Annotated in this window: 40 protein-coding genes and 1 pseudogene; 7 read left to right on the top strand and 34 right to left on the bottom strand. The window is 68.1% G+C overall.

Annotated elements, in window-relative coordinates; translation table 11 throughout:
- Window positions 1-42: 42 nt before the first annotated feature.
- Window positions 43-981, bottom strand: coding sequence for an exodeoxyribonuclease III (locus ACLQ3C_RS19585; RefSeq protein ID WP_425706761.1), 939 nt, complete (start codon window positions 979-981; stop codon window positions 43-45).
- A gap of 132 nt (window positions 982-1113) precedes the next feature.
- On the opposite strand from ACLQ3C_RS19585, the gene ACLQ3C_RS19580 reads away from it, so the two are divergent.
- Entirely contained in the window at window positions 1114-3171 is a 2058-nt protein-coding gene (locus tag ACLQ3C_RS19580; RefSeq protein WP_425706760.1) for a HelD family protein, read from the top strand.
- A 52-nt stretch (window positions 3172-3223) separates the two neighbouring features.
- Here the strand turns inward: ACLQ3C_RS19580 and ACLQ3C_RS19575 are convergent, their stop codons facing one another.
- The 6 genes from ACLQ3C_RS19575 to aspS all read right to left on the bottom strand — a co-directional run bounded on the left by ACLQ3C_RS19575 (window position 3224) and on the right by aspS (window position 15096).
- Window positions 3224-4603: a replication-associated recombination protein A gene (locus tag ACLQ3C_RS19575; protein ID WP_425706759.1), complete on the bottom strand. Its 1380-nt coding sequence runs from the start codon at window positions 4601-4603 to the stop codon at window positions 3224-3226.
- A 6-nt stretch (window positions 4604-4609) separates the two neighbouring features.
- The gene (locus ACLQ3C_RS19570; protein WP_425706758.1) at window positions 4610-5788 is read right to left on the bottom strand and encodes a hypothetical protein; all 1179 of its coding nucleotides are present in this window, start codon (window positions 5786-5788) and stop codon (window positions 4610-4612) included.
- 98 nt (window positions 5789-5886) lie between these two features.
- Window positions 5887-6822, bottom strand: coding sequence for a transglutaminase family protein (locus ACLQ3C_RS19565; RefSeq protein WP_425706767.1), 936 nt, complete (start codon window positions 6820-6822; stop codon window positions 5887-5889).
- A 41-nt stretch (window positions 6823-6863) separates the two neighbouring features.
- The gene (locus tag ACLQ3C_RS19560; RefSeq protein WP_425706757.1) at window positions 6864-9644 is read right to left on the bottom strand and encodes a circularly permuted type 2 ATP-grasp protein; all 2781 of its coding nucleotides are present in this window, start codon (window positions 9642-9644) and stop codon (window positions 6864-6866) included.
- Entirely contained in the window at window positions 9641-13108 is a 3468-nt protein-coding gene (locus ACLQ3C_RS19555; RefSeq protein WP_425706756.1) for a DUF2126 domain-containing protein, read from the bottom strand. Before ACLQ3C_RS19555 ends, ACLQ3C_RS19560 begins: the two co-directional genes overlap by 4 nt.
- Window positions 13109-13251: 143 nt before the next feature.
- Window positions 13252-15096, bottom strand: coding sequence for an aspartate--tRNA ligase (aspS, locus tag ACLQ3C_RS19550; protein WP_425706755.1), 1845 nt, complete (start codon window positions 15094-15096; stop codon window positions 13252-13254).
- A gap of 129 nt (window positions 15097-15225) precedes the next feature.
- Between aspS and ypfJ the strand changes: the two genes are divergently transcribed.
- The gene (gene ypfJ / locus ACLQ3C_RS19545) at window positions 15226-16092 is read left to right on the top strand and encodes a KPN_02809 family neutral zinc metallopeptidase (protein ID WP_425706754.1); all 867 of its coding nucleotides are present in this window, start codon (window positions 15226-15228) and stop codon (window positions 16090-16092) included.
- 8 nt (window positions 16093-16100) lie between these two features.
- The gene (locus ACLQ3C_RS19540) at window positions 16101-17789 is read left to right on the top strand and encodes a DUF885 domain-containing protein (RefSeq protein WP_425706766.1); all 1689 of its coding nucleotides are present in this window, start codon (window positions 16101-16103) and stop codon (window positions 17787-17789) included.
- Window positions 17790-17826: 37 nt separating this feature from the next.
- Here the strand turns inward: ACLQ3C_RS19540 and hisS are convergent, their stop codons facing one another.
- Both hisS and ACLQ3C_RS19530 read right to left on the bottom strand, forming a co-directional pair.
- Window positions 17827-19092, bottom strand: coding sequence for a histidine--tRNA ligase (gene hisS, locus ACLQ3C_RS19535; RefSeq protein ID WP_425706753.1), 1266 nt, complete (start codon window positions 19090-19092; stop codon window positions 17827-17829).
- Window positions 19089-19808: an MBL fold metallo-hydrolase gene (locus ACLQ3C_RS19530; protein WP_425706752.1), complete on the bottom strand. Its 720-nt coding sequence runs from the start codon at window positions 19806-19808 to the stop codon at window positions 19089-19091. Before ACLQ3C_RS19530 ends, hisS begins: the two co-directional genes overlap by 4 nt.
- A 161-nt stretch (window positions 19809-19969) precedes the next feature.
- Here ACLQ3C_RS19530 and ACLQ3C_RS19525 point away from each other — a divergent pair, with 161 nt between their 5' ends.
- The gene (locus ACLQ3C_RS19525) at window positions 19970-21079 is read left to right on the top strand and encodes a peptidylprolyl isomerase (protein ID WP_425706751.1); all 1110 of its coding nucleotides are present in this window, start codon (window positions 19970-19972) and stop codon (window positions 21077-21079) included.
- A gap of 67 nt (window positions 21080-21146) precedes the next feature.
- Here the strand turns inward: ACLQ3C_RS19525 and ACLQ3C_RS19520 are convergent, their stop codons facing one another.
- The 9 genes from ACLQ3C_RS19520 to ruvC all read right to left on the bottom strand — a co-directional run bounded on the left by ACLQ3C_RS19520 (window position 21147) and on the right by ruvC (window position 32222).
- Window positions 21147-23507 (bottom strand): RelA/SpoT family protein, encoded by a 2361-nt coding sequence (locus ACLQ3C_RS19520; protein ID WP_425706750.1) that lies wholly within the window; start codon window positions 23505-23507, stop codon window positions 21147-21149.
- A 78-nt stretch (window positions 23508-23585) separates the two neighbouring features.
- On the bottom strand, window positions 23586-24212 hold the full coding sequence (locus ACLQ3C_RS19515) for an adenine phosphoribosyltransferase (protein WP_425706749.1): 627 nt from the start codon (window positions 24210-24212) through the stop codon (window positions 23586-23588).
- A complete protein-coding gene (locus ACLQ3C_RS19510; protein WP_425706765.1) occupies window positions 24197-25840 on the bottom strand; it encodes an ABC transporter substrate-binding protein in 1644 nt (547 codons plus the stop codon). Before ACLQ3C_RS19510 ends, ACLQ3C_RS19515 begins: the two co-directional genes overlap by 16 nt.
- A 71-nt stretch (window positions 25841-25911) precedes the next feature.
- Window positions 25912-27099: a protein translocase subunit SecF gene (gene secF, locus ACLQ3C_RS19505; protein ID WP_425706748.1), complete on the bottom strand. Its 1188-nt coding sequence runs from the start codon at window positions 27097-27099 to the stop codon at window positions 25912-25914.
- Complete coding sequence (gene secD / locus ACLQ3C_RS19500; RefSeq protein ID WP_425706747.1) at window positions 27096-28940, bottom strand: protein translocase subunit SecD; 1845 nt, start codon at window positions 28938-28940, stop codon at window positions 27096-27098. Before secD ends, secF begins: the two co-directional genes overlap by 4 nt.
- Window positions 28941-29153: 213 nt before the next feature.
- On the bottom strand, window positions 29154-29615 hold the full coding sequence (gene yajC, locus ACLQ3C_RS19495) for a preprotein translocase subunit YajC (protein WP_425706746.1): 462 nt from the start codon (window positions 29613-29615) through the stop codon (window positions 29154-29156).
- A 278-nt stretch (window positions 29616-29893) separates the two neighbouring features.
- Window positions 29894-30988, bottom strand: a complete 1095-nt coding sequence (gene ruvB, locus ACLQ3C_RS19490; protein WP_425706745.1) for a Holliday junction branch migration DNA helicase RuvB — start codon at window positions 30986-30988, stop codon at window positions 29894-29896.
- The gene (gene ruvA, locus ACLQ3C_RS19485) at window positions 30985-31587 is read right to left on the bottom strand and encodes a Holliday junction branch migration protein RuvA (RefSeq protein ID WP_425706744.1); all 603 of its coding nucleotides are present in this window, start codon (window positions 31585-31587) and stop codon (window positions 30985-30987) included. The genes ruvB and ruvA overlap by 4 nt, the downstream gene beginning before the upstream one ends.
- Entirely contained in the window at window positions 31584-32222 is a 639-nt protein-coding gene (ruvC, locus tag ACLQ3C_RS19480) for a crossover junction endodeoxyribonuclease RuvC (protein ID WP_425706764.1), read from the bottom strand. Before ruvC ends, ruvA begins: the two co-directional genes overlap by 4 nt.
- Before the next feature lie 113 nt (window positions 32223-32335).
- Between ruvC and ACLQ3C_RS19475 the strand changes: the two genes are divergently transcribed.
- Window positions 32336-32965 carry a hypothetical protein gene (locus ACLQ3C_RS19475; protein WP_425706743.1) on the top strand — a complete coding sequence of 210 codons (630 nt, stop codon included), beginning with the start codon at window positions 32336-32338 and terminating at the stop codon, window positions 32963-32965.
- On the opposite strand, the gene ACLQ3C_RS19470 is transcribed toward ACLQ3C_RS19475, so the two are convergent.
- From ACLQ3C_RS19470 to ACLQ3C_RS19395, 16 genes and pseudogenes are all read right to left on the bottom strand, one after another.
- Complete coding sequence (locus ACLQ3C_RS19470; RefSeq protein WP_425706742.1) at window positions 32931-33683, bottom strand: YebC/PmpR family DNA-binding transcriptional regulator; 753 nt, start codon at window positions 33681-33683, stop codon at window positions 32931-32933. The genes ACLQ3C_RS19475 and ACLQ3C_RS19470 overlap by 35 nt on opposite strands.
- Window positions 33684-33789: 106 nt before the next feature.
- Window positions 33790-34404, bottom strand: a complete 615-nt coding sequence (pdxT, locus tag ACLQ3C_RS19465; protein ID WP_425706741.1) for a pyridoxal 5'-phosphate synthase glutaminase subunit PdxT — start codon at window positions 34402-34404, stop codon at window positions 33790-33792.
- Window positions 34401-35255 carry an acyl-CoA thioesterase gene (locus ACLQ3C_RS19460; protein ID WP_425706740.1) on the bottom strand — a complete coding sequence of 285 codons (855 nt, stop codon included), beginning with the start codon at window positions 35253-35255 and terminating at the stop codon, window positions 34401-34403. Before ACLQ3C_RS19460 ends, pdxT begins: the two co-directional genes overlap by 4 nt.
- A 72-nt stretch (window positions 35256-35327) precedes the next feature.
- A complete protein-coding gene (locus ACLQ3C_RS19455) occupies window positions 35328-35768 on the bottom strand; it encodes a response regulator transcription factor (protein WP_425706739.1) in 441 nt (146 codons plus the stop codon).
- A 148-nt stretch (window positions 35769-35916) separates the two neighbouring features.
- Window positions 35917-36666 carry a hypothetical protein gene (locus tag ACLQ3C_RS19450; protein ID WP_425706738.1) on the bottom strand — a complete coding sequence of 250 codons (750 nt, stop codon included), beginning with the start codon at window positions 36664-36666 and terminating at the stop codon, window positions 35917-35919.
- Between the two features lie 180 nt (window positions 36667-36846).
- A pseudogene (locus ACLQ3C_RS19445) lies at window positions 36847-37704 on the bottom strand (PP2C family protein-serine/threonine phosphatase); the annotation flags it as partial.
- A gap of 204 nt (window positions 37705-37908) precedes the next feature.
- Window positions 37909-38763 carry an SDR family NAD(P)-dependent oxidoreductase gene (locus tag ACLQ3C_RS19440; RefSeq protein WP_425706737.1) on the bottom strand — a complete coding sequence of 285 codons (855 nt, stop codon included), beginning with the start codon at window positions 38761-38763 and terminating at the stop codon, window positions 37909-37911.
- A gap of 39 nt (window positions 38764-38802) precedes the next feature.
- Window positions 38803-39711: a pyridoxal 5'-phosphate synthase lyase subunit PdxS gene (gene pdxS, locus ACLQ3C_RS19435; protein WP_425706763.1), complete on the bottom strand. Its 909-nt coding sequence runs from the start codon at window positions 39709-39711 to the stop codon at window positions 38803-38805.
- 235 nt (window positions 39712-39946) lie between these two features.
- Window positions 39947-40465: an NUDIX hydrolase gene (locus tag ACLQ3C_RS19430; protein ID WP_425706762.1), complete on the bottom strand. Its 519-nt coding sequence runs from the start codon at window positions 40463-40465 to the stop codon at window positions 39947-39949.
- 108 nt (window positions 40466-40573) lie between these two features.
- Window positions 40574-41698, bottom strand: coding sequence for a glycosyltransferase family 4 protein (locus ACLQ3C_RS19425; RefSeq protein ID WP_425706736.1), 1125 nt, complete (start codon window positions 41696-41698; stop codon window positions 40574-40576).
- Window positions 41695-42642, bottom strand: coding sequence for a phosphatidylinositol mannoside acyltransferase (locus ACLQ3C_RS19420; protein ID WP_425706735.1), 948 nt, complete (start codon window positions 42640-42642; stop codon window positions 41695-41697). The genes ACLQ3C_RS19425 and ACLQ3C_RS19420 overlap by 4 nt, the downstream gene beginning before the upstream one ends.
- Window positions 42639-43331, bottom strand: a complete 693-nt coding sequence (gene pgsA / locus ACLQ3C_RS19415; protein WP_425706734.1) for a phosphatidylinositol phosphate synthase — start codon at window positions 43329-43331, stop codon at window positions 42639-42641. The genes ACLQ3C_RS19420 and pgsA overlap by 4 nt, the downstream gene beginning before the upstream one ends.
- Before the next feature lie 28 nt (window positions 43332-43359).
- Entirely contained in the window at window positions 43360-43953 is a 594-nt protein-coding gene (locus ACLQ3C_RS19410) for an HIT family protein (RefSeq protein ID WP_425706733.1), read from the bottom strand.
- The gene (gene thrS / locus ACLQ3C_RS19405) at window positions 43946-46018 is read right to left on the bottom strand and encodes a threonine--tRNA ligase (RefSeq protein ID WP_425706732.1); all 2073 of its coding nucleotides are present in this window, start codon (window positions 46016-46018) and stop codon (window positions 43946-43948) included. Before thrS ends, ACLQ3C_RS19410 begins: the two co-directional genes overlap by 8 nt.
- A 110-nt stretch (window positions 46019-46128) precedes the next feature.
- The gene (locus ACLQ3C_RS19400; protein WP_425706731.1) at window positions 46129-47619 is read right to left on the bottom strand and encodes a glycosyltransferase 87 family protein; all 1491 of its coding nucleotides are present in this window, start codon (window positions 47617-47619) and stop codon (window positions 46129-46131) included.
- Between the two features lie 79 nt (window positions 47620-47698).
- The gene (locus ACLQ3C_RS19395; protein WP_425706730.1) at window positions 47699-49123 is read right to left on the bottom strand and encodes a carboxylesterase/lipase family protein; all 1425 of its coding nucleotides are present in this window, start codon (window positions 49121-49123) and stop codon (window positions 47699-47701) included.
- A 78-nt stretch (window positions 49124-49201) separates the two neighbouring features.
- Between ACLQ3C_RS19395 and ACLQ3C_RS19390 the strand changes: the two genes are divergently transcribed.
- A complete protein-coding gene (locus ACLQ3C_RS19390; protein WP_425706729.1) occupies window positions 49202-49624 on the top strand; it encodes a DUF1622 domain-containing protein in 423 nt (140 codons plus the stop codon).
- A 55-nt stretch (window positions 49625-49679) separates the two neighbouring features.
- On the top strand, window positions 49680-50585 hold the full coding sequence (locus ACLQ3C_RS19385; protein ID WP_425706728.1) for a D-hexose-6-phosphate mutarotase: 906 nt from the start codon (window positions 49680-49682) through the stop codon (window positions 50583-50585).
- The last annotated feature ends 98 nt before the right edge of the window (window positions 50586-50683 follow it).

The raw sequence follows: 50683 nt of genomic DNA, 5'->3' as shown, positions 1-50683 counted from the left end.
TTCGCAAGTCAAATCATCCCAGGTCAGGGCACCATTCTTCATTCACGACACGCAATTAGCGTGAAAGGCCGAGGCTAATGGGCCCGGAGTGTGCTCCCGGTAGGTCACGGCGAGAGGAGCGTGATCGGACAGGCGTTCGGCCGGCGATGGTTCCTTGTCCACCACGACCTCGGTGGCACGGCGCGCCAGACCGGGTGTGGCCAGCTGGTGGTCCACCCGCCAGCCCACGTCCTTGGTGAAGGATCGACCGGCCCAGCTCCACCATGTCAACGGTCCGGGCCGGTCGCCGTGCACCTGTCGCACCACGTCGACCAGCCGTCGCCTGCCCAGTACCGCATCGAACCAGTCGCGGTCCTCCGGGAGGAATCCGTCCATCGTGCGGGCCGCCCGCCAGTTGGTCACGTCGTGCTGCGTATGCGCGATGTTGAGGTCGCCCACGAGGAGGAACTCGCGACCGTTGCGTAGAGCATTGAGACGACTGCGGTCGAGCTCGCGGGCGAACGCCGTGAGGAATCGCCGCTTGCGCTCATGCTTGAGCCCTCCGTCCGGTGTGTCCCGCATCGCGCCCGCCCGTTGCAGATGTGCGGGCAATCCGCCCTTCGGCAGGTAGAGACAGGCGACCGTCAGGTCCCGATCGGCGAGGTCGGCCTCGACGTATCGGCCGTGCGCGGCGAACTCGGCGAGACCGCGGGCGCGGGGCGGATGAGTCACCCACGTCCGCACTGCGGCTGCGGTCTGTCTGGTCAGGATGGCCACCCCGTTGCGACCGGCCACGGCGCCGACGTCGGCAGCCACCGAGTAGCCGGGAAAGTGCCCGAGTTCGGATGCGGGACAACGCAGTTCTTGAATTGCGAGAACATCCGGCGACCGGACGGCCAGCCAACGATCGAATCCGCGCCGACGCGCTGCCCGAATCCCGTTGACATTGAACGAGGCGACCGTGAACGTGTCGGCGTCAGAATCTGCGTCGGTCGGTGTCACACCGGACACTCTTACCGAGCACCCGCGGTGTCGACAACCCGTACGAGGTCACACGTTCACGAGAAGATCAACTTTGTCTTTCGCGAACCCACTGTCCATAGTGGACGTTTCGGTCGACGGGAGGACGCGTACATGAGCGGGCAGAACACGGCGAGCACACAGGTCGACGAGGAGCAGCGGCACGTCGACGCGATGTACGAGCGCCTCGACGAGACGGTGCGTACCGAACGCACCGCACATGAGCGCGCTCTGGCGGTACTCGTCGACGATCCCGGTGACCGCTATGCGCGGGACCTCGAGGTCGCGAGATCAGCGGAGAACGTCCGCCGGATGCACGCGGCCGAACGGTCCTTGTGTTTCGGACGTATCGATACCTCCGGCCATCGAGAGTCGCTGCACATCGGCCGTGTCGGTCTGCGCACCGAGTCGGACGAACTGCTGTTGGTCGACTGGCGTGCCGAGGCGGCGCGGCCCTTCTATGCCGCGACGATGGCCGCTCCGATGGGGGTGCGCCGACGCCGGCACGTCCGGCTCGACGGCCGGCACGTCGTCGACGTCACCGACGAGATACTCGACGGCAGCGCGCCCACGCCCGAAGACGTGGTCGGCGACGGTCCGCTCGCCTCTGCGCTGAGCGCGGCCCGTACCGGCCGGATGCAGGATGCGGCGGCGACGCTCCAGTCCGAGCAGGACGCGATCGTACGTTCCCCCCATCGCGGGATCATGGTCGTCGACGGCGGCCCGGGCACCGGAAAGACGATCGTGGCCCTGCACCGTGCGGCGTATGTGCTCTACGCCTTTCCCGCCGTCGCCGATCGAGGTGTGCTCGTGTTCGGCCCGAACCGGCGATTCCTCACCTACATCTCCGAGGTGCTGCCGTCTCTCGGCGAGAACGACGTACAACTGGCGACGATGGCAGACCTCGTCGGCACAGAAGACGCACGGCCCGAACCGGATTCCATCGCTCGCATCAAGGGCCGCGTGGCGATGGCCGAGGGTCTCTCCCGCTGGGTGCAGCGTCACCAACCACGGCACGCCTCGCTGCAATTCCCCATCGGCGGCGACACGATCGTCTTCGACTCCGGCACTGTCGACGGCGCGCGACGACGCGCCCTGCAGGGCGGCGTCGGCCACAACCGCGCCCGAGAACTCTTCGCCGAGTTCGTCGTCGACGACCTGGTGAACGAGCTGGAGCAACGCTCCGCACGGGAAACCGCCGAGTTCGAGGCAGAACTCGAAGCGATAGGTATCGACCTGGACCGCCTCGGCCCCGACGACCGGCCACACACCGATCTCGCGGATGATTCGGAGATCGACTGGGAGGGTGTCCGCGAGGAACTCCTCGAGGATCGGGCCATCGACCGGGTGATCGCGAAGGTATGGCAGCGACTCGACGCGGACGAGGTCGTCCGCGGCTTCCTGAACGACCGCGATGCGTTGACCGAGGTGCTGCCCGATGTCTCGGCGGAAGAGATCTCACTTCTGGGTGCAAGCGACGACGACCCTTGGGGCACTGCCGATCTCGCCCTGCTCGACGAAGCACGCGCCCTCGTCGACGGAGGTCCCCCGACGATCTACGGTCACCTGGTCGTCGACGAGGCCCAGCAGCTCTCCGAGATGGGATGGCGGGCGCTGATGCGTCGCTGCCCCGCGCGCTCGATGACCATCGTAGGTGATCTCGCGCAGGCCGGGCCGGCGACGACGATCCGGAGCTGGGCCGATGCGCTGAGCCCCTTCGTCGACGACCGGTTCATCCGCCACACGCTGACGGTCAACTACCGGACGACCGCCGAGATCATCTCGGCGAGCGCATCCCTGCTCGGCCAGATCGCGCCCGATCAACAGCCCTCGCGCTCGATCCGGCACGGCGAGCCGCCGCGGATCGTCGACGTGGCCGACGATGCCATCGGTGCCGCGGTGGAGGAGATGGTGGCGCACACCGTGCAGGCGCACCCGGATGAGCTGATCGGGGTCGTCGCCACGACGAATCGTTCTGCCTTCCTGGAATCCCGAATCCCCCAGAGCGCGGCCACCGTCGTCGCGGCACCGGATGCGCGTGGCCTCGAGTTCGACACCGTGATCATCGTCGACCCGGCGGCGATTCGAGCCACCGGCGAGGCGGGTCTGCGCGACCTCTACGTCGCCCAGACGCGCGCGACCAAGCGTCTCGTCAGTCTGCGAGTGATCTGAGCGTGCGTCCGGATACCCTGCGCTGCAGGAACATCGGGGCGAGGCAGTATCGCTAGCGGCCGCGAGAACGACGGGTCGCGCGCCGCACGATCGAACGCAACTTGCCCACCCGAGGGCCGATCTCCCGCTCGAAACCATGATCGGTCGGGTGATAGTAGTCGACCCCGACCAGCTCGTCTGGTGGATACTGCTGCGCGACAACACCGTCCGGGTCGTCGTGCGGATAACGGTAGCCGACGCCGCTGCCCATTTTCTTGGCGCCGCCGTAGTGGCTGTCGCGCAGATGCGCGGGTACCGCCCCCGCCTTGCCCGCCTCCACGTCGGCCAGCGCGGCTCCGATAGCCGCCACCACCCCAGCCGATTTGGGTGCGGTGGCCAGGTGGATGGTGGCCTGCGTGAGCGCGAGTTTGGCCTCCGGCATCCCGACGAGGGCAACGACCTGGGCGGCGGCGACCGCAGTCTGCAACGCGGTCGGGTCGGCCATCCCGATGTCCTCGCTGGCGTGGATCATCAGTCGCCGCGAGATGAAGCGCGGATCCTCCCCGGCCGCGATCATCCGGGCCAGATAGTGCAGAGCTGCGTCGACGTCGGAACCGCGGATCGATTTGATGAACGCCGAGGTGACGTCGTAGTGCTGATCGCCATCCCGGTCGTAGCGCACGGCGGCTTTGTCGATCGCCGCCTCCACGTCCGGGAGATCGACCTGCGCGGGGGTGCCGGCATCATCGGGATGTTCCTGCGTGACCACGTCGGCGGCGGCCTCCAGCGCGGTCAGCGCGCGGCGTGCGTCCCCACCGGAGACGGCGATGAGGTGGTCGTAGGCGGCGTCGGTGACACTCACCCGGCCACCGAGTCCGCGGTCGTCGGCGACGGCCCGGCGCAAGACCTCGCGCACGTCGTCGTCGGTGAGCGAGCGCAACCGCAGTACCAATGACCGCGACAGCAGTGGCGAGACCACCGAGAACGACGGGTTCTCGGTGGTGGCCGCCACGAGTAGCACGATCCGGTTCTCGACGGCGTCGAGCAGCGCGTCTTGCTGAGTCTTGGAGAAGCGGTGGACCTCGTCGATGAACAAGACGGTCTGTTCGCCCTCGAGGAGCCGGCGGCGCGCCATCTCGATGACCGCACGCACCTCCTTGACACCTGCCGACAACGCCGACAGCGCCTCGAACCGGCCCCCGGCAGCGTTCGAGATCAACGAGGCCATGGTCGTCTTGCCGGTGCCGGGCGGACCGTACAGGAGAACCGAGGCCGCGCCCGACCCGTCGATGAGCCGCCGCAGCGGGGATCCCGGCCCGAGTAGGTGTTGCTGCCCGACGATCTCGTCGAGCGAACGCGGTCGCATCCGGACCGCCAGCGGTGCGGACACCGACGGCGCGGGCATGCCACCGGTGCCGGACCCGGGATCAGGGGTGGCGAAGAGTCCGTTCATCGCCGGTCAGGACAGCCAGACGCGGTGCAGTGCGCCCCCGATCGCGGCCGCGAAATCGGCGATGTCCTCGTCGACGTCCTGCGCCGCGGACGCGAGGTCGGACCAGCGCGCGACGATGACCCGGGGATCGTTGGTGTGCAGCGCCCAATCGTGTGCATGCTCGGCGGTGATCGCCGCAACCGCAGCCGGCAACGCGGGGTCCGCGCCCGACGGGAGCGCGGCATCATCGGGCAGCATCCAGTCGGTGGACAGCCACGCCCACAACAGTCGGGCGGTCACGAGCTGGCGCTGCAGGTCGACGTCCCGGCGCAAGGCCGGCCAGATGCCATGGACCTCCGAGCGCCAGGCATCGACCATCGCGGTCTCGAGCTCGCCGCGGCGATCGAGGGCGTGCGGGCCGAGCTGTGCGGTGAACGTCACCAGGGCGTAGGCGATGTCGAGGGTGGCGTCGCGGAATCCGCCCCACTCATAGTCCATGAACTGCACCCCGGCCTCGTTGAGCAGGATGTTCTCCGGGCCCACATCCGATGGACTGAACGCCCGGTGCTCCCCCTCGTCGAACAGCGCACAGGCGGCATCGAGCGCCCCGAAGACCGCGCAGCCCATCTCCACACCGAGATCGGCGGCCCGCGTGCGCGCCAGACGTACCGCGCGCCTCGCCTCCTCGCCGAGCAGATCGCGTCCCTCGGTTCCCGACGGACCGCGCCGGACCAGCGCATCGAAGTCGCCCTCGCCACCGACGGTCGCAGCGTGCATCCGGCCCAGCGCCTGCCCCCACGCGCTGACCACCCGAGAGATCTCGATGACATCGACGCCGCCGAGCAGCGTGGTCATGGCGTTGCCGCGACCGAGGTCGGAGAGCACCATGAGGCGTGCTTGCGGATCGGGCGCGATGAGCTGGGGTCCCGGCCGCGACTCGGTGGGCAGCGCGGTCGCGTACTTGTACGACGCGATCTCGCGATGGAACGCGTGCGGGTCCTCGTGCTCCGGCAGCGCTTTGATGACGAGGGTGCGGTCCATCGACAGGGGGTTCTGGGCGACGCGTACACGCACCACGGTCGTGCGCCCGCTTCCCCCGAGATCTTCCGGTTCGGCGAGCACGACCGGCGAACCGGCTCGATGCGACAACAGGGCCTCTGCGGCGCGCACCACGCTGGTGATGCGGCCTTCTGTGATGACCGTCATGGCGTCTACCAAGGTACCCAATCTCTCAGACACTCGTCACCGCGCGTGGATATTTCGTCATCGAACAGAGGACTTTCGGCCCTGCCGGGTGAATCCGCTCAGTCCGCATGTGTGACGGCTTTCGACTCCGGGCCGCAGGCCTGCTCGGCGTCGGGCCGGAGGTCGGCGCCGGGATCGAGATCGATGGGGCTGACATCGACCGATACCTCGATCTCGCTGCGGGTGGCATCGGTGTAGATGACTCCCCGCAGGGGCGGCACATCGTCGTAGTCGCGGCCCCACGCGACGGTGACGTGGCGTTCGTCGACGAGTTTGTCGTTCGTCGGATCGAAAGGCAGCCAGCGCCCGTCGGGCAGCCAGACCGCCGCCCATGCGTGGCTTGCGTCGGCGCCGAAGATCCGTTCGCGTCCCGGCGGCGGATCGGTGGCCAGGTAGCCCGATTCGTAGCGCCCGGCCAGCCCCACCGACCGCAGGCAGGCAATCGCCACGCGCGCGAAGTCCTGGCATACGCCCTCGCGGCGCCCCATGACGGTGGCCACGCGCGTACTGATGGCCGTCGACCCCGAGCGGTAGGTGAAGTCGGTGTGGATACGGGAGGTCAGGTCGGTGACGGCCTCGATGAGCGGCCGGCCGGGGGTGAACACCGACGCGGCGTACTCGGTTACCGCCTCGCCGATCTCCGGCGGATCGAGATCCAGGACGAACTCGATGGCCGAGGGCGGCCCGACCACGCCCGGCCGGGCCTGTTCCCACGGTGTCCGGGCCGCCGGACCGACCAGCAGACCCGCGTCGACGGGATCGACGTCGACGATCGACGTGCCGGTGACCACGAGTTCCGTATGTGGTGTGTGCACGTGAAAATAGGTATCGATGTTGCCGTAGACGTCCAGGCCGGTCGAACGGTCGTCGGGCGCTGGATCGATGTCGACGGCATTGTGCACGACCCGCTGGTGGGGCAGGTCACGCGGGATCAGATAGCAGCGTCCGTACGACGACGACACCTCGTCGTCGTAGGTGTAGCGGGTGCGGTGCATCACGCGATAACGACGTGTGCTCCCCGCGGCGGCACGCGGGGTCACGGGTTGCCTCCACCGAAACCCCAGATGGGCTGTGCGGGTAGCGGCAGCGCAAACCGGCTGCGGGCGAGGACGTCGGAGAGCTCCCGGGCACCTTCACGCGCCATGGTTGCCAGATCGACGAGTGCTGCGCGCCGCCCGTCGTCACCGACGGCACCGAGATCGGCCGGGTCGCTGCGTCGCAGTTCCGAGGTCATCTCCTCCACGATCCGCTCGGCGGCCGCCGATCGCAACGAGTCGGGCAGACCGCTCAGATCCGCACGCAGGCGGTCGAATTGGTAGATCATCGCGCGCGGATTCGTCGCGTCGAAGAAGAGCAGTTGCAGAACCGGGAGCATGCGATACAGACCGCGACTGCGGCGACGGTAGATCACCGCGGACTCACCGGCGGTCAGAAATGATTCCAGCAACGCCTGCTCGACCGCCGTCTCCTGCGGCACCTCGAACAACGCCGCCGTGAGGTCGGCCAGGGTGATGACACGTTCGACGCGGCGTCCCACGTCCATGAACAGCCACGCGGCATCATGCACCATCGACTCCGACTGCAGACCCGACAGCCCCAGCACGGCATGCAGGACCTCCTCGTGCACCCGCGCGAGATCCGGTCCGAGATCCAGCGACGCCTCGCCGAAGACGCCCGCGGTGCGCGTGTCGCCTGTCGCAGAGGTGTCGCCGGCGCCGGTGACCTGCCGCGCCATCGACTCGACCGCCCGCTCCATCGGCGTCAGCACCATCCACGTGCTCGTCGACATCTGGTCGCGCACCGCCCGCGCCGCGGCGACGAGACGGTCGACCGCGAACGCGATGGTGCCCGGCACCGTCGCCGCCACGGTGAGATCGGCGATGCGCCCGAGCGCCTCGTCGACCGGCTCGGGCCACGGGTGCCCGCTCGCGTCGTCGGTCCGCAACTGCGCGGTCCGCAGATATTCGGCGGTGCCGGTGACGGTCGCGACCGCGTGCAACAGCAGCGGCACCGCCGACGTGCCCTGCATCCACGGCCGATACTGGAAGTCCTGACAACGTTCCCGGGCCACCCGCGCCAGACGCGTCACCTGCTCGGTCCGTTCGCCGTAGCGGCCGAACCAGAACATGTCGGCCAGTACGCGCGGGCTCGCGCCCGCAGCGGTGTCGAAGTACTCCGACACCGAGATCCGCTCGGTAGCGCCGATGACCTCCTCGGCCGGTTCGCCACGCGTCGCCGACCGACGCGAGACATGGCCTCCGACATCGGGATTGCTCACCCACACGTCCTTGGCGGCGACCGTCTGCAGTGCCGCCCCGCCGACTCCGTCGGCGAGCACCGAGCCGAGACCGCCGGGCATCACCGCATAGGTCGGTCCCTGCGCCACGCTGAACGCCCGGATCGACACCGGTGCCGCCCGCAGCGAACCGGTCCGCGCGCCCACTCCCCCGCCCGGGGTGATGGTCGGCGCCACCGAGTAGGTCTCCAGCGCGCGCCCCACCCATTCGACGCCGTATGCACCGATGCGCTCGGCGAGCTGTGCGCGGCCTGTGGCGTCCATCAGCGCGCCGACGAACTCCTCACCCGTACGGATGTTGGTGATCAACAGGTGGCCGAGGTCGGCGAGCACCTTCGATCGCTGCAGGTCGTCGCCGGCCCAGAAGGTCGGCACCGATCCCAACGCCAATTCCTCGTCGAGCAGCACCGGGGCGAGTCGTTCCAGCACGGTGTGCAGTGCGGGGTTCTCGCACACCCCGCTGCCGATGCTGTTGACAACGGTGACCGTGCCACGTGAGATCGCCTCGACCAGTCCCGCGACGCCCAGCCGCGAGTCGGTGCGCAGATCCAGTGGATCGGCAAAGGCGGCGTCGACTCGCCGCAGGAGGACGTCGACCCGTTTCAGCCGCCCGAGCGAACGCATGTAGACGGCCCCGTCGCGCACGGTGAGGTCGGTGCCCTCCACCAGCGGGAAGCCGAGCATCGACGCGAGATAGGCCTGATCGAAGGCTGTTTCGGACATGCTTCCGGGGCTGAACACGGCCACCGTCGGGTCGTCGACCCCCGGCGGCGCGTAGTCGAGCAGGGCCAGCCGCAAGGTGCCGGCGAACGTTGCGATCGGCCGGGGCGCGCAGGACTGGAACAGTTGCGGGAAGGTGTGCGAGACCAGCCTCCGGTCGACGGTCGCATATCCGATACCCGACGGCGCCTGCGTGCGGTCGGCGTGCGCGACGAAGCGGCCGTCGGCCCGCCGGACCAGGTCGACAGCATGCAAGAACAGGGCGTGCGGCCCGGCGATCTCGAGCCGCGCCGCCTTGCGGAGATAGCCGGGATGGGCGAAAACCATCTCCGGCGGCACCAGACCCGAGGTGATCAACCGCTGGTCGCGGTAGATGTCCCGCAGCAGGAGGTCGAGCAGCATCGACCGCTGGGTGATCGCCTTCTCCAGCGACGCCCATTCGACGCCGTCGATGATCAGTGGGACCGGGTCGACCGACCACGGCCGCGCGACGGTGGTGGCACCGTCGACGACGTTGTAGACGACGCCCTCGTCGCGTGTCGCCGCCGCGAGGCGGGCAGACGCGGTCTGCAACCGGGCGTCACCCCGGACGGCGTAGCCTGCGACGAGTTCGTCCCACGCCGGGCGCGGCGCGCCGGTGGAGTCGAGCATCTCGTCGTAGTGGGCGGGACCGGCGGTGTCGGGGCCGGCGGTGGCGCGCGCACCGCCCTCGCCGATCGATGCGAGGTCGAACAGCGTGTTGCTTTCCGGGAGATACCGGTCGAACACCGCAGGCAGTCGGCCACCCGCAGAATCGGTCACCGGAGAACTGTACGTGCCCGACGTAGGTCGAGAATCGCCGGGACCCCGGCATCGACGGCCGCGCGGGCGGCGCGCTCACGCAACAATCCCACGTCAAGTGTGCCGCTCGTGTGTCCGGACGCCTCGAACCGCCCGTTCCGCCGCGACTCGGCCTCGACCGCGTTCACCGGCGGCCGGTCGTAGGCACGGCCACCCGGGTGGACGATGTGGTAGGTGGCGCCACCGACCGATCGACCGTTGACGATGTCGACGAGGTCGAAGGTCAGCGGGGTGTCGATACCGACGGTCGGGTGCAGTGCGCTCGGCGGCGCCCAGGCCCGGAACCGGATTCCCGCCACCCGCTCCCCCGGCCGCCCGGTACTACTCAGCGGAACGGGAAAGCCATTGCATGTCAACATATATCGATCGTCATCACCGCCGGCGACCCGCACCTGCACCCGCTCGATCGAGGAGTCGACGTAGCGCGCGGTACCGGTCCCGGTGGACTCCTCGCCGAGGGTGTTCCAGGGTTCGATGGCGCCGCGCAGCTCGATCTCCTGATCGCGGATCTGCACGGTGCCCAGGCGTGGGAAGCGGAATTCGGTGAACGGGTCGAGCCACGCGGTGTCGAAGGGGTACCCCGCCTCCCGCAGTTCCGCGGCCACCAACGCGATGTCACCGATGATGTAGTGCGGCAACAGGTATTTTCCATGCAGATCACCGCCGTGCCGAATCGGCCGCGCCCGGTAGGGACTTTCCCAGAACCAGGACACCAACGACCGCACGAGCAGCGACTGCACCATCGCCATCCGGTGATGCGGCGGCATCTCGAAACCCCGCAGTTCCAGCAAGCCGAGTCGCCCGCGCGCCGAATCCGGACTGTAGAGCTTGTCGATGCAGAATTCGGCGCGGTGGGTGTTGCCGGTGATGTCGGTGAGCAGATGGCGCAGGGCCCGGTCGGTGACCCACGGATTGGGCGGGGCGCCGGCGCCCGCGCGCGACGTGGATTTCGCGGCGAGCCGGTCGATCTCGGCAAACGCGATCTCCAGTTCGTAGAGTGCGGACTCACGCCCTTCGTCGACCCGTGGCGCCTGCGAGGTGGTGCCGATGAACTTGCCGCTGAACAAATAGGACAGCGACGGGTGCCGCTGCCAGTACGTCACCATCGACACCAGCAGGTCCGGTCGGCGCAACAATGGCGAATCGGCCGGGGTCGGGCCGCCCAGGGTGATGTGGTTGCCGCCCCCGGTGCCGCCGTGACCGCCGTCGAGATCGAAGGTCTCGGTGCCCAGTCGGCAGTGTCGGGCATGCTCGTAGAGCGACTCCAACATCTCCGACTGCTCCACGAAACTCGTTGTCGGCGCGAGGTTGACCTCGATCACCCCCGGGTCGGGGGTGACGGACATGCTCGTCAGGCGCGGGTCGGCGGGCGGTCCGTAGCCCTCGATGACGACTGCGGTCCCGGTCTGTTCGGCTGCGTCGGCGATCATCTCGACGATCGCCAGGTATTCCTCGAGCGTCGCCGTCGGCGGCAGGAAGACGTACAGCGCATTGCCCCGCTTCTCGGCGACGACGGCGGTGCGCGGCACGAACTCGCCCGGGTCCAGCTCCCGCACCTCGTGCCCCAGCTCGTCGGCTGGCTGGTCGGGCAACCGATCATGCAGCGCCGATGGATCGGAGACGAACACCGTCGGAGCCGGCCCCCACGACAGTGAGTTCAGTGGCAGCCGTAGTCCCGCGGGCGAGGTGCCCGCGGTGAGCACCAGTCTGCCGCGCCGCGTCGTCCACCGTGGACTGTGCCATGCGGTGTCGTCCGCAGATCGGCTCAGCGGCAACACGTACGCCGTCGGATACACGACGGCGGCGTCGAGCCGGCCGAGCAGTTCACGGCGCACGGCCGTCGAGTCGGTACCGGGTTCGATGTCGGACGCGGGGTCGTCGCCCTCCACCGCCGCCTCCGCGCGGGCGTACGCACGGACGGTCGGCGCGGTCGGGTCGAGGCCCGGATCGCCGGGCGGCAGTGCGGCGAATGCACGCATCCGGACGAGCGGATCCTCGAATGCCGGCATCACCTGCGCGGGCGGCAGCCCCAGCCGGGATGCGAAGGCCAACAGCAGGCCGTGGGCGGCGTCGGCGCCGTCGGCGGTCGCGTCCGCGCCTGCGGTCTCGATGCGCAGGCTCTCCGCAGCCGCCGCTGCGTCGGCCCAGGGGTCGCCGAGCAGCTCCGGCCGCCGCCAGATCGGCACCCCGTCGGTGCGCCACATCACCGCTATCTGCCAGCGGGGCAACGGTTCCCCCGGATACCACTTGCCCTGGCTGCGCTGCACGAGGCCCTGCGGGGCATACTCGCGCTGCAGCCGACCGGCGAGTTCGGACGCCAGCTGACGTTTGTGCGGGCCGTCGGCCGCGGTCGTCCATTCCGGGTCCCTCCGATTGTCGACGGAGACGAAGGTCGGCTCGCCGCCCATCGTCAGCCGGACATCGTTCGCCGCCATCTTCCCGTCCAGGCCCGCGCCGAGTTCGACCACCCGGTCCCACTGAGAAGACATGTACGGCAGCGTGACCCGCGGATCCTCATGGAATCGACTGACCGTGTTGGAGAAGTCGAGCGTGGCGTGGCACGGACCGGTCGAGCCGGTGATCGGGGCGGCCGCGCCGGGACTCGGGGTGGCCGCAAGCGGGATGTGGCCCTCCCCCGCGAACAGCCCCGAGGTCGGATCCATACCTACCCAGCCGGCACCGGGCAGGTACACCTCGGTCCAGGCGTGCAGGTCGGTGAAGTCGGCGGCAGGTCCCGACGGACCGTCCAGGGATCGGACGTCGGAGGTCAGTTGCACCAGATATCCGGATACGAATCGTGCGGCCAACCCCAGTTCACGCAGCAGCGCGACGAGCAGCCACGCCGAGTCCCGGCACGAACCGATCGCGCTGGACAACGTGTATTCCGGGCTCTGCACGCCCTGCTCGAGGCGCACCGTGTAGCCGACGGCGCGCTGCACGGCCTGATTCAGCCCGACGAGGAAGTCGATGACGCGGATCTTCCGGATCGGCCGGTGTGCCGCGGCGAACTCGGCGATCGCCGGATGCACCGGCGCCCCCGCGAACTCGCCCGCGGTGACCCCGATCGGCCGCAGGTAGGCCTCGAGATCCTCCTTGAGGTCGTCGGGGTAGGCGAAGCCGTAGTGTTCGGCCCACTCCTCGATGAAGAAGTCGAACGGGTTGACCGCGGTCAGGTCGGCGATCATCCCGACCGTGATGGTCAGTGATGCCGATGGCTCCGGAAAGACAAGTCGCGCAAGGTAATTGCTGAATGCATCCTGCTGCCAGTTGAGGAAGTGTGCGGTGGGCTCGACCGTCAAGGAGTAGGCCTCGATCGGTGTCCGCGAATGCGGCGCCGGGCGCAACCGGACCACGTGCGGGAAGATCTTGACGGGCCGGTCGAAGGTGTAGCTGGTGCGGTGCTCCAGCGCTACCTTGATGGTCACAGCAGACCACCTACCTCTCGGTCACCTGACGTGGATTCTCGCCACCGCCGGGTGCAGTGCACCGCGACAGCTGCTCTCGAGAAATCAGATCACGAAAGTGCCGGGACCGCCTGCCGTGCGACCGGCGTCACTGGCGAGGCCGGTCAGATCCCCGCGTTCGTGGGCTCCGCGGGTGGCGTGTCGGAGCCCGGAATCGGCTTCGGTGCCGGCTTGGCATCGATGCCGGATTCCTTGCGCTGCTGCGCGGTGATCGGCGCCGGGGCATCGGTGAGCGGGTCCACGCCACCGCCGGACTTGGGGAACGCGATGACCTCGCGGATCGACGACTCACCGGCCAACAGCGCGGTGATGCGATCCCAACCGAACGCGATGCCGCCGTGCGGCGGCGCGCCATAGGCAAAGGCGTCGAGGAGGAAGCCGAACTTCTCCTGCGCCTCTTCGGGGCCGATGCCCATGATCTCGAACACCCGCTCCTGCACGTCGCGCCGATGGATACGGATCGAGCCACCGCCGATCTCGTTGCCGTTGCAGACGATGTCGTAGGCATACGCCAGCGCGGCACCCGGATCGGACTCGAGACGCTCCAGCGATTCCGGCGTCGGCGAGGTGAACGCGTGGTGCACCGCGGTCCAGGCTCCGGAGCCGACGGCGACGTCACCGGCGGCGGTCGCCTCGTCGGCGGGCTCGAACAGGGGCGCGTCGACGACCCAGGTGAAGGCCCAGGCGGCGGTGGTGGGATCGATCGGGTCGCCGGGTGCCGGGATGAGGCCCAGCCGGGTGGCGATCTCCACGCGCGCGGCACCGAGCAGGGCGCGCTGCGCCCGCGCCGGACCGGCCGCGAAGAACACACAGTCGCCCGGTTGCGCGCCGACGTGGGCAGCCAGCCCGGCGCGCTCGGCATCGGAGAGATTCTTGGCCACCGGGCCGCCCAGGGTGCCGTCCGCGCCGACGAGTACGTAGGCCAATCCTCTGGCCCCGCGCTGCTTGGCCCATTCCTGCCACGCATCGAGCGTGCGACGTGGCTGTGACGCACCGCCGGCCATGACGACCGCGCCGACATAGGGTGCCTGGAAGACCCGGAACGGCGTATCGGCGAAGTACTCGGCGCATTCGACCAACTCGATACCGAAACGCAGGTCCGGCTTGTCGGTGCCGAATCGCCGCATCGCGTCGGCGTAGGTGATGCGCGGGATCGGGCTCGGCAACTCCACCCCGATCAGTCGCCACAGGCCGACCAGGATCTCCTCGGCGAGCGTGATGACGTCGTCTTGATCGACGAAGCTCATCTCGACGTCGAGCTGGGTGAACTCGGGCTGGCGGTCCGCGCGGAAGTCCTCATCGCGGTAGCAGCGGGCGATCTGGAAGTAGCGTTCCATTCCGGCGACCATCAACAACTGCTTGAACAGCTGCGGACTCTGCGGCAGCGCGTAGAAGTTGCCCGGCTGCAGGCGCGCGGGTACCAGGAAGTCACGGGCGCCTTCCGGGGTCGAACGGGTCAGCGTCGGTGTCTCTATCTCGACGAAGTCCCGCGCGAGCAGGACCCCGCGGGCGGCCGCGTTCACCTTGGACCGCAGCCGCAGGGCCGCACCGGGGCGTTCCCGGCGCAGGTCCAGGTAGCGGTGGCGCAGACGGGTCTCCTCGCCCGGATTCTCGTCGAGTTGGAACGGCAGCGGCGCTGCCTCGTTGAGGACCTCGAGTGCGACGGCGTTGATCTCGATCTCGCCGGAGGCGAGGTTCGGGTTCTCGCTGCCCTCGGGACGCGCCTCGACGACACCGGTCACCGCGATGCAGTACTCGGCACGCAGACGGTGTGCGGCAGCGGCGACCGCCTCGTCCCGGAAGACCACCTGGACCAGCCCGGAACTGTCACGCAGATCGATGAACACCACGCCACCGTGGTCGCGCCGGCGGGACACCCAGCCGGCGACGGTGACGGTCTGCGTGGCGTCGGCGCGGCGCAGGGAACCGGCGAGATGCGTGCGGAGCACAGAAGTCCTTCCTCAGGGCTGACATCGAGATCGTGGGCGCGAACCCGTGACAATCGTACGTAGGGCGCAATAGTACGGAGGACGCCGACACCGGCCCGCACCGCCCGGACTCCTCGATACGCTGAGCACATGACTTTTCAGGGCAGCGGCCCGCTCGACACCGGGAACGTCTCCGGTGGCGGCGGGGGCGGCGGTGGTCGCATCGCACTCGGCGGTGGCGTCGGATTGATCGTGACCGTCGTGGCGCTGCTGTTCGGAATCAATCCCGGCGACATCATGGGCGGCGGAACCGGATCGACCGACTCGACCTCGGCGTCGGCCTCGGCGATCGACCAGCACGTCGCGTCGTGCACCATCGAGAAGGCCAATCAGGGCGACGCGGTCTGCCGGATCGTCGCCACCACCAACAGCCTCGATCAGGTCTGGCCGTCGTTGATGAACGGCTACACCCCGCCCAAGACCGTGATCTTCAGCGGATCGGTGAACACCGGCTGTGGTGCCGCGACGTCGGCGACCGGCCCGTTCTACTGCCCCGCCGACAAGACCGCCTACTTCGACCCGGACTTCTTCGAGACCCTGGTCCAGATGGGCGGCAGCAACGGCCCACTCGCGCAGGAGTACGTGGTGGCCCACGAGTACGGTCATCACGTGCAGAATCTGACCGGCGCACTGCGCAAGGGCCAGCAACTCGGTTCGCAGGGCCCGCGGTCGGGATCGGTTCGGGTGGAGTTGCAGGCCGACTGCCTGGCCGGGGTCTGGGCCAACCATGCCGGTGGCGCGGGCTATGACGTCCGGCTGCAGCAACTGACCCCCCAGGACATCGCCGGGGTCATCCAGACGGCCAAGGCGATCGGTGACGACACCATCCAGGGCGCCGGCTCCAACCCCGAGGGCTGGACGCACGGATCGGCGCAGCAACGGGCGCGCTGGTTCAGCACCGGTTATCAGGGTGGCGACCCCAAACGGTGCGATACGTTCGCCACCAACGATCTGTGATGGCCGATATGCGGCCGGACGACTCGGCGCGGCCGGATAATCCGCCTCAGCCGCGTCGCCCACGCACCGCCGTCGACGCGCTCGCCGACGCGCATCTGCAGGCGAGCGCCGCCGCCGACCCGATCCTGGCGACCGAGATGGGCATCGGCGGACACGACGCACGGCTGACCGACTTCTCCCCCGACGCCATCCGGGCGCGTGCCGACCAGGCGCGCGCGACTCTCGCTGCGCTGGCGGCGACCGAACCCGCCGATGACGTCGACCGGGTCACCATCGCCACGATGTCGGGCTCGCTGCGGCGCGAGACGGCCCTGGCCGATGCGGGTGAGCTGACCGGCGTATGCAACGTGATCTCCTCTCCCCTGCAGGCGATCCGCGACATCTTCGACCTGATGGACACCGGTACCGAGGCGGCCCGGCACGACATGCTCGCCCGGCTCGCGGCGATCCCGCAATGCCTGGACTCCGTGATCGCCGGACTCGATATTCGGCGCAGCGTCGGCCCGCCGATCGCGCGTCGCCAGGTAGAACTCGTTGCGGCCCAAGCGGACCGGGCCCTCACCGCGATTCTGGCCAACACCGGACCGGCCGCGGCCGACCCGGCCCTCGCCGCGGATCTCGAATCCGCAACCACCCGTGCGGGTTCGGCGTTTGCGGCATTCGCCGATCATCTGCGTACCCGCGTGCACCCCGCTGCCGTCGCCGACGACGCGATCGGCCGGGAACGCTATCTCCTCCACCTGCCGTATTACCTCAGCGCCGATGTCGATCCCGACGAGGCCTACGCGTGGGCGCTGACGCAACTGCACGAGATCACCGAGGAGCAACAGACCATCGCGGCGCACATGCTGCCCGGTGGCACGGTCGCCGACGCCCTGGCCGCCCTCGACGCCGATCCCCGATATCAGATCCACGACAAACAGGCCTTCGTCGACTGGATGCAGGCCACCTCCGACGCCGCCGTCGAGGGGCTGGCCGGAACCCACTTCGAGGTCCCCGCCCGGCTGACCCGCCTCGAATGCCACCTCGCGCCGTCGGCGACCGGGATCATCTACTACACCCAGCCGAGCGCCGACCTGCGCCGCCCCGGCCGGATGTGGTGGGCGGTCCCGCCGGGCCAGACGGTGTTTCACACGTGGCAGGAAAAGACGACCGTCTACCACGAGGGCGTGCCCGGCCATCACCTGCAACTCGGCTCCGCGATCGTCGACGACGAGTTGAACTCGTGGCGCAAGCTGGCCTCGTTCACCTCCGGGCACGGCGAGGGCTGGGCGCTCTACGCCGAACGCCTCATGGCCGAACTCGGCTGGCTCGACGACCCGGGCGACCGCATGGGCATGCTCGATTCGCAGCGGCTACGCGCCGCCCGGGTGGTCGTCGACATCGGGGTGCACTGCCGGCTGCGGGCGCCCGAGGAGGTCGGCGGCGGCGTCTGGGACGCCGAAAAAGCCTGGGCATTCCTGAGCTCCGCGGTCGCCATGGACCGGGCGGTACTGCGCTTCGAACTCGACCGCTACCTCGGCTGGCCCGGTCAGGCGCCGTCCTACGCACTCGGACAACGGGTCTGGCAACAGACCCGCCACACCGCGCTGGCCGCCCATCCCGACTGGACGCTCAAGGAGTTCCACACGCGGGCCCTGGCATTGGGCGGGGTGAGCCTCGACGTACTTGCCGAGGAGATGGCGCACCCGGGGTGATCTCGCCGACAGCGCCCGAATTCGCGCCGTCACCGGCTCAGCCCAACAGGCCGCGTACCGCGTCGACCAGACCGTCCAGAGCCGCCTGATGCTGCTCGCCGGTCGCGAGGTTCTTGATCTCGATCTTGCCCTCGGCCATCTCGCGCTCCCCGAGCACCAGCGCCAGCCGGGCACCGGAACGATCGGCGGCCTTCATCGCGCCCTTGAGGCCGCGGTCGCCGTAGGCGATATCGACACTGATCCCCGCCGCGCGCAGGTCGCCTGCGACAGAGACCAATTCGGCCTTCGCGGCGCCGCCGAGCGGGACGCCGAAGACCTGTACGCGCGCGGCGTCCGCACCGGCGACGCCTTCGGCTTGCATGGCGAGCATGGTGCGGTCGACGCCGAGCCCGAAACCGATGCCCGAGAGATCCTGCTTACCGCCGATCTGTTTCATCAACCCGTCGTAGCGGCCGCCGCCGCCGATTCCCGACTGTGCGCCGAGGCCGTCGTGGACGAACTCGAAGGTCGTCTTGGTGTAGTAGTCGAGCCCGCGGACCAGTCTGGGATTGAGCTCATAGGGCACGCCGAGCCGCTTCAGGTGGGTGAGCACCGTGTCGAAGTGCGCGCGTGCATCGTCGCCGAGGTAATCGAGAAGCAGCGGCGCGCCGGCGGTGGCCGCCTTGATCTCGGGACGTTTGTCGTCGAGGACCCGCAGCGGGTTGAGTTCGGCGCGCTTCCGGGTCGGCTCGTCGAGGTCGAGCCCGAAGAGGAACTGCTGCAACGCTTCTCGATAACGAGGTCGGCTATCGTCATCACCGAGTGAGGTGATCTCGAGCCGGAACCCGGACAGCCCGAGCCGGCGGTACCCCTCGTCGGCGATCGCGATCACCTCGGCATCGAGGGCCGGGTCGTCGATGCCGATGGCCTCCACACCGACCTGCTGCAACTGCCGGTACCGGCCGGTCTGCGGCTTCTCGTACCGGAAGAACGGTCCCGCATAGCACAGTTTCACCGGTAGCTGCCCGCGGTCGAGGCCGTGCTGGATGACCGCGCGCATGACCCCGGCCGTACCCTCCGGGCGCAACGTGACCGAGCGGCCACCGCGGTCGGCGAAGGTGTACATCTCCTTGCTGACGACATCGGTGGATTCCCCGACGCCACGGGCGAACAGCGTGGTGTCCTCGAAGACCGGCAGCTCGATGTGACCGTATCCGGCGCGTCGGGCCGCCTCGGTGAGGGTGTCGCGCACCTTACGGAAGTCCGCGGAGACCGGCGGGTAGTAATCCGGAATGCCACGGGGTGCGGCGAAGTCGCTGCTCACAGGCCGAATCGTCCCTTCTTGCTGTCGGCGCCGAGGTCGGCGAGAAACGGATTGCCTGCGCGTTCGGCACCGATGGAGGTCTGCGGGCCGTGTCCCGGCAGCACCTGCGTGCCGTCGGATCGGGTCAGCAGTTGCCGTGCGATCGAGTCGAGCAACTGCTGGTGGTTGCCACCGGGCAGATCGGTCCGGCCGATCGACCCCGAGAACAATACGTCACCGGAGAAGCAGACCGGCACGGTGTGGCCCTGGGCTCCGCCGGCGTCGACGGCCGGCACGTCGAGGGTGAGCAGCACCGACCCCTGGGTATGGCCGGGCGCGTGGTCGACGGCCAGCGACAGCCCGGCGACCTCGACGGTCTCACCGTCGGCGAACTCGATGACCTTCGCCGGTTCGCGGAACGTCAGTGAACCGATCATCGGCCCCAGCGCCGGCCCGAGCCCCACGGCCGGATCGGCGAGCATCGGCCGATCGTCGGGGTGGATATATGCGGGAATCGAGAATTCGTCGCACAGTTCGGCGGCGTTCCACGTGTGATCGAGATGCCCATGGGTCAGCAAGACGGCCACCGGCGTGAGACGGTGTTCGGCGAGCAGCTCCCGCACGCGGGGGGCGGCGTCCTGTCCGGGATCGACGATGATCGCCTCGGCGCCCGCTGCGGTGGCGACGAGATAACAGTTGGTCTGGAACATGCCCGCGGGGAAGCCGGTGATCAGCATGGTCTCCATTGTGTCGTATCGGCCATGTCACAGACCCGGTGCGGCAACTTCTCAGGCGATACTGGCACACTGCATGGGGTGTCCGGCGGGGTGTCGGGCGCTCAGCAGTCCGGTCAGCAGGGCGCACAGCAGTCCGAGTGCACAAAGGAGGGCGTCACAGCGTGGCGAGCAACAAGGAGCCCGAGCAGTCGGGTGCCCAGAACGATGCCATCGAGGGCGACTCGGCCCCATCCGACGAGGTGTCGTCGCCGGCGAACCTGACGAAAAAGAGCGCCGACCCGGCCGCCGACGATTCCGTCGGCGGCGCGGCGAGCGGGCGGGTACTCACCAATGAGCAGCGCCGTGAGGCCGCCAAACGCAAGCTCGCGGAGCGGCTGGACCGGGAGCGGGCCGCCGCCCGCAAACGCAAGATCCTCATCTCGACGATCTCCGGCGTCGTGGTCATCGCGGTGGTCGCGACCGCCACCTACTTCATCGTCGACAAGATCCAGACCGATCGGTTCAACGCTGCGCACACCACCTGCCAGTACGACAAGCAGGACAGCAACTTCAAGCAGATCCCCACCTCGGTCCCGGCCGAGATCAAGGATCCGGCCCAGCGTGAGCTCTTCCAGGAGCAGATCGACAAGGTGCGCGCGGGCGAGTCCAAGCAGCGAACCTCACCGATGCCCGACACGACGCAGGCCAAGGACGGCACGTCCACGCTGACGTTGTCGACCACCCAGGGCGCGGTGCCCGTCGATCTCAACCGCACCGGGGCGCCCTGCAACACCGGCGCGATCATCTCGCTGGCCGACCACGGCTACTACAACGACAGCCCGTGCCACCGGATGACGACTGCCGCCCTCAAGGTGCTGCAGTGCGGTGATCCGACCGGCACCGGCCTCGGGCAGCCCGGCTGGACCAGCCCCGACGAGCCGCCTACCGATCTGAAGCCGGCCGGTCAGCCCAATCCCCAGAGCGGCCAGCAGCCGGTGACCTATCCGCGCGGCACCGTGGCCATCGCCAACAGCGGGAGCCCCCAACAGGGCGCACCGAACTCGGGCGGATCGGCACAGTTCTTCATCCTGATCCAGGACGGCACCCTGCCGTCCAGCTACGCGGTGGTCGGCAAGGTGAACCCGACCGGTATGAAGGTCATCGACAAGGTCTATGCGGGCGGGGTCAACCCGGGCATCGGACCGAACCAGATGACCGGTGCCTACGAGCGCACCGCCGATGACGGCTCACCGAAGCTGCCGATGACCATCGAGACCGCCAAGGTGTCCTGACCCCGTACCGACAAATTTCTCGCGCCTCACCCGAGATGGGTGGGGCGCGAGAAGTTTCTCGGGCGGGTCAGGCGGCCGAGGTGACCCGATAGACGTCGTAGACGCCCTCGACGTTGCGAACGACGTTCAGCACATGCCCGAGATGCTTCGGATCGCCCATCTCGAAGGTGAACTTGCTGACGGCCACCCGGTCGCCGCTGGTCGTCACCGACGCCGACAGGATGTTCACGCGTTCGTCGGCGAGCACCTTGGTGACGTCGGACAACAGCCGGTGCCGATCGAGTGCCTCGACCTGGATCGCCACCAGGAACACCGATTCGGGTGACGGTGCCCACGAGACCTCGATGATGCGTTCGGACTGATCGAGCAGCGAGGTGGCGTTGGTGCAGTCGGTTCGGTGCACGCTGATACCGCCCCCGCGCGTGACGAATCCCATGATCTCGTCGCCGGGCACCGGGGTGCAGCACTTGGCCAGCTTGATCATCAGGTTGTCGACGCCCTCGACGACGACGCCGGCGTCGCCGCCCTGCCGCGAACGGGTGGGCATCGTCGACGGTGTGGAGCGCTCGGCGATCTGCTCGGCCGCCTCGTCGATACCACCGAGCGCGGCAACGAGCCGGTTCACCACATGGCGTGCGGAGACGTGGTTCTCGCCGACGGCCGTGTAGAGCGCGCTGACATCGGAATAGCGCAGCTCTTTGGCGATCGCCGCCATCGAAGTGGAGCTCATCAGCCGCTGCAACGGCAGTCCGCCGCGACGAACCTCCTTGGCGATCGCGTCTTTTCCGTGTTCGAGCGCCTCTTCGCGGCGTTCCTTGGCGAACCACTGCCGGATCTTGGCCTTCGCCCGCGGCGACACCACGAAGTTCTGCCAGTCCTTGCTGGGCCCGGCGGTGGCCGCCTTCGAGGTGAACACCTCGACGACCTCGCCGTTCTCCAGGGTGCGTTCGAGGGCGACGAGGCGACCGTTGACGCGCGCGCCGATGCACCGGTGCCCAACCTCCGTGTGGACGGCATAGGCGAAATCCACCGGGGTGGAGCCGGCCGGCAGCGTGATCACGTCACCTTTCGGGGTGAACACGAAGATCTCCTTGACCGCGAGGTCATAGCGCAGCGACTCGAGGAACTCCCCCGGGTCGGCGGCCTCACGCTGCCAGTCGAGCAGCTGCCGCATCCACGCCATGTCGTCGACCTCGGCGACATCGGATTTGCGGCCCTTGCGGTCCTTGTATCCGTTCTCCTTGTAACGCCAGTGCGCGGCGATGCCGAACTCGGCGGTGCGATGCATGTCATGGGTCCGGATCTGCACCTCGAGCGGTTTGCCCTCGGGCCCGATCACGGTGGTGTGCAGCGATTGATACACCCCGAACCGTGGCTGGGCGATGTAGTCCTTGAACCGGCCTGCCATCGGCTGCCACAGCGAATGCACCACGCCGACGGCGGCGTAACAGTCCCGGACCTCGTCGCACAGGATGCGCATCCCGACGAGGTCGTGGATGTCGTCGAATTCGCGGCCCTTGACGATCATCTTCTGATAGATCGACCAGTAGTGCTTCGGGCGGCCCTCCACCGTCGCGCTGATCCGTGCCGAACTGAGCGCATTGTTGATGTCGGCGCGCACCCGCGCCAGATAGGTGTCGCGTGATGGCGCCCGGTCGGCGACCAGACGCACGATCTCCTCGTAGCGCTTGGGATGCAGAATCGCGAACGACAGGTCTTCGAGCTCCCATTTGACCGTTGCCATTCCCAGTCGATGCGCCAGCGGCGCAATGACTTCCAGCGTCTCGCGGGCCTTGCGCGCCTGCTTTTCCGGCGGCAGGAACCGCATCGTGCGCATGTTGTGGAGCCGATCGGCGACCTTGATCACCAGCACCCGCGGATCCCGCGCCATCGCGATGATCATCTTGCGGATGGTCTCGGCCTCGGCGGCATTGCCGAGGGCCACCTTGTCGAGTTTGGTCACCCCGTCGACGAGATGGGTGACCTCCGAGCCGAATTCCGCCTCGAGTTCTTCGAGCGTGTAGCCGGTGTCCTCGACGGTGTCGTGCAACAGCGCGGCGACCAGCGTGGTGGTGTCCATGCCGAGATCGGCGAGGATCGTCGCCACCGCGAGCGGATGGGTGATGTAAGGGTCACCGGACTTGCGGTTCTGGCCCTGATGCCGTTCGTCGGCCACGTCGTAGGCGCGTTGCAGCAGCACCACATCGGCCTTCGGATAGATCTCACGGTGCAGGGTGACCAGCGGTTCGAGCACCGGCCGGACCGGGCTGCGGGTGGCGGTCATCCGGCGGGCGAGCCGGGCACGAACACGACGCGACGCCGACGAATGCTGCGGCAGGGAGCCGTCGATGTCCGCGGATCCCGTCGGCTCCACGTCGGCGGCGCCCGCGTCGGCCACTGGGACTGCGGTGTTCGGCTCGTCGGCCATCAGACCCTCCTTCGGCTCGGGCGGTTCGTGCAACCACACATGGTCCGATTCTAATCCGCCCAGGACGCGAGCCGGTCGCTACGCGTCGGTCGTCACGGCGTGGATGGGGACGTCACCGAGTCCGTCGACGATCCGGGCACGGCCGGCCAGTGCGGTCAGTTCCATGATGACCGCGATACCGATCACCTCGGCCCCGGCCTGACGTAACAGCTCGGCCGCGGCCACGGCCGTACCGCCGGTCGCGAGCACGTCGTCGACGAGCAGTACCCGCGAGCCGGTGACGTCGATGCCGCTCGCCGGGATCTCCAGACGCGCGCTGCCATATTCGAGGTCATAGTCGACCGAGTGCACCGGCGGTGGGAGCTTGCCGCCTTTGCGGACGGCGAGTACGCCGACGCCGAGCTCGCACGCCACCGCTCCGCCGAGCAGGAATCCGCGCGCGTCGATGCCCGCGACGAGATCGGTGGACCGGCACCCGTGGGTGAGTGCGGTGACGATCGACGACAGACCCTCCGGGTCGGCGAGCACCGGCGTCAGATCCTTGAAATCGATACCCGGAGCCGGGAAATCGGCCACCATCCGTCCGTGTTCGGCGATGGCCCGGCGCGCGCGGGCCACCGCGGCGGCGGTCACACCTGTGTCGTTCGCATCTGGATCGTTCACTTCTGGGTCGTTCACTTCTGGGTCGTTCACTTCAGAACCCATCGATCCATATTCCATCCCGTTCCATTCCGTGCCGCTCCCGCCACGACATTGCCCACCCGATCATTCCAGCGGTGCACGCGCGGGGCGGCGAACAACGGGATCGACGGTACCTGCGCCCAGGCACCGTTCTCGATGATGCGTACCTGAGCGAGCCGCTCCGATTCCAGTTCGGTGACCGCGAGGTCGTCGATGGCGCGATTGACCTGCGGGTCCGAGAAATTCGACAAATTCAGCGGATCGTCGCCGCGCAGCTGATAGGCGTCGCGGGTCGAGTCGGCGGCCCCGGCTGCCGCGAAGGACTCGCCGTTGGCAACCAGCAGGGCGTCGGCGGCAGAGCCGAGTGCCCCCACCCCGCCGGTGGCGGTGCCGACATCGGTGACGGTGAGACCGGCCGGCGCACAGGACGCGTTGATCGCCTCGATCATCTGATGCCATCGCGGGGTCGGGGCGGCGTAGCCGATGCGGACAGTCCGTGCCCCCGGTCCGCCGGCCCCCTCGGCCGCGACCTCGGCGAGGAGTGCGCGGGTGCGGTCCGGTTCCGGACGGGCGTACTGGGCGCCGAATTCGGGGTTCAGCGGCGCGGCCAGCTCATCGGCCGGCGCCAGGGTCCGCATGTTCCACATCTGCGCGCCGGCGCCGAACTGCCGAGCCAGCGCGTCGCGGGGCACGCAGGAGGCGAATGCGCGGCGCACCCGGACGTCGCCGAACACCCCACGCCCCGACAGCACCAGCCCCTCGACGCCGAGCGCCCGGGCCGGGTCACCGGCCGGCGGGCCGCCCGGCACGCCGCTGTCGGGGCCGAGCCCAGAACTGACGTCGGCGACGTCGTACCCACCGTCGGTCAGCCGCTTGACGGCATCGCTGCTGCGGCCGAAGACGGCAATGCGTGACGTGGCCGGTTTGTCGCCCCACCATCTGTCGTTGGCGACGAGGACCAAGCCGTCGGTGGCCGAGTAACTCTCGACTCGATATGGCCCCGACGCCGGCAGTCGCGTCTTGTCGACGGCTCCCGGTACCAGGTCGAAGCCGGTGTTCCACGCGGTGGCGATGCGGGCGATCGCCGTCCGGTCGCGGGTACGGATCGGGTCGATGATGTCGGCGACGCCGGCCTGACGCGCCACGACCTGCGCGGGCAACAGCGTGCCCGCGCCGAACAGTGCGGCCCAGTCCCGGTAGTCGCGGCCGGACGCAAAGGTGACCGTGGCGACCTTGTCTCCGGATGCACAGTCGACGCTGTCGATGTCGCGGTACCCGGCGGTGCTCGCGGGAGCGAATTGCGGGAACCGGCCGCTCATCGCCGCCCAGGCCAGCACGAGGTCATCACAGTCGAGCGCAGTGCCGTCGGAAAACGTTGCGCGCGGGTCGAATTCGTATTTGAGGACGAGTCGGCCACCGGGTTGGCGGGTGACCGTGCCGACGTCGCGGTCGGGTGTCACCTGTCCGGCGTCGCCGAGGAAGCTGAAACCCGGGAGCACACGCGTGAGGGCCATCAGCGCACCGTCGGCGTTGCCGTTCTCGGTGTTGGCGTTGTAACTGCGGACATCGGCGTCGATGACGTAGTCGATGGTCGGTTCGGTGGAATCACGCCCGCACGCCGCCAGTGGTCCACCCACGAACAGCAGGCTCATCACCACCGCCGTCGACTTCGCCACCGCACCTGCCGCGATGCGCGGGCGCCACCTTGTCACGACTGCCGAGACTATCGTGCCCGTCGGCGTTTCCCACTCGGCACCGCCGGGGTGTCGTCATCGGCGGCACTGCGGGTGGCCCGACCCCGCACCGGCCGGCGTGCCTGCGGTGCGGTGGCCGCATCGGGGTCGTCGCCGGCTTCGATGGCCGCCCGCCGGTCCAGGACGCGTTTGGTGTGGCGGGCGATATCCTTTCGGCGCTCCTTCAACGTCACCAGCAGCGGAGTCGCGAGGAAGACCGACGAGTAGGCGCCGACGACGACGCCGACGAGCTGGATCAGCGCAAGGTCCTTCAGGGTGCCGACGCCGAGGAGCCACACCGCGATCACCATCAGCGCGAGGATCGGCAGCACCGAGATCAGGGTGGTGTTGATCGAGCGCATCAGCGTCTGGTTCACCGCCAGGTTTGCCTGTTCGGCATAGGTCCGTCGACTCGTCTGCAACACCGAGCGGGTGTTCTCCGAGACCTTGTCGAACACCACGACGGTGTCATACAGGGAGAAGCCGAGGATGGTGAGCAAACCGATGACGGTGGCCGGGGTGACCTCGAAACCGACCAGCGAATAGATCCCTGCCGTGCAGATGATGTCGAAGAACAGACTGGCCAGTGCGGCGATCGACATCTCCCGGTCGAACCGGACCGCGATGTAGACGAACACGATCACCAGGAAAACCACCAGTGCGATCAGCATCTTCTCGGTGATCTCACGCCCCCAGGTGGAGCTCACCTCGGAGATGCTGACGTCCTGCGCGGTCAGCGTCGGACCATACGCATCGGTGAGCGCGAGGCTGACCGAACGTGCTTGTTGTGGGTTCAGCGCGTCGGTGCGCACCTGGACGGTCTGGCTCGAGCCCGACCCGGCCGTCTGCACCGAATCCGGTGCGGTGCCGAGCGCCTTGCCGACGACGTCCTCGACGGATTGGCTGGTGATGCCGTGCGACACCGGAATCGAGATCTGTGTACCGCCCTCGAAATCGATCCCGAAGCTGAACTGCCGCACGCCGATCGAGATGATGCAGACCGCGAGGATGAGCGCGGTCACCAGATACCACATGCGTCGTTTGCCCACGACCTCGAAAGCACCGGTACCGGTGTAGAGGCGCGACAGGAACGAGCGCGACGTGTCGGCGCGGAAGTCGGCCTCACTGCCCGCGACGGTCGCCGTCGTGGTGTCGTCGGTCCGATTACTGGCGGTCATTTGGCCGATCCTTTCGCCGACGCGTCCGTCTGCGACGTCGCGCGCGTGCCGGATTCCTTGGTCAGATCGGCTCCCGGTTGTGTGGTGAGGTCTGATACCCGTTGCGCCCGAGCGGTTCTGCGCTGGCGGGCCACCTCGCTGACCGCCCCGAGGCCGTTGACCTTGGGGCGGGACAGGAAGTCCGAGTGGCTGGCGAGGACCACCAGCGGATGCGTCACCAGGAACACGACCACGATGTCGAGAATGGTCGTCAGCCCGAGGGTGAACGCGAAGCCGCGGACCTCACCGACGGCGAGGATGTAGATCACCGCCGCGGCCAGGAAGCTGACCGCGTTGCCCGACCAGATGGTGCGGCGGGCGCTGGCCCAGCCGCGTGGAACCGCCGATCGGAAACTTCGTCCTTCACGCATCTCGTCCTTGATGCGTTCGAAGTAGACGACGAACGAGTCGGCGGTCATCCCGATCCCGATGATCAGGCCGGCGATGCCGGAGAGGTCGAGGGTGAATCCGATCCATCGACCGAGGAGCACGATGATGCCGTACACCATCACCAGCGACAGCAGCAACGATGCCACGGTGAGGAACCCGAGCATCCGGTAGTAGGCCAGCGCATAGATCAGCACGGCCAGCAACCCGATCGCACCGGCGAGAAGTCCAGCGCGCAACGACGCCAAACCCAATGTCGCCGAAACGGTTTCGGCGTCGGAGGTGGAGAAGGACAACGGCAGCGAGCCGTACTTGAGCACGTTGGCCAGGTCGGTGGCCTCGGACTCGGTGAACGGCGAACCGGTGATCCGGGTGGACCCGGAAATCGCCGAGTTGATCGCCGGCGCCGACACGACGCGCGTGTCGAGGGTGAACGCGGTCTGCTTGCCGATGTTCTGTGCGGTGTACTGCGGCCACTTCGCCGCGGCGGCGCCCTTGTAGTCGAGGCTGACGGTCCATTCGCTGGTCTGCGGGTCGGTACCCGCACTCGCCGACTTCACGTCGCGCCCGTCGATGATCTGCGGGCCCAGCAGGTACACCGTCTTGCCGTCGGTGGAGCAGGCCACCAGATTCTCGTTGGGGTTGTCGTTGCCCAGCAGCGGGTCATTGGCGCCGGGCGTGCAGTTCATCTTGGCCATGTACTGCTGCAATGCCTTCGTGTCGGCACCCTCCGGCGCCTGCCGGTTCTTCTTCTCCTGGGCGATCTGCGCGGCCACCTGATCGGCGGGCAGCGAGTCGGTGTCGCTCTTGTTCTGGGGCGTCTGCGGTTGCGGCGTCGCCGGCGCGGACGTCACCACCGGCCGCACATACAGCCGGGCCGTCTGGCCCAGCGACTTCGCCTCCGATCCGTCCTTGCCGGGGACCGTGATCACCAGGTTGTTGCCGCTGACGACGACCTCCGAACCGCCGACGCCGAGACCGTTGACGCGCTGTTCGATGATCTGCTTGGCCTGATTCAGCTGATCCCGGCTGGGCGCCTTGCCGTCATCGGTGCGGGCGGTCAGGGTCACCCGGGTCCCACCCTGCAGGTCGATACCCAGCTTGGGCTGCGGAGAGCCACCGCCGGTGAGGAAGACGAGGAGATAGACGAGTGCGAGCAGCACGACGAACGCCGTGAGCGGTTGCCACGGCGGAATCTCGCGTGCCGGCGCGCGACGCGATGCCCGGCGTCCGCCGCCGGATTTGGACGTCCCGGATTTGGACGTCCCGGACTTGGCACCTCCGGACTTGGCGTCTCCGGACTTGGAGCCCCGTGAACGCGTCGAGCCCGGGCCGGGCCGCTTCGGATCCGGGCCGGCTGCCCCGGTTCCCTCGGTCGAGGCTCCCTTCGATTCGGCCCCGCGGGAAAAACTCACGTACTCGATCTCCTTTGATGAGCGTCGGCCGGCGCACCCGAAGGGCACCCATGCCGACACGGGCCACGCTGCACATTCCTACCCGTGGCCGTTACGCCGGCAGGCAGGATCGCGCGCCACTCTACTGCCCCCACAACACCGACCCGCCCCCGGGAAGCCTGGGCGCAGCCGGATTCCCCATATCCCGGGCGACGGTGTGCGGAATTGCCGGTGTTACTTCTCGGAATTACCCGGCTGCTCCGTACCCGGCTTGTCCAGATTCGGGCGGTCCGAGGCGATGTCCTGCGGCGTGATCTCCTCGGGGCCGCCGACGCCGTGGGCCGGTTCGATCGAGGTGTCGCTCGAGTGATCGTCGGCCGAGAATTCATCTGCCGAGAACGGCGGGGTGTAGCCGGGGTAGGTGGCGGCTGCCTCGTCGGTGGGGATCACCCGCATGATGGCGAGCCGATTCCAGCGCGTGACCAGCCCGGTGGCGATCTCGACGTCGAGGTAATCAGACGATGATGCGTCGATGACGGTGCCGAACAGTCCGCTGGAGAGCTGGATGCGCGTGCCGGTCTGGACCGAGTTCTGCATGTTCTGCGTCTCGGCGGCGCGCCTCTTCTGCTTGCGCATGGAGAAGAACATGAAGCCGACCATCAAGATCAGCAGCAGTGGGATGAACAGAGATTGCATTGAGTTGACGTCGTCCTTGTCATATCGAGATCGTCACCCGCCCAGCGGCGCGGACGCCACGCTCGGCGGAGTCGCCGGTGAAGGATTCACGGCGATGGTTCACACGGCGGACGTTCGGGCGCCTCGGATGTTCACTCCAGGAGGCGACCACTTCAGGGAGTGATCACGCCGGTCGCGCCGACGCCGTACGCACGCACTCTTTCCAGTGTGCCACGAACCGAGCGGCAACCGCAGGTGGGCACCACCGGATTCGCCGCCTGCCGGACCCCGGTGGGACCTCACAGGTCACCGAACAGGGACGGTCCACCCATCTCGCGGGGGCGCGCACCGAAGGATGCGGTGAGCGCACCATCTGGGGGCGTCAGTCCGAGATGATGCCAGGCCGCCGCGGTTGCGACCCGTCCACGCGGGGTGCGGGCGACCATTCCGGCACGCACCAGAAACGGCTCACACACCTCTTCGACGGTCGCCGGCTCCTCCCCGACGGCCACCGCCAGCGTCGACACCCCGACGGGCCCGCCGCCGAACGCCCGGATGAGGGCATCGAGCACGGCCCGGTCCAGCCGGTCGAAGCCGAGTTCGTCGACGTCATAGACGGCCAGTGCGGCCCGCGAGATGTCGACGGTGATCCGGCCGTCGCTCCGGACCTCCGCGTAGTCACGTACCCGGCGCAACAACCGGTTCGCGATGCGGGGGGTGCCGCGCGAACGGCTCGCGATCTCCGATGCCGCGTCGGCCTGCAGGTCGATGCCCAGAATTCCCGCCGACCGCCGCAGCACCTGGACGAGTTCGTCGGTTTCGTAGAACTCCATGTGGGCGGTGAAGCCGAACCGGTCGCGCAGCGGGCCGGTCAGCGACCCGGACCGCGTGGTGGCACCGACCAGGGTGAACGGTGCGACGTCGAGCGGAATCGAGGTCGCACCGGGACCTTTGCCGACCACCACGTCGACGCGGAAATCCTCCATCGCCAGGTAGAGCATCTCCTCGGCAGGCCGGGCGATGCGATGGATCTCGTCGATGAACAGGACGTCGCCCTCGACCAGGTTGGACAGCATCGCCGCGAGATCCCCGGCGCGTTCGAGCGCCGGACCCGAGGTGACGCGGATCGCCGCCCCCATCTCGCCGGCGATGATCATGGCCAGCGAGGTCTTGCCCAGGCCGGGTGGCCCCGACATCAGAATGTGGTCCGGGGTGCTGCCGCGCTTCTTCGCACCGTGCAGCACCAGCTCGAGTTGCTCGCATACGCGCGGCTGTCCGATGAACTCGCCCAGCGAACGCGGACGCAGTCCGGCGTCGAAGTCGCCGTCGGCGCGTACCGGCGCCGCGCTGACCTCCCGCTCTGCTTCGTCCGTGGCGTGTTCGTCGCCGCTCATGCCGACTTCCCCAGCAGCACCAGCGACCGGCGCAGGGCGGTCGACGCGTCCGCGCCGGGCGTCTCGGCGAGGACCTTGGCCACCGCCTTCTCGGCAGGCGCCGCGGTGAATCCGAGGCCGACCAACGCCTCGGTGACCTGCCCGGCCACCCCGGCCGGGGTGCCGGTGCCCGGCCCTGTCCCCCCGGAGTCGGCGACCGGGCGGTCGACCTTGTCGCGCAGTTCCACGACGAGCCGTTCGGCGACCCGCTTCCCGATGCCCGGGACGCTCGTCAGCGCCTTGACATCGGAGTCGGCGAGCGCGCGGCGCAACGAGACCGGTTCGAGGACGGCCAGCGTGGCCATCGCCAGCCGCGGCCCCACCCCGGTGACGGTCTGCAGCAACGCGAACAGCGCCCGGGCGTCGGGTTCGGTGAACCCGTAGAGGGTCATCGAATCCTCGCGGACGATCATCGAGGTGAGCAGCGTGGCCTCCTCACCGCGCCGCAGCCGCGACAACGTGTCGGGGGTGGCGAGCACCCGATATCCGACGCCCGCGCAGTCGAGTACCACGTGGTCGAGCGCCACCTCGAGCACCGGGCCGCGTACCGAGGCGATCATGCGTTTGCTCCCTTTGTCCGTGTGGCAGCCGGCTTGGCAACCTGCCCGGAGGCCTGTTCGGTCCCGGCGGCGCCGGTCGAGGTGCGGGCCGCCGCGATACGGGCACGGTGAACGCGCGCCATCTCCTCGGCGCGTTGTTGTGCCTGTGCCATCCGATCGATCGTCGGGCCACGCCAGCAGTGACAGATGGCCAGGGCGAGGGCGTCGGCCGCGTCGGCGGGCCGCGGTTTGGTCTGCATCCCGAGGATACGGGTGACCATCGCGGTGACCTGCGCCTTGTCGGCGCGGCCGCTACCGGTCACGGCGGCCTTCACCTCCGACGGCGTGTGGAAGCGCACCGGCACATCCCGTTGTCCGGCCGCCAGCGCGATGACCCCGGCGGCCTGTGCGGTCCCCATGGCCGTCGACACCTGGTTCTGGGCGAAGACGCGTTCGATGGCGACCACATCGGGCCGATGGACGTCGAGCCAGTGGCAGGCGGCGGTGTAGATGGCGAGCAGGCGGTGCGCCAATTCCATATCACTGGGCGTACGCACGACGTCGACGTCGAGCGCGGTCACCGTCCGGCCGCTACCCGACTCGACCAGCGCGATCCCGCACCGCGTCAGCCCAGGGTCGACACCCATCACCCGCACACGACCCTCCTCCACTGCGGCGAACATTCGTTCGAGATTGTAGCGAGGGGCCCCGACAGACCGTGGGACCAACACGGCGAGTTGCGGATATCGCGTGCGGCACAATGGAGCCGATGCCCCGCTATATCCCGATCGCCCCCGAGGCGCTCGTGCTGCTGTGCGCCGACGCGTGTGCAGCACTGCCGGGCCGCCTGGTCGTCGGCGTCGTGGGCGCGCCGGTGGCCGATCCGGAGTCGCTGGCCGACCGGATCGCCGGGTCGTTGCGGGTGCGCGGGCGAGCGGCCGAGGTCGTGCGCGTCGTCGACTACATCCGGCCGGCGTCGCTGCGCCTGGAGTGGGGCGCGCACGACGCAGAGGCCTTCGCCACTTCCTGGTACGACTTTCCCGCACTGCGCCGCGAGGTGATCGACAGCCTGCACGCCGACGGGTCGTGGCTCCCACGTCTCTGGGATGGCTTGTCCGACCGGTCTTTTCGCGATGAGCGGCAGATCGCCGCCGGGGATCAGGTGATCGTGATCGCCGGTCCGATGGTGCTCCGCGCCGACCTGCGCCTCGATCTGGGGATCGCATTGCGGATGAGTCGCGCCGCGCTGGCGCGGCGCACGCCACCGGACGAACAGTGGACCATCGATCCGCTACTGGATCACGAACGCGACGCCCCGCTCCCCGACATCGAGGTGCGATACGACCACCCGGACCGCCCGGCCGTCAGCTGTCGAGATCGGCGAGAACCTCGTCACTGATGTCGACATTGCTGTACACGTTCTGCACGTCGTCGGAATCCTCGAGCGCGTCGATCAACTTGAACACCTTGCGAGCGCCGTCGGCGTCGACCGGCACCTCGACCGAGGCACGGAAGTCGGCTTCGGCCGACTCGTAATCGATACCCGCCTCCTGCAGGGCGGTGCGCACCGCGACGAGGTCGGTGGGTTCGCTGACCACCTCATAGGTGTCACCGAGGTCGTTGACCTCCTCGGCGCCTGCATCAAGGACCGCGATGAGGACGTCGTCCTCGCTCTGATCGTTCTTCTCCAGGGTCACCACGCCCTTACGGGTGAACAGGTACGACACCGAGCCGGGATCGGCCATGTTGCCGCCGTTGCGGGTCATCGCGGTGCGCACCTCACCGGCCGCGCGGTTGCGGTTGTCGGTGAGGCACTCGATGAGGATGGCCACCCCGTTGGGTCCGTAACCCTCGTAGGTGATGGTCTGCCAGTCGGCGCCACCGGCCTCCTCACCGCCGCCGCGCTTGCGCGCGCGTTCGATGTTGTCGTTGGGTACCGACGACTTCTTGGCCTTCTGGATCGCGTCGTAGAGGGTCGGATTGCCGGCCGGGTCGCCGCCACCGGTGCGCGCGGCGACCTCGATGTTCTTGACCAACTTGGCGAACATCTTGCCCCGCTTGGCATCGACGACGGCCTTCTTGTGCTTGGTTGTCGCCCATTTGGAGTGGCCGCTCATACGCTATTCCGATCCTTCCCGTGCACCGGGAACCGCCGCCGATGGCGGCCCCGGGCAAACCTGCTTCGAACACGTCGAAAAATGATTCTACCGGCGCACCCACCGCCTATCGGCGCACCATGTCGACGAAATACGCATGTACCCGCCGATCCCCGGTCACCTCGGGGTGAAATGAGGTGGCCAATACGTCACCTTGCCGCACCGCGACGATCCGGCCGGCGGCAGGTCCGCCGGGCACCCGGGCCAGCACCTCGACGTCGGCCCCGACCTTCTCCACCCACGGCGCCCGGATGAACACCGCACGCATCGGCACCCCCGCGGTGATGTGGGCGACCTCGAGATCGGTCTCGAAGGACTCGACCTGGCGACCGAAGGCGTTGCGACGCACCGTGATATCGAGGACATCGAGGTGACGCGCATCCGGCCGGGTATCGAGGATGTCGGAAGCGAGCATGATCATCCCGGCACACGAACCGTAGGCGGGCATACCGTCGGCGAGCCGCGCGCGCAGCGGATCGAGCAGGTCGAAGACGCCGAGCAGGTGACTCATGGTCGTCGATTCGCCACCCGGAATCACCAGCCCGTCCACCGTGGCGAGTTCGTCGGGGCGACGCACCGCGAGAGCGTCGGCGCCCGCACTCGTCAGCGCGGCGAGGTGCTCACGAACGTCTCCCTGAAGCGCGAGCACCCCGATCCGCGGCCGACTCGGCCCCACGCTCACCGCTGCTGCCGTGCATGCTGGTCGGCGGGCATCTGACGGCCGGTGCGGCTCAGCCCTTCCTGGGTGACCGCGGCGACCAGCCGGCCGGCGCGGTCGAAGATGCGGCCCTGGGTCAATGCACGACCGCCGCCCGCCGACGGCGAGGTCTGGTCGTAGAGCAGCCAGTCGTCGGCGCGGAAGGACCGCATGAACCACATGGCGTGGTCGAGCGATGCGGCCTGCGGCTCGACGCCGGGGTGCGGAACCTTCGACGAACCGAGCAGAGTCATGTCACTCATGTAGGCGAGGGTGCACACATGGATGGTCTGGTCGTCGGGCAACGGCTTGCGGTACCGGAACCACACACGCTGCTGCGCCACGAAAAACGGTGAGGTGACGAGCTTCTCGGCCGGCACGATCCGGATGTCGAAGTTGTCCCATTCCTTGAAGACCGCCTTCTCGTCCTCGTGGATCCCGGCGAGCCGGTCAGGCAATTCCTCGGGCGCCGGGGCAGGGGGCATCGGGTCCTGGTGTTCGATGCCGTGGTCGGTGGTCACGTGGAACGACGCCGACATCGTGAAGATGGCCTCGCCGTTCTGGATTCCGGTCACCCGACGGGTCGCGAACGACCGGCCGTCGCGGATGCGGTCGATCAGGAAGACCGCCGGGATGTCGGGGTTACCCGGCCGCAGGAAGTAACCGTGCAATGAATGGACCGCGAATTCGTCGGAGACGGTATGGGTTGCCGACACCAGCGCCTGGCCGGCCACCTGTCCACCGAAGGTCCGCTGCAGATGGCTCGCGAACGCGCCACCGCGATAGATGTCGGTCTCGATGCGCTCAACCCGGAGGATGTCCTCGATCTCTGCCACCGAACCAGTATCCCGTACCGGCGGCTCCGATGCCCACGGGGTCGAGTGCGGCGACCCGATATCCCGGCCCTGTCACAGCTCGTCGAGCCGGACCAGTCCGTCCTGCACGGCGCGTGCGACCAGCGCCGCCTTGGTCGGTGCGGTGCGCCCGATCTCGGCGTACTTCGCCCGAATCCGGGTGAGGTGGGTGTTGACGGTGCCCAGCGAGATGAACAACTCTTGCGCGACAGCGGGTTTCGAGTCGACCATCAACCAGGTCCGCAAGACCTCGACCTCGCGGTTGGTCAGGGCCGGCCGCGGCAGCTGCGGGGCCGCGGGCTCGGCGACCTCGACCGCCGCCTCGGGCACCAGACGCATGTGCGGGTTCGCCGGAACCGGCTGCTGCCCGGGCAGCGGCATCCGCCGGGCGGCCAGCCGCATGAGCGCCTCGGTACGGCGCCGATCGGCCTCCGCACGACGACGGGCGGCCTGGGCCAACTGGTTTCCGGGGATGTGGGAAACGACTGCGGTCATGGTGTCCTCCTGGGATTCGCTTCGTGCGTTGGGGCTGCGCCGCCCTGACACACATGACGTTATGAGCGATCGGCACCGGCGTCGATGGGGAGAACTCCCCTACCCATGGGGAGAACTACCCATGGAATATCCGCTGGTCAGAGGCCCCTCAGCTCGCAGCGTTGCGCGCGGCTTCCTCGTCGATCGACGGCAGATCCGCGCGGGTGACGATGCGCGAGGCCACGGCGTATTCGACGAGCCGTGCCCGTCGGTTGCTCGCGAGCTTGCCGCCGCCGGCGCGCATCCCATTCACCCCGAGTTGATCGAGTTTGTCGCAGACGTTGTCGAGCTTGCGGTTGAACTTGGTCAACGGCCAGCCCAGACGAGCCGCAGCCTTCGCCGACGACGGGATCGCGCTCGCGCCCGTCCCATCCCGCCGCAGGATCTCTTCGGCGAGGACGAGGATCAACAGTTTCTGGCTCACGGTGAGCATCGGGACACCCTGCGTGGTCCGGCCACCGGCAAGGGACTGCTCGGTCACCGGACGGACCTGCGGAGCGGTCGCATACACATTGACCTCATACGTCGTCGGACCGGCGGTGAACACGACAGTCGTCTCGCCGAACACGAGCGGCATCCGGGCGCCCGGTCCGAGGGTGGCGGAGAATCCGACGTCGCCGGCCGACACGCTGGCCGACAGGTGGGTTCCCAGGTTACTCAGCCACCACAGCCCATTCTCGTTGTGCAGCACCAGGAATCGGCGATGCAGATAGGGGTTGTCGTCGACGGAGAGGTCAGCCTCCCGACCGATGGTGAAACGGCGATCGCCCATCAGCGGGTACCGCTCCCCGCAGTACTCGACGTAGGTCATCCCCTGGGGCAGCGGGCCATCCCCGGAATACTCGGACTCAGGAACCATGCACCGTCCCCGTCACTTCTCCTCGGCGGCTGCCGATTCCGGGGACTCGGCGTCATCGACTTCTGGAGCGTCAACCTCTGGGGCATCGACCTCTGGGGCGTCAGTCTCTGGGGCATCAGCTTTTGCAGAATCGGCTTCTGGGGCATCGACTTCTGCGGCAACCGGTTCACCGTCACCCTCGGCGACGGCCGCGTCACCGTCACCGTCACCGTCAGCCGACTCACCGTCGACCACCGGCATCGGGAGTGTCGCCACCGATTCGTGAACCTGCACGATGATCACCGTCACGTTGTCGTGCGCGCCGAGCTCGAGCGAGGCATCGACGAGGTCATCGGCCGCCGCGACCACGGTGTCGGCGTCGCCGAGGATGCGGGCGATCTCGTCGTCGGGCAGCTCGCCGGTGAGTCCGTCCGAACACATCAGCAAGACGTCGCCGGGTAGGGCAACAGTGCTGAAGTAGTCCGCGACCGGTTCGACCATTCCCGCGCCGAGAGCCCGGGTGATCACATTGCGGCGTGGATCGGTGCGGGCGTCCTCGGGGGTGAGGAATCCGGCGTCGATGAAGTCCTGGACCTGCGAATGGTCCCGGGTGAGCTGTTGCAGAGTGCCGTGCTGGAACCGGTAAGTGCGCGAATCGCCGATGTTCAGGATCAGCCAGTGCGGTTCGCCGTCCACGGTGACCAGTACGGCGCCGGTGGTCGTGGTGCCGGCGCGCCGCTCCGAGGACGTCTCGATATCGGCGATCCGCGACTGTGCCTCATCGAGGAGATCGATCAACGCCTTCTGCGTCTCGATCAGCTCCCCGGCGCTCTGCGCCGCCGACAGCGTCAGCAGGGCCGCCTCGCTGGCGAGTTCGCCACTCTCGTGCCCGCCCATACCGTCGGCGAGCAGGTATGTCCCCGGCATGGCCAGCGCGGCGTCCTCATTGCTCTCCCGTACCCGCCCGACATTGCAGCGCACCGCCCACTCCAGGCGCAGGTCCGCTACGAAGTGGGTGCCCGAGGTCGCCTCGTCGCGGACGATACTCACCGAATCCATGGTCAGCAGATACTACCGGCGAGAACGCGCCGTGCGGCGGTGGACCACACCGAGAACCGATCGTTCGGTCGACTCGACCGGGCGGGATGCGCGTTCATGCCGGTAAGGGTAGTCCGGCAACCGCCGGCGCTGGGACTCCCCCGCCACGCAGACCCATCAGGAGGCCCCTCGAGCAGTGAGGATCCTCTTGAGCCGCGAGCCGGCTCAGGAGGTGATGTTGGCGCTGTCCCCGCCGGTGGCGGCGAAGCTCGTGCCGCTGACCATCCTGGCCTCCTCGGACGCGAGGAATACGACCAGCGGCGCGACGTCCTCCGGCTCGACCCACGGGACACCGAGCGGCAGCTTCGCGCGCTCGGCGGCCGCAGCGGTCTGCTCGTCCTTCTCGACGTCGCCGGTGGGCTCGTTCCCGCCCGTGCGGATGATCTGCGCGTAGCGGTCCTGATGCCGGGTGAGCGCGGTGTTGATGAGTCCGGGAACGATCGCGTTGACGGTGATGCCGTACTTGCCCAAGTCCAGGGCAGCCGACTTCATCAGCCCGAGCAGACCCCACTTCGACGCCGAGTAACCCGCACCGTCGAGGGTGCCGTGCTGGCCCTGTGTGGACGACGTGATGATGATCCGGCCTCCCCCACGTTCGACGAGCAAGGGAGCGGCGACGCGAACGACGTTGGCGGTTCCGGTGAGGTTGATGTCGATCTGGTCGTCCCACAGCTTGTCGCTCATGTCCATCACGGAGGCGAAGCCCTGCACGCCGGCGTTGGCGAACACGACGTCGACGCCGCCGAAATGCTCGACCACCTGCGCGAAGCCCGCCCGGACCGCTGCCCGGTCACGTTGGTCGAAGACGACGGGCAGCCACTGCGCTCCGGCAGCCTCGACGAGTCGTCCGGTCTCGGCGAGGTCTGCCGGCGTGGCCGGGGCGTAATCCATGGCCGCGCTGGCGAGCGCCGCGATATCCGCCCCGGCGACCCGGTACCCGGCACGCGCGAGCGCAACCGCGGCCGCCCGCCCGATGCCGCGTGCCGCCCCGGTGACGACGACGACGCGGTCGTTGCTCATCTCACGTGCTCCTTCGCCGAAGACGTATCCCCCGACGAGTCACCAGCCCCGTTCGGCCAGCCGATGCGGTGCCGGGATGTCGTCGACGTTGATACCCACCATTGCCTCACCGAGGCCGCGTGAAACCTTGGCCAGCACGTCCGGATCGTCATGGAAGGTCGTGGCCTGCACGATCGCGGCGGCACGCTGGGCCGGATTGCCCGATTTGAAGATGCCCGATCCGACGAATACGCCCTCCGCGCCGAGCTGCATCATCATCGCCGCATCGGCCGGGGTCGCGATGCCGCCGGCGGTGAACAATGTCACCGGCAGCTTGCCGGCCTCGGCGACCTCGGCCACGAGGTCGTACGGCGCCTGCAATTCCTTGGCGGCGACGTAGAGTTCGTCTTTCGGCAGCGACGTGAGCAGGCGGATCTCGTCCCGGATCTTGCGCATGTGCGTCGTCGCGTTGGAGACGTCGCCGGTGCCGGCCTCACCCTTGGAGCGAATCATGGCCGCCCCCTCGGTAATCCGCCGCAGCGCCTCGCCCAGGTTGGTGGCACCGCACACGAACGGCACCGTGAAGGCCCACTTGTCGATGTGGTTGGCGTAATCGGCCGGAGTCAGCACCTCGGACTCGTCGACGTAGTCGACACCGAGACTCTGCAGGATCTGCGCCTCGACGAAATGCCCGATGCGCGCCTTGGCCATCACCGGGATGGACACCGCGGCGATGATGCCGTCGATCATGTCGGGGTCGCTCATCCGCGACACCCCGCCCTGCGCGCGGATGTCGGCGGGCACCCGCTCGAGCGCCATCACCGCGACCGCGCCGGCATCCTCGGCAATCTTCGCCTGATCGGCGGTGACCACATCCATGATCACGCCACCCTTGAGCATCTCGGCCATCCCCCGCTTCACCCGCGCGGTGCCCTGACCGGACCGGGCGGTGACGTGGTGCCCATTGATCGCGGACGACGCATCCGGCGAGGGGGTGCTCCCTGCCTGGGCTTGACTCCCTGCCTGGGGTTGGGTCCCTGCTTGGGGTTGAGTCCCTGCTTGGGGTTGAGTCCCTGCTTGGGGTTGAGTCACGGAGATCTCCTGATTCGCACTGGCGGATTCACATCGGCTGCGCCGCTCAACGGCCGCACAGCGTGTCCCCACCAGGATAGGCGAGGTGGTGAGCGGGTCCGTCGCCCGGCCGTCAGCCACCCGTACCGGGGGTGATCCGCTCGACGATCTCGAAGTACTCGGGCCGCGCTGCGGTGCCCCCGAGGTGCAGTAGCCGTACGAGGAAGCGGTCGGCAAGGCTGCGGGTGTCACGCACGGCGTCGTTGTAAAAGCGACGCGCCATCATCACGCGGGTCTCGGCGTCGGCGAGTTCGGCGACAAGGCCCACCGGGCGGCCGATCGGGTCGATTCGACTCAGCGCCCTCGACAGTGCATTCTCGGCGTCTTCGCGCGCGCTGCGCGGGGCACGATCGGCGGCATCGGCGCACGCGGCGAGGTCCCGCGCCGCCGCCCGGACCGCCGGATCGCCGGAATTGTCCATCCACGAGGTGATCACCCGCACCACGACCGTCCGGCGCTCCAGCGCCGCCGCGAGCGCCTGCCAGGCCAGATCGACGCGCACGTTGAGCCGATCGAGACGATTGGCCCGACTGTAGGCCCAGGCGGCAACGATCACCAGGATCACCGCGAGTATCACCACGAGCACGGTCACCACCACCGGCGTGTCACCTCCACTTGTCCGGCAGGTCGGTGTACCCGACCCGCGCCACCCCACTCAGTCCGGCACCACTCAGTCCGACACCACTCAGTCCGACACCACTCAGTCCGACACCACGACGGGGCCGGCTCCAACCGTGACCGTCTCGTAGACCCGCATGATCTCGTCGGCCACGCGCGACCAGTCATAGCGTGCGGCACGGGCGCGGCCCGCCCGCACCAGATCCGCACGGGCCTCGTCGGCGGCGAGGAGTTCCCGCAGCCCCGCGGCCAACTCGTCGGCGGCGCCGACCGTGAACAGCCGCCCGGCCCGGCCGTCGTCGAGGACGCGGCGAAACGCATCGAGTTTGCTGGCGATGACGGCCGCGCCCGCAGCCATCGCCTCCACCAGCACGATGCCGAAGCTCTCGCCGCCCAGATTGGGCGCGCAATACACATCCGCCGACGCGAGCGCGCGCGCCTTGGTTGCATCGTCGACCTGCCCGAGGAACACCAGGTGCTCGGCCAGATCGCCGGCACGCCGACGCAATGCCTTCTGGTTTCCGCCCCCGACCACCAGAACCCGGAGATCGGCGAACTCCTCGACCACCGCGGGCAAGGCGCGCATCAGGATGTCGATACCCTTGCGCGGCTCATCGAAGCGGCCCAGGAACAGGACCGTCCGCCCTGGCCAGGGATATCCGTCCAGCGGCGCGACCTGTGCGAACGAGGCGACGTTGATGCCGTTGGGTATTTCCACCGCATCCGACCCGAGCGATTCCATCTGCCAGCGGCGGGCGAGTTCGCTGACCGCGATCTTGCCGGCGATACGCTCGTGATACGGCCGCAGCGCTCCTTGAAATATACTGAGCCACAACGACTTCGACGTCGACGTGTGGAAGGTCGTGACGATCGGGCCCGAGGCCACCATCAACGCCATCATCGACAAGCTCGGTGAATTGGGTTCGTGGACGTGCAACACGTCGAAGTCGTTGTCGGCGATCCATCGGCGCAGCCGTCGATACCCGTTGGGACTGAAGTTCACTCGCGACACCGACCCGTTGTACGGGATCGCCAGCGCCGATCCGCCCGACACGACGTAGTCGGGAAGCTCGGTGTCACCGTCAGACGGGGCGATCACGCTCACATGATGTCCGCGCTCGATGAACACCTGCGCCAGTTCGACGACGTGCGCCTGCACACCGCCGGGCACCGAGAACGAGTACGGGCAGACCATCCCGATTCTCACGTGTGTTCGTCCCCGCGCGAGCCCTGCACCCGTTCGCGTTGCCGCTGTGACCAATCGGCCTCCCACAAGGGCTGCAGCATGTGCCAGTCCGCGGGGTGTGCGGCGATGTTGGCGGCGAACACGTCGGCGAGCGCCTGGGTGGCCGCCTGCACCCCGCCGGACACGTCGATGTCGGGGGCCAAACCGATCATCGAATTGGGGGCGTCGGTGAACCAGTGGTGCACCGGCACCAGGCTCGCGCCGGTTTCGATGGCCAGGCGGGCCGAGCCGGCGGGCATGCGGGTGCGCTCGCCGAAGAAGGTGACCGGTACACCGTGGCGCGCGATGTCGCGTTCACCGAGCAGGCACACGATCCCGCCGGCGCGCAATCGTTCGGCGAGCCGACCGAACGGCGGCTGCTCACCACCGGACAACGGAAAGATCTCGAATCCCAACGACTCCCGATAGTCGACGAAACGCCGGAACAGCGACTCCGGCTGCAGACGCTCGGCAACGGTGGCGAAGGAATGGTAGTTCTGCACAAGCCAGACGCCTGCCATGTCCCAATTGCCGGAATGCGGAAGGGCCAGGACCACACCACGACCACGGCCGAGGGCGGCGTCGAGCAGGGCACGGTCGGCGGGAGGAAGCGTCACCGTCTGCGCGGTCGCCGCGAGATCCTGCGCGGGCAAACGGAACGCCTCGCACCAGTAGCGGGCATAGGAGCGCACCGCCGCCTCGACGAGTTCGTCGGGCACCTCCTCTGGTGAGGTGCCGACGACGCGGGCGAGGTTGCGCCGCAGCTGTTCCGGGCCACCGTTGCGTCGGCCCACGAATGCTCCGGCCCGGTCGAACAACGCCCGGGCGAGTCGGTCCGGCGCGTAGCGCACGCCCGCCCATCCGGCCCGGTATCCGAGGTCGGAGGCACTCGCGGCGAACCTCTCGAGCGCCGTGGATCCGGTCACTGCTGGTCCATGCCGGAATCGCGACCGGACTCATCGGGAGCGGTGGGGGCGCTGTCGGTGGGAGTTGCGGCCGCCGGGATCAGCTCACGTGCACCGGGCGACGCGGCAATCGACCACATGCGCTGGCCGACCGTGATGACCGATCCGGCCGCGAGCAGCCACATCGCCACGTGGATGAGCCACCACAGCCCCAGGCCGGTCAATCCAGCACCCACCAAGACGATGATCAGCCGATCGGGACGTTCGATGAGACCACCGTCGCCGTTCAGTCCGGCCGCCTCGGCCCGTGCTTTGGCATACGAGATCACCTGCGAGGTCACCAGGCAGATCAGCGTGGCGACGAACAGCAGTCGGTGCGGTTCGGTCCACGCGCACCACCAGGCCAGACCGGCGAAGATGGCGCCATCGGCGATCCGGTCACAGGTGGCGTCGAGAACCGAACCGAAGCGGGTTCCCCCGCCACGGGCGCGGGCCATCGCGCCGTCGAGCATGTCGAACATCACGAACAGCCAGATGGCCATCGCGCCCCAGAACAGATGCCCCATCGGGAACAGCGTCAAGGCCGCGGCGACCGTCGCCACCGTGCCGATCACCGTCATGATGTCGGGCGTGAGGCCCGTGCGCAGCAGTCCCCGGCCGATCGGCAGGGTCACCTTCGACACCGAGGCACGGCCCAAAATGCTCAGCACCGGCGCGTCCCTTCTCTCCCATCGCCATTCACTGCGTGTCCCGACCGTCGTCGACCTGCTCGAACCGCTGCCAGGCCTGTGCGAGCAACCCACGGGTGTCCCGCAGCAGCTGCGGCATGACCTTCGTGCCGCCGATCACCGTGATGAAGTTCGCGTCACCGACCCAGCGCGGCACGATGTGCTGATGCAGGTGTTCGGCCAGCGAACCACCCGCGGCATACCCGAGGTTCAGCCCGACGTTGAACGCGTTGGGATTCGACACCGATTTGATCGTGCTGATCATCCGTTGGGTGAACGCCATCAGCTCCGCGGATTCGCCCGGTGTCAGCGCCTCGAGGTCGGCGACCTGCCGATACGGCACGATCATGGTGTGTCCGGGGTTGTACGGGTACAGGTTCAGGACCGCGTACACATGTTCGCCGCGCGCCACGATCAGCCCGTCCTCGTCCGACATCGTCGGGATGTCGAGAAACGGATGTCCGGTCGAGTTCGCCGACGGCGGATCGGCGGTGATGTAGGTCATCCGATGCGGGCTCCACAGCCGCTGCAATCGGTCCGGATCGCCGGTGCCGCAGTCGCAGATCTCGGTGTCGGGGCGCCGGTCGGCGTATTCGTCACCCATCGCTACCCCCGCCCGTCCCATCGGTCCCGATGAGTGCGCCGGTCGGTGATTCGTTTCGGCGGGCGCCGACCCACTGCGCAATCGTCTCGACCGCCTGCGCCGTCGGCACACCGTTGACCTGGGTGCCGTCCCGGAAGCGGAAACTCACCGCGCCGGCGGCCACGTCACGCTCGCCCGCGAGCAGCATGAACGGCACCTTTCCGGTGGTGTGGGTGCGGATCTTCTTCTGCATGCGATCGTCAGAGTAGTCGACCTCGGCACGGATGCCGCGCTTGCGGAGATCGTCGACGACGCCCTGCAGATGGTCGGCGAATGCCTCGGCGACCGGGATGCCGACCACCTGCACCGGCGACAACCAGGCCGGGAAGGCCCCGGCGTAGTGCTCGGTGAGCACGCCGAAGAACCGCTCGATCGATCCGAACAGGGCGCGGTGGATCATCACCGGCTGATGCTTGGCGCCGTCGGCACCGGTGTACTCGAGGTCGAACCGCGCGGGCTGGTTGAAGTCGAGCTGGATCGTCGACATCTGCCAGTTACGCCCGAGCGCGTCCTTGACCTGCACGGAGATCTTCGGGCCGTAGAAGGCCGCACCCCCGGGATCGGGCACCAGATCCAGACCCGATTCGTGCGCCACCTCGGCGAGCGTGTTCGTCGCGATCTCCCACGACTCGTCGTCGCCGACGTACTTCTTCGGGTCTTTGGTCGACAGTTCGAGGTAGTAGTCGTCCAGGCCGTAGTCGGCCAGCAGATCCAGCACGAAGGTCAGCAGCGAGCGCAGTTCGTCACGCATCTGCTCGCGGGTGCAGTAGATGTGCGCGTCGTCCTGCGTCATCCCCCGGACCCGGGTCAGACCGTGCACGACGCCGGACTTCTCGTAGCGGTAGACCGACCCGAACTCGAAGAGCCGCAACGGCAATTCGCGGTAGGAACGGCCCCGCGACCGGAAGATCAGGTTGTGCATCGGGCAGTTCATCGGCTTCAGGTAGTAGTCCTGGGCCGGCTTGCGGACAGTGCCGTCGTCGTTGAACTCCGCGTCGAGCTGCATCGGCGGGAACATGCCATCGGCGTACCACTCGAGGTGGCCGGACACCTCGTACAGATGCGACTTGGTGATGTGCGGGGTGTTGACGAACTCGTAGCCCTCGTCGGTGTGGCGCTTTCGGGAGTAGTCCTCGAGTTCCTTGCGGATGATGCCGCCCTTGGGATGGAACACCGGCAGGCCGGAGCCGAGTTCGTCGGGGAAGCTGAACAGGTCGAGTTCGGCACCGAGCTTGCGGTGATCGCGCTTCTCGGCCTCGGCGAGCAACTCCAGGTACGTGTCCTGGGCCTCGGTGGACTCCCAGGCGGTGCCATAGACGCGCTGCAGGTCGGCATTGTCCTGATCGCCGCGCCAGTAGGCCGCCGAGCTTCGGGTCAGCTTGAATGCGGCGATGTACTTGGTGGTCGGCACATGCGGGCCGCGGCACAGGTCACACCAAATACGTTCGCCCGTACGAGGATTGAGATTGTCGTAGGCGGTGAGCTCGGTGCCGCCGACCTCCATCACCTCACTGTCGGCGGCAGCACCCTTGTCATCGATGAGTTCGAGTTTGTACGGCTCGGAGGCCAGCTCCACCCGGGCCTCGTCCTTGGAGGCGTATACCCGCCGCGAGAATTTTTGCCCCGACTTGATGATCTGCTTCATCTTCTTCTCGAGGGCGGCGAGATCCTCGGGAGTGAACGGTTCGGCGACGTCGAAGTCGTAGTAGAAGCCGTCCTTGATGGGCGGACCGATCCCGAGTTTGGTGTCGGGGAACAGCTCCTGCACGGCCTGCGCGAGGACGTGTGCGGTCGAGTGCCGGATCACACCACGGCCGGCCTCGGTGTCGGCGGCGACAGGTTCCACCTCGGTGTCGAGCTCGGGCGTCCAGGACAGATCACGCAGCTCGCCGGCGGCGTCACGGACGACGACGACGGCTTGTGGTCCCTTGTTGGGTAGGTCGTGCTCACGCAATGCGGTGCCCGCGGTGGTCCCAGCAGGCACACGGATCGTGGCTGGATGGCTCACCTTGAGATCGTCGGGCACGGCGGATGCTCCTCACACGCATGGCGGCACCATGGCCGGTGCCGCCGGGATTTCGATTTCCGGTTTTCGATTTCGTCGTCGATCGTATCCGCGCCGGGTACGCGGCGGTGTCACAGGCTGGGACTGTCGCCCGCGTTCCCCGCCGTCGACTGCCCCGGCAGCTGCGCGCCGACGGGTGTGGTCTCTCCTGGCCCGCGCGATGCCGACGTGACCTCGGGATCTCCGGCGGCGTCAGATTGCCCGTCGGTGACGTCGGCGACCGATCGCCTTGGGCGGCCGGCGACGAGCGTGATGATGATCGTCACCAGCAGCACCGCGAGATACGCGCACGAATAGAAGACGACCGCGGCGGCGTCATACCAATGGGTGTCGGCCCAGCGCGGCATCATGAACACGCCGATCGCGATCGCATGATCCGAGGTCTGATACCGACCGCTGGTCCACCAGTTGTAGCTCCAACTGAAAGTCGCGACCACCAGCGCCGCCGGAACGAGCCACCACCACACGCGACGCCTATCGGTGAGCGCACCCCGATAGGCGACGTCGATAGCCACGACCAGCAGCGGGACGAACCACACCCAATGGTGGCCCCATGAGAACGGCGATGCCGCGGCGCCCGTCATCCCGGTGATGGTGACCGACAGCAGGCGCCATCCGCGGCGGTAGGCGACGACCGCCGCCCACAATCCGAGCACCACGACGACCACCGCCACCGGAACCCACATCCAACCCGGCGCCTGGAAGACGGTGCCGCCGTCGGGATACGGGTGGCGATATCTCGTCGCCCCGAAATAGGCCAGGAGCTGGGAGATGAGGCCGTTGACCGATTGGTTGGCCGGTGAGTCGACCCGTCCGACACGATCGGCGGAACCGAGGTAGGTGGTCCAGTAGTCACGGGAGTCACCGGGGATCACGAGGAAACCGATGGCGACGGTGACCGCGAACCCCACCACCGCGAGTACCGCGGCCCGCCACCGGCGGATCACCAGCAGGTAGACGACGAAGAATCCGGGGGTGAGTTTGATACCCGCCGCCACGCCCACCCAGAGGCCGCGCAGTCGTGAACGAGGCCGTCGCAGATCGAGAAATACCAGGTCGGCCAGGATCAGCAACATGAGGAAGATGTTGATCTGACCGAGCCAGATCGTGGTCCGGACCGGTTCGAGCGCGGTGGATGCGACCGCAACCAATACCGACAGCGTCCACAACCGGGCATCCACCCGGTATCCGAGGCTGCGGAATCCCAGGAGCACGGTGGCCACCAAGGCCAGGCCGATCGCCCCCCACCACAGGACTTTCGCGGTGGCGAGACTCGCAAGGGCCAGTGGGGCGAAGATCACCGCGGCGAACGGCGGATAGGTGAAGTCGAGGTCGGCGAGCATCGCGTGGTTGTAGAGCGGATCACCCCTGAGGACCGTTCGGCCACCGGCCAGATAGACGCGCAGATCAACCGTGTTGTGGAACAGCCCGTAGAAGGGGTTGCCTGCCGGGATGACGGTCAGCTGCCACACGAATACCGCGATCGCCGCAATTGCGACAATTCCGATCAGCCCCCAGCCGGCAGAGCGTGGTTCCCGCTCGGCGGTCGCGCTGCGCAGCATGGATACACGGTACGACGATGCGGCCGTAGGTCGAGGACCTGTGTACGGACACGCCGAACCGCTGCCCGATCAGTCGAGGTCAGTCGAAGCGCCGCAACCCTCCGGCGGTTACATGATCCGCCCAACCGGGTTCCCCGGTGGTCGCGAATCGGACCCACGCGCCGTGCATGGCGTCGGCGATGCGCTGATCGGGTTCCGGGCCGGTCAGCGGGTGCGCGCCGTCGAGGTGGTCGAAGACGAACGGGATCTCGACGGCGTGGCCGGCCCGGATATCCGCGCGCGGGCTCTCGTAGCCGAATTCATAGAGATATGTCGGCGACGTGGGACGGACCTGCGCCAGAGTGGTCGTCGGCCCGGAAAAACCGGCGCCGGTCAGTACCGCGCACAGCGCGTCTCCTGGCGTCATCCCGGCATCGAGCCGACTGCGGAGGGAGTCGATTCCGCCGGCGGTGGCGGCGAGCATCGCCGTCGCCGTCTGCTCGGTCACCGCCGCCGCCCCGCCCGTGGCCGTCAGGAAGAGGCGGAACTCGTCGGCGTTCCAGCCCGCCAGCAACGGGACCGACGATCCGTTCCCGGCGGCGATCGCGTCGACCGGCCGAGCGGTCAGCACTTCGCCATCGATCACCGGGAATTGCGACATGATGCCCAGACCCACCTCGACCACCGACTCCCCCCACACCTGTGGGTCGGGGGCCAGCATGATCTCCAACGCCACCTGTGACTGAGCCGCCAGCAACGCTTCTCCGGTCACCTCACCCAACGCCGCGGCCGTGGCATCCACCCCGAGGAGCTGCGCCAGCCGGTCGGTGACCCTGCGCGCATCGGCTGGGTCGGCTGCTGCAGAACCGTTACCGCTCTGCATGATCGCGCGTCGGAAGAGGCCGGTAGCACGCGGCGAGGACAGCAACGACGCAACACTCATCGCGCCGGCCGACTCACCGAAGATTGTGATGTTGTCGGGGTCGCCGCCAAAAGCCGCGACGTTATCGCGTACCCACTCCAGTGCAGCGAGCTGGTCGAGCAGACCGCGATTCTCCGGAGCACCGCGGACCGACGCGAACCCCGCAGTGCCGAGCCGATAGTTGACACCGACGCAGACCACGCCGTCACGCGCAAAGGTGTCACCGGCGTACATGGCGAGCCGGTTGGACCCGCGGGTGAAGGCACCCCCATGAATCCACACCATCACCGGTAGCCCACCGGCACCCGGATCCGGAGTCCAGACGTTGAGGTTCAGATAGTCCGCACCGGCGACGATGACGTTGTCGAGCAGTTCCCCGATCGGCCCGGGATAGGGCACCTGTGGGGCCGTGGGCCCGTACTCGATGGCCTGCCGGACACCATCCCACGATCCCGGGGGCGCCGGGGCCGCGAACGCGGCGGGCCCGACCGGAGGTGCGGCATAAGGGATTCCGAGAAAGGCGGCGATGCCGTCGGTCATACGGCCTGAGATCTGGCCATCGGAGATCGAGACGACGGGGGCATCGACATCAGCGCGGGTCATGTTCGCCGACGGTACGCCCCGTGCGAGGTCGAGCAGAGGGGTCTGGTCAACACCGACACTCCGCACTAATCTCCAGAAATGGACATCGAGGACTTGTTCTCCACGGTCGCCGTGGTGTTGGAGGTCATCGGCGCGGTCGCGATGATCGCCGGATTCACCGTGGCGGTGATACTCAGTGTGCGCGCGCTCGCACGCAAGGACGGGGGCGCCGAGGCGTTCACGATCCTGCGCAACACTCTCGGCTCGGCGATCCTGCTCGGCCTCGAGGTCCTCGTTGCCGCGGACCTCATCCGAACGATCACCTCCAAACCGTCGATCACCGACGCCGTCATCCTGGGGATCGTCGTGCTGATCCGGACCGTTCTGTCGATGTCCATACAGATCGAGATCGAAGGCGTATTGCCTTGGCGCCGAGCACTTCTCACCAGCGGAGCGCAACAACTGGGACGCGCTGTCGCCAAGGATGCGCAGGCCGCGCGGTTGGCCGACGACCGATCCTGAACTCGGCGACGAGAATCGGTCGGCGCCGCGATGCGCACTGTGCCAGGCTTGAGGGGTGACCCCACCAGAGGAGAACCGATCCCACCATGCCGCGTCGGCTCGGTTCCAAGGCGTACGGAAAGGCACTTCTCACGGACTCGACGCCTACCTCATCGAGACGCCGCACTCGAAGGCGGCGATCTCCGCCTTCGGTGGCCAGTTGTTTTCTTTTGTACCGACGGGCTCGGTGCACGACATGCTGTGGGTATCACCGCTCCTCGCTGCGCCACCGACACCGATCCGTGGTGGAATTCCGGTCTGCTGGCCGTATTTCGCTCGCGAAGGTCAACCCGAGGATGCGCCGTCCCACGGGTACGCTCGCACTGCTCGGTGGGCGCTGACCACTACCCGCACGGCATCCTCGGGTGCGGTGGAGTTGGAACTCGAACCCGAAGGCCTCGACCATCTCGACGTCCGGCTCCAGATGACCGTTCGAGTCGGGACGCACCTCGAACAAGGTCTGCACACGCATAATCCTGGTGTGGCGCCGGTTCGGCTGACGGAGGCGCTGCACAACTACTTTCGCGTGTCCGATGCCACCGTGGTGCGCGTCGAGGGGCTGGCCGGCCTGACCTACGTGGACAAATTCGACCAACTGAGAACCTTTACCCAACACGGTGATTGGACACTTCCTGCCGACCGGCCCCGAAGCGACCGGGTCTACCCGGACGCCGGCGGCACGTACCGTCTGGTCGATCCAGGATTTGGACGGGCCATCGAGATTCGCGGACACGCCGCCCGTACCGCAGTGGTGTGGAATCCCGGTGTAGACGTCGCGAACGGCATGGCCGATATCGGGCCACATTGGCGTGAATTCGCCTGCGTGGAAACGGCCAACGTCGGGGACGATGCGGTCCACGTCGCCGCGGGCACCACCCATTCGATGTGGCAGACCATCTCGGTATCGCCGCTCGACACGTGAGATCTCGACTGCTACCGGGGGTGGGTGACGATGGTCTGTCCGGTGTCGCGGTGACGCCAGGTGACGGTGCGGTCGATGTTCAACGTGGGCCGCCAGAT

This window comes from Gordonia sp. DT30, from assembly GCF_049844915.1.
Classification (GTDB): domain Bacteria; phylum Actinomycetota; class Actinomycetes; order Mycobacteriales; family Mycobacteriaceae; genus Gordonia.
Note: the sequence above shows the minus strand (reverse complement) of the source record. Positions and strands in the feature narration are given on the sequence as shown.

Bases quoted from the DNA above. Each gene is read 5' to 3' on its own strand.
- ACLQ3C_RS19580 (WP_425706760.1), top strand. From the start codon at position 1,114: ATGAGCGGGCAGAACACGGCGAGCACACAGGTCGACGAGGAGCAGCGG.
- ACLQ3C_RS19575 (WP_425706759.1), bottom strand. From the start codon at position 4,603: ATGAACGGACTCTTCGCCACCCCTGATCCCGGGTCCGGCACCGGTGGC.
- ACLQ3C_RS19570 (WP_425706758.1), bottom strand. From the start codon at position 5,788: ATGACGGTCATCACAGAAGGCCGCATCACCAGCGTGGTGCGCGCCGCA.
- ACLQ3C_RS19565 (WP_425706767.1), bottom strand. From the start codon at position 6,822: ATGCACCGCACCCGCTACACCTACGACGACGAGGTGTCGTCGTCGTAC.
- ypfJ (WP_425706754.1), top strand. From the start codon at position 15,226: ATGACTTTTCAGGGCAGCGGCCCGCTCGACACCGGGAACGTCTCCGGT.
- ACLQ3C_RS19540 (WP_425706766.1), top strand. From the start codon at position 16,101: ATGCGGCCGGACGACTCGGCGCGGCCGGATAATCCGCCTCAGCCGCGT.
- ACLQ3C_RS19530 (WP_425706752.1), bottom strand. From the start codon at position 19,808: ATGCTGATCACCGGCTTCCCCGCGGGCATGTTCCAGACCAACTGTTAT.
- ACLQ3C_RS19520 (WP_425706750.1), bottom strand. From the start codon at position 23,507: ATGGCCGACGAGCCGAACACCGCAGTCCCAGTGGCCGACGCGGGCGCC.
- ACLQ3C_RS19515 (WP_425706749.1), bottom strand. From the start codon at position 24,212: ATGGGTTCTGAAGTGAACGACCCAGAAGTGAACGACCCAGAAGTGAAC.
- ACLQ3C_RS19510 (WP_425706765.1), bottom strand. From the start codon at position 25,840: ATGAGCCTGCTGTTCGTGGGTGGACCACTGGCGGCGTGCGGGCGTGAT.
- secF (WP_425706748.1), bottom strand. From the start codon at position 27,099: ATGACCGCCAGTAATCGGACCGACGACACCACGACGGCGACCGTCGCG.
- yajC (WP_425706746.1), bottom strand. From the start codon at position 29,615: ATGCAATCTCTGTTCATCCCACTGCTGCTGATCTTGATGGTCGGCTTC.
- ruvB (WP_425706745.1), bottom strand. From the start codon at position 30,988: ATGAGCGGCGACGAACACGCCACGGACGAAGCAGAGCGGGAGGTCAGC.
- ruvA (WP_425706744.1), bottom strand. From the start codon at position 31,587: ATGATCGCCTCGGTACGCGGCCCGGTGCTCGAGGTGGCGCTCGACCAC.
- ACLQ3C_RS19475 (WP_425706743.1), top strand. From the start codon at position 32,336: ATGCCCCGCTATATCCCGATCGCCCCCGAGGCGCTCGTGCTGCTGTGC.
- ACLQ3C_RS19470 (WP_425706742.1), bottom strand. From the start codon at position 33,683: ATGAGCGGCCACTCCAAATGGGCGACAACCAAGCACAAGAAGGCCGTC.
- ACLQ3C_RS19455 (WP_425706739.1), bottom strand. From the start codon at position 35,768: ATGACCGCAGTCGTTTCCCACATCCCCGGAAACCAGTTGGCCCAGGCC.
- ACLQ3C_RS19450 (WP_425706738.1), bottom strand. From the start codon at position 36,666: ATGGTTCCTGAGTCCGAGTATTCCGGGGATGGCCCGCTGCCCCAGGGG.
- ACLQ3C_RS19440 (WP_425706737.1), bottom strand. From the start codon at position 38,763: ATGAGCAACGACCGCGTCGTCGTCGTCACCGGGGCGGCACGCGGCATC.
- ACLQ3C_RS19410 (WP_425706733.1), bottom strand. From the start codon at position 43,953: ATGGGTGACGAATACGCCGACCGGCGCCCCGACACCGAGATCTGCGAC.
- ACLQ3C_RS19400 (WP_425706731.1), bottom strand. From the start codon at position 47,619: ATGCTGCGCAGCGCGACCGCCGAGCGGGAACCACGCTCTGCCGGCTGG.
- ACLQ3C_RS19395 (WP_425706730.1), bottom strand. From the start codon at position 49,123: ATGACCCGCGCTGATGTCGATGCCCCCGTCGTCTCGATCTCCGATGGC.
- ACLQ3C_RS19390 (WP_425706729.1), top strand. From the start codon at position 49,202: ATGGACATCGAGGACTTGTTCTCCACGGTCGCCGTGGTGTTGGAGGTC.